Genomic DNA, 57671 nt, shown 5'->3' with positions numbered 1-57671 from the left:
AGCTTTCACCCGCTATTCACGCCACCCGCTTGCCTATCCGGAAACAGACACCGGATATCAGCGCGCGTTCGACTTGCCTGTTACCGGAATAACGATGCCGGGCAACACATCATTTTCTATCCAATCATTCAAAAAAAAATATCGTGATGTTTTTTAAAACGCCGCACAAATAAAATAAACGATGTATTCGTTTACGCAAACGACACTGCCTCTATTTATGATGAAACACGGGTGAACGCCCCCCCTTCACCCGCTAATGCCGATGGATAAAGGATAGTGAAAGGTGAAGGGAAAAACCTGTATATCCCGGACTCCTTTGTTGTACACCACCCGGACAACTCAAGTACTTCCTCCAGCCAAGTCTTGTACTCATTACATGGAAGTCCGGTACAAGTCCGGCTCTTTTCCCGTACAAGAAAGCAGGCATTAACACCGCAAGGAAATTCCGACGCTCCCGCTTTTACTTTGGGAAACGGAGAATCCGCACTTATATTTACCGCCGACCGCTTCCGGCATTCTTTTATTTTCCGTATCCTCCGCACCGCTTTCTTCCCAGACTTTAAAACAAACATAACATTTAGCTGCATTCTTCGCTCTTTTTACCTGCCCAATCTTGTTTTTTTATAACTTTGCCGCATGAACAAAAACCTGGAAATATATACGATTATGAAACACCCTCTTGCCCAGTTCCTATATTGCCCCGAATGCGGTTCATCCCATTTCGAAGTCAATAACGAAAAATCTAAAAAGTGTGCCGATTGCGGGTTTGTCTATTATTTCAACCCCTCTTCCGCCACTGTGGCACTCATCTTGAATGAAAAGGACGAACTGCTCGTTTGCCGGCGCGCCAAAGAACCCGCCAAAGGGACTCTCGACCTTCCCGGCGGATTCATAGATATGAACGAGACAGGCGAAGAAGGCGTTGCCAGGGAAGTGCTGGAAGAAACGGGACTGAAAGTAAAAAAAGCCGTCTACCAGTTCACACTCCCCAATATCTACATCTATTCCGGTTTTCCGGTCCATACGCTCGACATGTTCTTTCTTTGCACGGTAGAAGACACGAGCCGTTTCTCCGCCATGGATGATGTCTCGGATTCTTTCTTCTTGCCTCTCTCCGACATCAATCCGGAAGATTTCGGGCTAGGCTCTATCCGACAAGGACTTAAAAAGTTCTTATCCGACAGATAATTCGTTAAAATATAACAAATTAGAGAAACATATCCCCATTCATCCTGTCTAATATTTTAATGAGCTTTAAATTAACAGCCATTAAAATACGTCATTGAAAGATATGTAGTACTTTTGCATAAACACCCCGATTATGAAAAAAGAAATTACTAGACTCATTTGTGCGGCTATCTGCTGCACACCGATTATAGGATTTGCCCAGACAAGTGAAAAATTCACTTCGTCCGCCAACCTTTACAAGGAAGGGAAAGAACTTTTCCAGGAAAAAAACTATGCGGCCGCCATACCTGCATTAAAAGCATTTGTCAAGCAAAAACCGGCAGCCGCCCTAATGCAGGATGCAGAATACATGCTGGTCAGTTCAGCATACGAACTGAATGACAAAAACCGTGTCGAACTGCTCCGCAAATACCTTGACCGCTATCCCGACACTCCTTATGCCAACCGCATCTATTCACTCTTGGCTTCCTGTTATTTTTATGAAGAAAAATACAACGAAGCGTTGGCGCTCTTCAATGCCGTCGACCTCGACTTGCTGAACAATGAAGAGCGGGATGACTGTACTTACCGGTTGGCTACCTGTTATCTGAAAACAGGGAATTTACGGGAAGCGGCAATCTGGTTCGAGACTTTACGCGCCAACAGTCCCGAATATGCCCAAGACTGCAGCTACTACCTTTCTTATATCCGCTATACGCAAAAACGCTATAACGAAGCGCTGAAAGGTTTTCTTCCATTGCAGGACCATCCGAAGTACAAAGCCCTTGTCCCCTACTACATTGCTGAAATCTATGCGCAGCTCAAGAATTACGACAAGGCGCAGATTGTCGCCCAAAATTACCTTTCAGCCTATCCGGACAATGAACACGCAGCCGAAATGTACCGCATCCTGGGAGATGCCTACTACCATTTCGGCCAATACCACCGGGCAACGGAAGCATTCAATGATTATCTGGACAAAACCCGTACCGCCCCCCGAAGAGACGCCCTCTATATGCTTGGACTTTCCTATTACCAGACAAAAGTTTATTCCAAAGCGGCGGAAACCCTGGGAAAAGTAACCATAACCAACGATGCACTGACACAAAACGCCTATTTGCACATGGGGCTCTCCTACCTGCAACTGGCTGAGAAAAATAAAGCCCGCATGGCTTTCGAACAGGCTGCCGCGTCCAATGCGAACCTCCAAATCAAAGAACAGGCAGCCTACAACTACGCCCTTTGCCTGCATGAGACTTCTTTCTCCGCTTTCGGGGAATCTGTCACGGCTTTCGAGAGATTCCTGAATGAATTTCCAACCTCCCCCTATGCGGAAAAAGTAAGCAGTTACCTGATAGAGGTCTATATGAATACCCGAAGTTATGAAGCCGCCCTGAAATCCATCGAACGGATAGCCCGGCCAAGCGCACAAATACTGGAAGCGAAACAGAAAATACTGTTCCAGCTAGGTACTCAGGCATTTGCCAATGCAGACTTCGAAAAAGCCCTCAAATTCTTGAACCAATCCATTGCCATCGGGCAGTACAACCGGCAAACCAAAGCGGATGCCTACTACTGGTGCGGTGAATCTTACTACCGTCTGAACCGGATGGTGGAAGCCGCCCGCGATTTCAACGCCTATCTGCAACTAACGACCCGGCCGGACAATGAGATGTATGCCCTTGCCAACTACAACCTGGGATATATCGCTTTCCACCGGAAAGATTATACACAGGCAAACAATTACTTCCAAAAATATGTCCAACTGGAAAAAGGGGAAAATACAACCGCACTTGCCGATGCTTACAACCGTATCGGTGACTGTCATCTGCATGTGCGTAATTTCGAGGAAGCCAAGCATTACTATTCACAGGCCGAACAAATGGGCACTTCTTCCGGAGACTATTCCTTCTACCAACTGGCTCTCGTGTCCGGACTGCAGAAAGACTATTCGGGTAAAATCACCTTATTGAACCGGCTGGTCGGCAAATATCCCTCTTCTCCCTATGCGGTAAATGCCATTTATGAGAAAGGGCGTTCCTACGTACTGATGGACAATAACAACCAAGCCATCACTTCCTTCAAGGAACTGCTCGACAAATATCCGGAAAGTCCTGTCAGCAGGAAAGCCGCAACAGAAATCGGATTATTATATTACCAGAAAGGAGACTATAACCAAGCTATCGAAGCATACAAACAGGTTATCGAAAAATACCCCGGCAGCGAAGAGGCCCGCCTGGCAATGCGTGATTTAAAATCAATTTATGTGGATATGAACCGTATAGACGAGTTCGCGGCATTGGCAAACACCATGCCGGGACATATCCGCTTCGATGCCAACGAGCAGGACTCACTCACGTATATCGCCGCCGAAAAGATTTACATGCGGGGCAAGATGGAAGAAGCCAAAGCAAGTTTCAACAAATACTTGCAGAGCTATCCGGAAGGTGCTTTCAGCCTGAATGCCCATTATTATCTCTGCCTGATTGGAAACGAACAGAAAAATTATGATATGATTCTTCTCCATTCCGGAAAACTGTTGGAATACCCCAACAATCCGTTTGCGGAAGAAGCCCTCATCCTGCGTGCGGAAGTACAGTTCAACCAACAGAATATGGTGGAAGCGTTAGCCAGCTACAAGATGCTGAAAGAAAAAGCGACGAATATGGAAAGACGCCAACTTGCCGAAACCGGTATCCTGCGTTGCGCCTTCTTGTTAAGAGACGACATAGAGACAATCCATGCCGCCACCGATTTGCTTGCCGAAGCCAAACTCAGCCCGGAACTGAAAAACGAGGCGCTTTATTACCGTGCCAAAGCATATACACGTCAAAAAGCGGATAAGAAAGCGATGGACGACTACCGGGAACTGGCTAAAGACACACGCAACCTTTACGGCGCCGAAGCCAAATACCAGGTTGCACAGTCGCTCTACGATGCGAAAGAATACTCCGCAGCAGAGAAAGAGCTCCTAAACTATATAGAACAAAGCACTCCTCATGCTTATTGGCTGGCACGCAGCTTTGTCCTTCTGTCCGATGTATATGCCGCTATGGGCAAAGATTTGGATGCACGCCAGTATTTGCTAAGCTTACAGCAGAATTACCAAGGCAATGACGATATCGAAAGCATGATTGAAAGCAGATTAAAGAAACTAACAAGCAAAGATTGAAAGATATGAAACGATTTCTTTACATAATAGGAGGACTCTCATGGGCGGTTTCCATGCCTGCCCATCTCCAAGCCCAGACCAGCCAGCCGAAAGATACGACCATGAACCGTACCGTTGTCGTCGAACAAGAATACAATCCGGACATCATGGACGCTTCAAAAGTGAATGTCTTGCCCAAAGTCGAAGAACCGACAGTCAGCAAGAAAGACGTAGAATACGCTACGACCTTCTTCCCCGCTACTTCCGTCCCTGCAAGCCCGATGCGTCCTTACGCGGGAAAAGAAATGCAGCCGGACGTGGTTCCCGGATATGTACGTGCCGGATACGGCAACTACGGCAATCTGGATGTTCTCGCCAACTATCTGTTCCGCCTGTCAAAGAAGGACAAGCTGAATGTACGTTTCCAAATGGACGGAATGGACGGAAAACTGACTGTTCCTTCCGTCAATGACGAGAAATGGAATGCATTTTATTATCGTACGCGCGCCAATATAGACTATACGCATCAGTTTGACAGGTTAGATTTGAATATTGCCGGGAATTTCGGGTTGAGCAATTTCAATTTCAAACCGGGAAGCGTAAACGGCAAGCAGAAATTCACATCCGGCGACATTCACGCCGGCGTCCGTTTCCTTGATGAAACAGCCCCCTTGCGTTTCAACGCAGAAACCAATCTATTAATGTATGAGCGCCAGCATAACATGATGAACGAGAATGCGGCCAACACTTCAATCAAGGAAACCGTCATACGTACCCAGGGAGATGTCACAGGAACAATCAATGACTTCCAGTCCGTCACAATCGCCCTGGCTATGAATAATTTCCTGTATAGCGGATATACCCAGAATATTTCCGATGGGAGCAAATATTTCAAGAATTATACGGCTCTTCTCTTGAACCCTTATTACGAATTAGATAACGACAACTGGAAACTGCATATAGGGGCGAATGTCGATTTATCTTTCGGATTTGACGAGACTGTCCGCGTATCACCGGATGTAACCGCACAATACATCCTTTCCAACAGCTATGTATTTTATGCCAAAGCCACAGGAGGGAAACTGCTAAACGATTTCCGCAGGCTGGAAAGCGTATGTCCTTACAGCGAATTGCCGGATGTAAAGACTTCCCCCGATTGGGGATATGTAGAACGTCCCTATGACACTTACGAACAAATCAACGGGACAATCGGGTTTAAAGCCAGCCCTTACCCCGGCGTATGGCTCAATATCTACGGAGGATACCAGAACTTGAAAAACGACTTGTCATATTCAGTTCTCGGAAGCCCCAGTATCACCCATTTCGAATCTTACCTGAATTTCTCACAAGACAATACGGACAATTTTTATGCTGGAGGAGAAATCAGCTATGATTACAAAGAAATCATTTCTTTATCGGCGAAATACACTTACCGTAACTGGGACAGTAAAACCAAAGAGTATCTATTAGCTGTAAAACCCGTCAACGAGATGTCTTTCAACGTCCGCATCCATCCGTTCACAGCTCTCAATGTGAATCTGGGCTATGATTATATAGACCGGAAAGAAGTAAAGGGATATGCAAAGATGAACGCAATCAACGATGTGCATATCGGGGCGGATTATAATGTATTCAAAGGAGTATCTGTCTATGCACAGGTACGTAACTTATTGAATAAGAAATACCAATATTACTTGGGTTATCCCGCCGAAGGGTTCAACTTTTTAGGAGGATTGAGTTTCCGTTTCTAAGGCAAACGAATAAAACGTAAAAATAAAAGCTCATTCCGGATATAATACGGGATGGGCTTTTTATTTCTCCCGTTCGGCATACCTTGAAGGAAGCACGCCGAACTGTTCCATGAAGTGCTTACGGAATGTATTCGGGTCATTGAACCCGACCATCTCCGATACTTCCATGACAGAATATTTATGCTCCATAATCAATGAAGCCGCTTTACTCATGCGCACGCTACGAATCACTTTGATGACAGAAAGTTCACTTCGTTCTTTTATCTTCCGATACAGAGTAGGTTGAGACATATTCAACCGGTCGGCAAGCATCTGTACACTGAAATTCTCGTTAGCTAAGTTCGCTTCTATCACATTGATTACTTTCTGCATAAATTCATCTTCTTCAGTCTCCGGTTCTGCCTGCTTCAACATCAACGACTTCGTATAAATCCGTTTTAGATGTTCTCTACGCAGAATCAGGTTCTCAGCTTTGGCTTTCAATATCTCCGGGTTGAACGGTTTCATCATGTAATCGTCCACGCCGACCTGCGCACTCCTGATAACATCCGTATCCTCTGCTTTCGCTGTCAACATCAGGATAGGGATATGCGCTGTTTCTACCTGTTCCCGGATTTCTTTGCAACAAGTGAAACCATCTTTTACCGGCATCATAATATCGGAAATAATTAAATCCGGCACATGCCGGACAGCCAGAATTACTCCTTCTTCACCGTCGGCAGCCTCCAGAACACGGTAATTGCCCTGGAAAAGACTTACAATATACCGGCGAATATCGGGATTATCTTCAATAATCAACAAAGCCGGTTTATGTTTCGGAACAGCAGTTGTAACACCCCCAACCGTTTCTTCCGGTTCCCTCCCCTCATTTTCTTCCACAATTTCGCCAGTAACCTGCCTATAGGTTGTTTCCTCGCAATTATCATCCGCAAAATGTTCTTTTCCTTTCGGAAAATTCAGAATAAACACACAGCCTTCCCCCGGTACGCTTTGCAAGTCTACTGTACCATGATGCAAATCCATCGTATTCTTCACAATCCGCAAACCGATTCCTACTTTAGTGGAAAAAGAAGGAGAAACATCGCCCGTGACGAACGATTCAAAAACGCGGTCCTGCAAATCAGGTGAGATTCCTTTTCCCGTGTCGGCTACCGCAATCCGGCAGTATTCCTTTTCGTCAATCGTATTTTCTTTCACAGAAAGGGTGATATTCCCACCTGCCCCGGTATATTTAAATGCATTCGACAATAAATTACGAACCGCAGACGATACTTTTTCCACATCTACCCACAAAAGAATGCCTTTATCCGGCAAATCAACGGTGTACTCTATTTTCCCCGACACTGCCATCGGCCGGAAAGTATCCGCTATTTCCTGCAATAACGCCATGATATTAATCTCCGAAAGACAAAGTTTCATCATGCCTGCCTCAATTTTTTGCACATTCAGAAAGTCATTCACCAAACGTTGAAGGGAGTTTCCATTGTCATACATTAATGAAAGGGTTTTGTAATCAGAATCTACATTTGTCTTTCTATGTAATAGTTCCTGCAACGGAGAAAGTACCAATGTCAACGGTGTCCGCAACTCGTGAGCTACATAAGTGAAGAATCTTTCCCGTTCCTCACGGATTTGTTTTTCTTTTTCGCGTTCCATATTAGAGACGAACAGTTCATGCTTCAGAAGCAGTTCACGTTTTATCCTCCGTTGCTCGCGGCGAATCCTATACACACCATAGCAAGTCATCAAAACAGCAACCAGCAACAGGCACAAACGGAACCATACGGTCTGGCTCCAATGCGGCAGGATACGTACCGACAAAACCTTGACCGCGCTGTCTGTCCCGTCCGGATAGACACTTTTCACTTCAAACATATAATTCCCGGCAGGCAGGTTAGTATAAGTGGCTTTATCACCCCCGTCACACGCTATCCATTCATTCTGGTAAGGAAGCAAACGGTAGTTGTATTTCTGATGTTCTTCGGAATAAAGCAGATTGCTAAATGAAAGGGAAAAGTCACGATTGGCATAATCCAATACGATTCTATCGGTGTACGAAAGCCCCTTCTGTAATATTACCTGCCCGTTTATCTTCTCGCCAATCATTACACGTTTATTATTCACTTCCAGGTCGAGCAACACATTTTTCTTTATCGGGGAAACGACTGTCAGCGCGTCCGAATTAAAATAAGTCAGGGCATAGTTGTTGCCAAAGAACAAAGTACCGCCCATCCGCATCACTGAACGGTTACTGCCCGAAATATAGTAATTATAAAATAAGTTCTGATGACGGCTGTAACGGGATATTCCCGAATTTGTACCCAACCAGATATGTCCTTTTTCATCTTCTGTGATACAAGTGACAAAGTTGCTGCATATCCCGTCACGAGTTGTATAGAAGTGTTGTATCGAATCTTTTGCTGGGGCTAGAATTCCCAATCCGTCGGTATAGCCGATATAAAGTTGCCCGTCTCCGGAAGCAAGCAAAGCGCGGACATACCGGGCACTGAGTCCCGCACCTGCCTCATAGTTCCCTTTAACAGTCACTTTTCCATCGGCTGCCACCACCAGCTTACGTAATCCGTCCGGACCACCCAACCAAAGCTCTCCATTCCGTCCTTCGGCCATGGCGCGTATGGAGAGCCCTTTCAATAAATCGCCGTCTGCCGTAGAAACAGGAGAAAAGCTCTTTGTCACCCGGTCAAAGAGCAGCAAACCATTCCTCGTGCCTACCCACAAACGGTGCTTACTGTCTATAAATAGCTTCCATACATAAACAGCAGGATGTTCCGCACCGTTATTCTGCCTATATTCAGCAGGCAGAACATACTCTGTAAACTTGCCGGAAACGGTTTGCCAACAACTGATTGAAGCATCCGAATGCCCAAACCAAAGATTTCCTTCTTCATCTTTCACCGCACAAAGCGTCGCCTTTCCATCAATAAAAGGAATATTCTTCGGAATAAAGTTCAAGGTTGCGGAAGAGTCAAAAGGAGTGTCACTGCACATGATTTCCCCATGAAAGGTTGCCAGCCAGATATATCCTTTGTCGTCGGACACCATATCGCAAATTTCATTTGCCTCGCTTTGGCTGAATCTCTCATAAAACTGTTCCCTAAGGTCGAGGATAATCACTCCGCCGCCGTGCGTTCCGAAATAAACCAATCCCTCCGGGTCATAGTAAGCAGAAAGCATCCGGGATTCAATATGATGAGAAAGGCGGGCAATGCAATTGTTTACTTCAGTCGTCACATTACCGGACTTTTTATCAAAAGAGAATACGGTATATCCGTTCCAGGTCGCCGCCATATATTTATCACCGACAGCAATAAAGGCATACACGTCATCGTGAGATAAAGTCCGCCCCTCTTTTGAATGCCTTGAAAAGGAATCCAAAGAATGACTCTGCAAATCATAACGCAGTACTCCACCGCCAATCATGGCTATCCACAAATATCCCTTATCACAGAACGTGGAAGAAACAATGTATGAATCGGGCATTTCGGCAAATAGAGGTATGGTATTCTCCAGTTGTTCCGTTTGCAGATTGAAGACCAACAGTTTACAGCTTTTCGTTGTCAGGAATAACTCCTCCTTGTCCGGCGATTCGCAAATAGTATTGACAATCTCTTTATCATCCGCCAACACAAACTCTTTCAGGACCCGGAAAGAACAAACCGTTTCTTTCGTACCCGGCCTTTCACGAAGTTCCCGTTTCAATAAATGCAGTTTATTTCCCGTTATCGACCAATAAGTAGAATCATTCAGAAGCACTAATCCATTTGTCTTGTAACAGGGCTGACCGTTCAAACCGGAAATCCCGACAAAACATTCACGGTAACGGTCGAAACAATGCAAACGATTGCCTGCTAGAAAAAGAAGCGTACCATCCGACGTATCATACATCTGCCTGATGTTCAGATTATACTTATCCGAAGTAAAATTACGAATATTCTTCCCGTCATACCGGCTTAATCCATCTCCCGTACCGAACCAGACAAAACCGTCCCTGTCCTTAAAAATGGAATAGACGGAATTATCGGCCAATCCGTCCTGCATATTCAGTTTCTTGAAATTCTGTTCCAAAAGCGCATGAGCCGGAAAGGTAGAAAACAATAGAAATGCCCATAAAAAGAAAGAGAATATTGTTTTGTTCATAAAATATCAGATTAGGATAGTCACAAAGGAACAAATTATTAATGAGATATCCTGCAAAAAAACCTAATTAATCGCAACTTGAATAAAACACTAAGTATGAATGAATGAAACGCTCAACTCCTCTGACGGGGGTGTAGCCTACCTTTGCATTAACCTTAATAAAGAGCTGGAATGTTGACCGATAATTAAAAATGTAATATATGAAACGACGTATCAATCAAGCCTTGTTTTTACTGCCAGTAGGATTTGTTTTCCCTGCTCAGGCACAAGAGAAGCCGAAACCGAACCTTTTATTCATCATGGCAGACCAATGGAGAGGGGACGCTCTGGGTTGCATCGGTAAAGAACCCGTACAAACGCCTCATTTGGACAAGTTAGCTTCCGAAGGAGTACTTTTCACAAATTCAATCAGTTGCTATCCCGTTTCATCTCCCGCACGCGGCATCTTGATGAGCGGAATGTATCCGATGAACAATAAGGTAATAGGAAACTGCAACTCGGAAACAGCCCCTTACGGCGTGGAACTACCGGAAACAGCCCGTTGTTGGAGCGACGTCCTGAAAGATAAAAACTATCGCACGGGATATATCGGGAAATGGCATCTCGACTCACCGTATAAACCTTATGTAGATACATATAACAACCGGGGTAAAGTAGCATGGAACGAATGGTGTCCGCCCGAACGCCGCCACGGTTTCGATTACTGGGTGGCTTACGGCACTTATGACAACCATCTCCACCCGATGTATTGGGAAAATACTGCTCCGCGCGACAGTTTTTTCTACGTCAACAAATGGGGACCGGAATACGAAGTAGACCGTGCTATCGAATTCCTTTCCAAACAGGAAAAAGGTACTTCTCCCTTCGCCTTAGTCGTTTCCATGAATCCGCCTCACACAGGTTATGATTTAGTACCCGACAAATACAAGGCTATTTATAAAGACCTCGATGTAGAATCCTTATGCAAAAACCGTCCGGACATTCCTGCCGGAGGCACTGAAATGGGCGACTATTTCCGTAACAACCTACGTGACTACTATGCCTGTATCACCGGTGTAGACGAAAACATAGGACGATTAATCAAAGAATTGAAACGATTGAATTTATTTGATAACACTATCGTCGTATTTACTTCCGACCACGGTATCTGCATGGGAGCACATAATTCCGCAGGAAAGGATATATATTATGAAGAATCCATGCGAGTCCCCGTTATCATTTCCTGGCCTCAACAGTTGAAACCCCGTATAGACAACCGGACTATGATTGCTTTCGGAGATATGTACCCCACTTTGCTATCCATGATGGGATTCTCCGAAGACATACCACAGGAGGTACAAACATTCGACTTATCCGCTTCTATCCTATCCGGTAAGGATAATAAAAAGATTGTTCAGCCTTATTATTATGTTCAACCCGATAATCCGGCCACAGGCTATCGTGGCCTGCGTACCTCCAGATACACGTTTGCCGTACATGCCACTAACGGAAAGCTGGACAAGACGGTACTCTTCGACCGGAAAAAGGATATTTATCAAATGAATAACATAGCGGCGGAAAAACCGGAACTGGTACATTCGTTGAAAAAGCAACTGAAAGAATGGTTACTTCAAACAGATGATCCGTTCGCTGCTTATCTTATAGAAAAATAAAGACGTTTCGGAACGGTCCGCGAACCGGCAGTTTTCAATTTTCACATAATCCCCCGTTCTTCTGCTTAACACACCCGGGCAAGCGGTATGTCATCGCTTGTCCGGATATTAAAGAAAAAGAATCCTTTTAACTAAAACTATATTAATCACACAAAAATCAATTACATGAAAAGAAAAAGCAAAAATCGAGTAGGATGGCTTCATTTCTTTGTATTGTCTTTTATTGCTGTTTTTTACTGTTCTATGCCGGTATTTGCACAGAACGAGATAAAAATTACAGGTAAAATCATGGATAATACGCAAGCGGAAGTCATCGGTGCAAACGTATTGGTTAAAGGTACCGCAATCGGTGCCATAACTAACATCGACGGTGAATACACGATTGTCGTGCCTAATGAGAAATCCATACTGGTATTTTCTTTTATCGGGTACCAATCGCAAGAAATTGCCGTAGGTAAAAACAGAATTATCAATGTCACCTTGAAAGATGATTCGCAATCGCTGGATGAAGTGGTAGTAGTAGCTTACGGAACGCAATCAAAAGCGACATTGACCGGCGCCTTGTCAACCATCGACACCAAAGAACTGATTAAAGCTCCTGTGGCAAGCATCAGTAATGTGCTGGCAGGCGCCATGCCAGGTGTATCTACCGTACAGAGTAGCGGACAGCCGGGTGAAGACGCAGCAGATATCTACGTGCGCGGTGCGGGTTCGTTAACAGGCGAAGCATCCAAACCGTTGATACTGGTAGACGGCGTAGAACGTGAATTCTCACAAATAGACCCGAATGAGATAGAAAGCCTGTCTATACTGAAAGACGCTTCCGCCACAGCCGTATTCGGCGTACGAGGAGCCAACGGAGTGGTGTTAGTCACCACCCGCCGCGGTAAATCCGGCAAACCCTCTATCAATGTAAGTACCATCACAGGCGTACAACAACCCATGTCTTTTGCCAGACAGACCGGCAGTTATGAATTCGCGCGCTATTGGAATATGAAAATGCGGAATGACCGTATCACCGATAAAAAGAATTATTTCACTCGCGAAGCAATCGAAGCTTACCGTACAGGTTCAGACCCTATCATGTACCCAAGTGTCAACTGGGGCGACTACGTATATAACGATTTCTTCCTGCAATCCAAGAATAACATCAATATTTCGGGAGGAAACGATGCCGTAAAGTATTTCGTGTCTTTAAGTTACCTTTATCAGAATGGCATACTAAAACAATTCGACGAACTGCCCTATGATAATAACTTCAGATATAACCGCTATAACTACCGCGCCAACCTCGATTTCAAACTAAGCAAGACAACAACCATGAAACTTAGTATCGGCGGTAATCTCGCCCAGAAACAAGAGCCGAATGCCGTGGAAGGAGACAATGCCTGGGTATATACACAAATCTGGTCACTCCCTTTCGCCGGTCCGGGTATTGTAAACGGAGTACGTACCAGAATCAAAGGTTCTTTTACGCCATTGGCGGTAGGAGCCGTCCGCGATGGACTGGACACTTACTGGGGACGCGGTTATACCCAACAATATAAAACGACTTTGAACACTGATGTGGATATCACCCAAAAGCTCGATATGTTGACTAAAGGATTGTCTGTTTCCATAAAAGCATCTTATGACAATATGTTCAAATTGAATAAAAAGCGGACAGGCGGTTCGGTAGAAGGCCAATGGGTGGAATACAAATCTTTCCATACCGATCCGAACAAACCGCAAACGGACCCGGATTATGACAAGACACTGATTTATTATCCGGACGACAGTACTACGTCGCCGCTGATATATACAGAGAATTATGACAGAGACCGCAACTGGTACATCGAAGGTCGCATCAATTACGATCGTACCTTTTGCAAGGACCATAAAGTGACGGCATTGTTCCTTTACAATCAGTCTCGCGATTATTACCCTAAGAAAACGGACGGCACTAACGCCCCCTATCAATATATGCCGCGCGGATATGTAGGTTTTGTCAGTCGCGTCACCTACGGTTACCGGTCAAAATACCTGATTGACGTCAACGCCGGTTATAACGGCTCGGAGAACTTCGCTCCCGGCAAAAACCGCTATGGCCTATTTCCGTCTGCCTCCGTAGGGTGGGTCATGTCCGAAGAAGGATTCATGAAAAAACAAAGTATAATCGATTACCTGAAATGGAGGGTATCCTGGGGACGGGTAGGAAGCGATGTAGGAACAACCGACCGTTTCATGTATATGCCGGGTGTATGGACGTCCGGAGACAGTTACAGCTTTGGAGTAAACAACCCGGCAGGACGTCCGGGATATATCCTGGGAACACCGGGTAATCCGGATGTCAGTTGGGAAACAGCAGACAAACAAAATTACGGGATGGATTTGAAAATGTTAGGTAACAAACTTTCTTTGAGTTTCGATTATTTCATAGAGAAACGTACCGGAATCCTCATTTCCCCCAATTCATTCCCAGCCGTTATCGGTTCCGGACTTCCAAACATGAATCTTGGAAAAGTGAACAATCACGGCTACGAAATTGCCCTGGGATGGAATCAGGCCTTAAAACGCGGATTCAACTACTATGTAAATGCCAACTTGTCTTTCGCACGTAATAAAATCATCTATATGGATGAGGTTCCGAACGAATATGATTATATGAATGAAACAGGCGGTTCCACCAAACGAAGAAAAGTATATCAATATCTCCGGCTCTACCAATACAGCGACTTTATTCAAGGAACCGACGGAGAACTTACGCTCGACCCTTCTTTACCGCAACCCAATACGACAGTACATCCCGGTGACGCCATGTATGCCGACCTAAATGGTGATAATGTGGTAGACGATAAGGACATGGCACGAAGCGGATACTCGGAACGCCCGGAATATGTATTCGGGATGAATGCCGGGTTTACCTATAAAGGCTTTAACTTCAGCATGCAATGGAGCGGTGCTGCCCACGTAAATAAAATGCTCGAAATAGAATACCGCGTCCCGTTTACCAATGGTGGCAAACGAGGCCTGCTCGATTATTTTTACAAAAAAGGATGGACCGAGGAGAACCAATTAGAAGCGGAATTCCCGCGTGCGACCAAAGATTACCAATGGAATGCCAGCGAATCGACCCTTTGGCTTAGAGATGCTTCCTACATCCGGCTGAAAACATTGACAGTGGGATACACATTCACCAACAAACATTTTCTGAAAGCTATCGGCGCCAATAGTTTGGGAATATCGCTAAATGGATATAACCTACTCACTTTCAGTCCTCTTGACATTATTGATCCGGAAAGTCTGGGTAACAACACAGGTTCTTATCCGTTAGTAAAGGTCTACAGCATAGGTGTTAATCTTAATTTCTAAATACCGCAAAACAATGAAACATATCATCAATTTACTATTCATTTGCATTGTCGGCTGTATCTGCTCTTGTTCTGATTTGACATTCGGAGACAAATTTCTGGGAAGCCAACCGGAAAGTTCCGGAGCAATACTAGACACCATGTTCAGTTCCAAAGCTCATGCCGAGGAAGTGTTGAACACCGCATACACATTTTTACCGTACGGATTGCCGACCGGCGATGCTCCCCGGAACAAACTGGGCGGAAACATATTGGAGGCACTCACCGACTTATACCAGAGTTTCAGAGACCAGAGCCAGGATGGACCGCGCATGCTTTATTATAACGGCATGTTAAGCGCCAGCGTTACCGGTCCTGACAGGCAAGCTTATTATTTCGGTTCGGAAACGCAATATAAAGCGATTCGGTATGCTTTGACTTATATCGAAAACGTAGACAGAGTGCCCGACATGAGTGAAAAAGAAAAAAACGAACGTATCGCCGAGGCCAAAATGATTATCGCTATCAGTTATGCTGAAATGTTGCGTTATGTAGGAGGAGTAGCCTGGGTAGACCATGCGATTGAAATCACCGAGCCTATGAATTTCCCGCGCATCACATTCGCCGAAACCGTTCAGAAAATAGTCGCGCTGCTGGACGAAGCGATTCCCGACCTGAAATGGAAACAAAGTAATACCGAAGACGGCAGAATGACCAAAGCGGGGGCTATGGGTTTAAAGCTCAGAGTACTTCTGTTCGCAGCAAGCCCTACTTTTAACTCTGATAAGAAATGGCACGAACAAGCCGATGAATACACCTGTTACGGCAATTATGACAGCAAACGGTGGGAAGCAGCCATGAAAGCAGGCGAAGACTTCATGAACGAACTCAAAAGACGGGGAATTTATCAAATAACACAACCGAAAGAGGAGACGGCGGAAGCGAGACGCCTCGCCTACCGGTCCGGATACTATAACAGAGGGGGTACGGAAGTCTTGATTTCAACCCGGCAAGGATACAATGAAACTGTCAACCAGCCCTTATACGACCAGCGTTTCTATTCCGGTCCGACCTTGAACTACGTAAACATGTTTTCCTGGGCGGACGGTACGGAGTTTCCCGAAAATTTCAATTGGGAAAACCCGGAGAAACAGCCCTTCTTTGAAAGAAACGGCACGCTGACTCGTGACCCCAGATTATACGAAAACGTGGCAGTACCCGGCTCACTGTATTTCAACGACAGACCTGCGCCGGTGTACTATGGAAATTCTGATTATCGTCCGGGGCAATCGGGTTTCCTGATGATGAAATTTATCTTACCGTCAAGCAGCGACCGGACAAATGTTCCGACTCAATGGCCTTATCTGCGCCTGCCGGAAGTCTTGCTAAGTTACGCCGAAGCCATCAATGAATTTAAAGGAGCTCCCGACAATACGGCATTTGATTGCCTCAACCAAGTACGTACCCGTGTCGGATTACCCGGATTAACGGGTCCCATGAATCAAAAAACTTTCCGTGAAGCTATCCTGCACGAACGGGCACTCGAGTTCGGTTTTGAAGAAGTACGATGGTTCGATTTGGTTCGATGGGGACGTGAAAAAGATTTTCAGAAGAAACTGTACGGTCTGGAGTCAATCGTTCCCGAAGGAGAAGACAAGAGTAACCCTGCTTATCTGATATTCAAAGGTACTTATGAGATTTCGTCACGTTACTGGGCAACCAAATGGGACACTAAATGGTATTTGTCTCCCATTCCCCAGAAAGAAATAAATATGGCCTATGGAATGACCCAAAATCCCGGATGGTAATCACCCTATAACCAATCAAGTTAAATATATCGTATGAAAAAATATATAATCATAGCATTAATCGGCAGCCTCGCCACCTCTGTGTACGCACAAGAAAAGCCGGTAAACGACAGTTTGCCCATGACCGTGCAACTAGGCTATCAGGTAACAGCTTCCGGAAACAACCTCGCCGGGTCAGCCAGAGGCATTAACGCCGAAGTCCTGGAGCAATCTCCGGAAATAGATATCGCCAAAGCCCTTTACGGCAAAATTGCCGGATTAAATGTATATCAGGGAAGCGGAAGCAATGCAAATAACATTCCGTCATTAAGTATTCATGGAAACGCCCCGCTTGTCATTATTGACGGATTTCCACGTAGCTTGTCGGATATCACTGCTCCGGAAATCGAATCGGTTCAGATATTGAAAGATGCGGTAGCCACTGCTCTCTACGGAGTAAGGGGAGGCAACGGCGTAGTAATCGTTACCACCAAACACGGGCATGTTGACAAACTGAAAGTTTCCGCACAATATCAATACGGCCTCAGTACTCAGTTCCGGAAACCGGAATTCGCAGACGCATACACGTATGCCGAAAGCATGAATACCGCATTAACCTTAGACGGATTAAACCCGCGTTACAATAACCGGGAACTGGCAGCTTTCAAAAACAATACTTTCCCGTACGAATACCCGAACGTAAACTGGTGGAACGAGGTCTATAATAAGATATCAAGCAATCATCGGTTAAGTCTTACTTTTGACGGCGGAAGCGAACGGTTCCGTTATTATTCTGTAATAGACTATATGCATGACAAAGCTTTTTATAAGGAAGAACAATCCGACGAACGTTATAATACCAAGCCATCGGACGTACGCCTGAACATCCGTACAAACATCGATGTGGACCTGACTCCGAAAACCTCCTTTAAAATCGGATTGTTAGGAAAGTTACAAGAGACAAACAGTTCCTACAATATCGGTAATACAGAAAACGGCGAATCTATTTTCTCAGAAATTATCTACAGAACTCCTTCCGCCGCATTCCCCGTACAGTATGCAGATGGCATCTACGGAGGTAACAGCATTTATAGTTACAACAATCCGGTCGCTTTACTGGAAAGCACCGGGGATTATCGTACCACTTACGGAACGCTGCTCGCCAACGCTTCACTGAGACAGGAACTGGATGTTTTGTTAAAAGGATTTTCCGCGGAAGTATCCGTAGCATTCGACAATACGGGAGCGATGTATGACTCATCCAGCAGAAACTACCAGTACACAGACAGCCAGGCATCCATTCTCGATGACGGCACACTAGTGACAACTCCTGTCACGTATGGTAAAAATTCCGGAGTGATTGAACATGGCAATTCCAAATTCAAATCGCTCTTTCTGCGTTCAAATATACAAGCTAAAATCAATTACCGGCTCAGCCGGGAAATACACGATATTCGTATGTCACTCGTCTATGACCAGCAATCATACATGGTTAACAATAGGAATAAGAGTTCTAAAAGACAATCGATGTTGATGCATGCAAGTTATACATACGATAATCGCTACTTACTGAACGGAGTGCTCAATTACTCCGGAACAGCCTATCTGCCCGAAGGCGAACGTTTCCATCTCTATCCTGCAATATCTGCCGGTTGGATCGCTTCGAACGAAAAGTTTTTCGCTGGCGTAAAGCCTGTCAATCTGCTGAAAATTTATGCATCTTTCGGAATCTCAGGCTATGACGGGAATATGCAGCATGAACTTTACCGCCAATCATACAGCAGCAGCGGAGGGTACTATTTCACTCAAAATTCCACTGCGCAATACGGGTTGGCAGAAGGCCGCTTGCCGGTGGAGAACCTGGTCCCTGAAAAATCGAAAAAAGCAACTTACGGAATAGAACTGAACGCTTTCGGCAATCGTCTTTCCGTCTATATGGAAGGTTTTTATGAAAGGAGAAGCAATATCCTCATACAAGGTTCTTCTTCCATTTCCGGAATCATCGGTGTAGATGTAGGTAAACAATGTGAAGGAATCCAAGAATATAAAGGCTTTGATACTTCCATCGGCTGGAACGGCCATATCGGTAAAGATTTCAACTACGGCATCAGCGCCAATGCTTCATACATCGACAGCAAAGTCATACGCGATGATCAGGAATATCAAGCGTACGACTACCTCTATACCCAGGGTAACCGGGTAGGACAGAAATACGGGCTGGAGGTCATCGGTTTCTTCAGAGATCAGACAGATATCAACAATAGCCCGGCACAGACATTCTCAACCGTCCGTCCGGGTGACCTTAAATATAAGGACCAGAACGGAGACAACCGGATAGACGAACAGGACAAAGTGAAAATGTTCGGTTCCAGTATCCCAAGATTCTATTTCGGGTTCAATCTGAACGCTTCATACAAAAATTTCGAACTCAGTGCGGATTTCCAGGGAATGACCGGTATAACCACCAGCCTGCTCAATTCTCCACTGTACAAACCATTGGTGAACAACGGTAATATCTCCCATACGTTCCTTGACAACGAAACTCCTTGGACACCGGAAAATGCGGCAAATGCTACCATGCCGCGTCTGACTACGCAAACGAACGCCAACAACTATCAGCCCAATTCGCTATGGTATCGCGACGGTTCTTTTCTGAAATTGAGAAACCTGTACATAGCCTATACACTTCCCCGCAAACTACTACGTTTCGCTGACATGAAAATATACCTGCAAGGTACTAATCTGTTTTCGCTGGACAATATCAGTTTTGCTGATCCGGAGATGCTAGGTGCAGATTATCCGTCCATACGTTCGTATTGGATGGGAGTGAAATTCAATTTTTAACCTGATAAATAAAAAATTATATGAAACTTAAACATATCCTGACTGTCTGTGTGCCGGCCATCATATTCTGTTCTTGCAACTATCTCGATTTTGACGAGACTAGCGGATTGAACACAAAAGAGGATATTTACCGGTACTTCAATAAAACAAAACAAATGTTGACTAATGTGTACACATACATACCGCAAGACTTCGGAACGATTGACGGAGCAATGAGAGACTGCGCTTGCGACGATGCAGAATTCGGGGCAACGGGAGGAAGCATACAAGATATGACTAACGGCAACTGGTCGGCATTGAAAACCCGTGATGACCAATGGACACTCTATGAAGGAATCCGGGCAAGTAACGAATTTCTTGAATCAATGGAGAAAGTCGACTTCTCACGTTATGAATACACCGATAAATATCAAACATGGATGGAACAACTTGCTTACTTTCCGTATGAAGCACGTGTACTCAGAGCCTATTATTTTTTCGAACTGGCACGCCGTTACGGCGATATCGCCATGCCTCTTAAAGTGCTGACACCCGAAGAAGCAAACTCAATCAGAAAAACCTCCTTTGACGACGTTATCGCTTTCATCGTATCCGAATGTGACGATGCAGCCGCCAAACTGCCGAAAACCTATCAGGACGTAACTGAAAAAGAGACCGGGCGTATCACGAAGGGATTCGCCATGGCATTGAAATCCAAGGCATTACTTTATGCAGCCAGTCCATTACATTCGCCTGATAATCAGGAAAAATGGAAAACTTCCGCACGGGCTGCTTACGATATTATTAAACTTAACCTGTACCAACTCGATCCCGGTGAGAAAGCGAACAACCTCGAATCACCCGAAGTAGTCCTGTTCCGCCGGAACGATGCGAGTGCCGCTTTCGAACGCAACAATTTCCCGATTCGGTTTACGGAAGGAACACGCAGCACACCTGCCACCGCAACTTTTCCATCACAAAATCTAGTAGATGCTTTCCAGACACTTGACGGTTATCCGGTGACCTTGGGAGAAAACGGCTGGATTTGCAATGACCGCAGGTTTGACCCTCAAAACCCGTATGACCGCCGTGATCCCCGCCTCGCCCTCACTGTCCTGGCTAACGGTATGCCTTTCAAAGGTTCGAAAATAGCATTGTATAAAGGAGGGGACGATGACGCTCCGGTATCCGAGGGTGGCTCGCCGACCGGATATTTCCTCAGAAAATACATTCAAGAAAGTACCAATTTCGTACCCGACCAGGAAGTAGCCAACAAACACCATTGGATTATCTACCGTTATGCAGAAACGTTGCTGACGTATGCAGAATCAATGGTCATGGCGTTCGGCCCTACACAAACCGGCGGAGAGGATATGCCGAAATCCGCTACATGGGCCCTTAATGAAGTACGTGCAAATGCCGGTATGCCAGCCTTATCGATTACGGATAAAGATGAATTCATCAAAGCGTTACAAAACGAATGGCGCGTAGAATTCGCTTTTGAAGACCATCGTTTCTGGGATGTACGCAGATGGATGATTGGAAATAATACACAAAAGGAACTTTACGGAGTCAGTATTGAGAAAGGTGCGGATGGTCTGACTTTCAAACGCAAAATCTATAAAAACAGATATTGGAACTCACGCATGAATCTCTATCCGATTCCACTAAGCGAGCTAAACAAGAACGAGAATCTTAACCCACAAAATACGGGATGGTAAGGAGTATCTCCCTTGCCATATCCGTTCATAACAAAAAAATAATACGCTATATGAAAAAATTATCAATCGGTACAATGCTGTTATCTCTATGGATGGCATGTACACTCAATCTAAGTTCATGTCAAGAATTAAATATCGACTCTCAAGACGGACATCCCGCCAGAATGGAGACTGATGCCCTCAGTGAATATTCCGTATCGGCAGCATCTCCGCATACTCTTATGTTCAACATCAGTTCTACCACTCCCTGGAAGATAGAAAGCGATAAAGAATGGTGCCGTCCCACTCCTTCAATGAGTTCGGCCAGCTCACTCATTGCCGAGATTACCGTGAATATCACTCCCAATCCCAGTCCGGGCAAACAAGAACTCGTAGCGACACTGACCATCACGGCAGAGAATATTTCCACACCGACGGTAATCAGAATCATCCGAGGGACATTAGGCATACAACCGGCAGATACCCAGATAGAAACGACTGGCGGACGTGTTCCTTTTACCGTTACATCCAACAAAGACTGGGAGGTGACTTCTTCCCGTCAATGGCTGACTTTTGACAAGAATGCAGGTACAGGAAGCGAAGAAAAAACAACTGTTTACGCCATAGCGGCAGATGCCAACCCGGGTATGAAAAGAACAGCCACAGTCACTGTTTCCAACGGATTGGAAGAGAAAACCTTCGAGGTGACACAAAAAGGCATTACCTTGGAATTTACGGAATTGACCGAAACAGACCGCACTTTCACGGAAACAACCACGGGAAGCAGCAGGACTTTTACCGTAAACACGACCCTAGCTGCCGATAAATGGAAAGTAACCACTGACGAAACATGGCTCAATGTCGTTAAAAACAATGATGAAAATAGCATTACGGTTACTACGCTTTCCGAAATTTTCTTCAAAGACCGTACCGGTATTGTCAAACTGGAAGCTACAGAACAATCTATCGGTATCGAACCGGTAGAACTGGTGGTGAAACAGAACCGAATGCCGGCATCTTCAGTCGAATGGGATACGGAAGCTGCATATACCCTAGAAAATGAAGGGGTAACCATCACCAAAGGACGCTTCTCCATAGGAAGATATAAACGCGCCATATTCGAAGCAAAACTCAAATCCGTTAATTTGACAAGTGGAGCGGTATTTTTCCAATATTACATGGATGAATCGAAGGGTAGCACCGGACCTACCGTCAATTGCTGGATGGGAGACAACGAACCCAACGGCAGCTATGCAGATGTCAATGACTTTAATCTAAGAATAAGAGATAATTGGGGAGACACCAATGGAAACAACGGAGGAATCAATACGAATGTCAAACTCAACGGAGAAAACGGATTGACCCTTGCAAAATTAAATACCATGAAATCCGCAAAATTAGCTCTCATTCCGAATCCCGAAAATAATGACAATGTGATTGTTCAGATTGCAGTTGACGGAACTGTATACGGAGAAATCAGAACATATCCGGCAACTGGAACAGCTTTGAAAAATCCGTTTACCGGTTCAGGAAGCACCAATACTGGTAATATCATATTTTTCGGTTTCCTGAAAAACCATGCGGGCGGTACTATAGAAATCGAATCTTTCGAGATAACTCCCATTGATATTATAACTCCTTCCACCACTGAATAATCATTGAAAAACAGAGTTATGAAACAGCTTATCAAACAGAATTTAAACCGGCGCACTTTATTGGGGGCGCTGGTTATCATCAGTTCTCTGTGCGTCCAATCGTGCAAAGACAATGAACAAGAAAAATGGGTGGACTTACGCTACAAAGCGGAAGATAGCTACACCATTGCCGCAGACGGAAGCGACCCTGTCAATATTCAAGTAAAATCAACAGAACCGTGGACTGTATTCAGTGAACATAACGACTGGTGTACAATCACTCCCGCTACAGGAGAAGCCGGGAAACTTTACGAAGTGGAAATACGTTATCTGCCGAATACCGAACTGGATGACCGTACCGACATGATTACGATTAAAAGTGATTATTGGACAGGTAAAGAAGTAACCGTCATCCAAAAAGGTATTGCTTACTTACGAATCAAGAACCATGAAAATACAGAAGAAGCAATCGAATTCGATAAGGAAAGAATAACGCTGACACTCAACATAGAAGCTAATCAAAAATGGTCGGCGGCCATCACTAAAGGCGAAGAGTGGCTTTCTTTCTCTGGTGGGAACACCGGTAATCTGGATGGAAACATTCGGTTAGAAGCATCGGAAAACAAGGGTGAACAACGTACCGGAGAAATTGTCTTCTATGACCGCCACAACGAGGTAGCGGTTACGCTAACCTGTGTTCAGGAAGGTATCATACTCAATCCGGAAACCTCCGTCCTGAAAATCCCGTATGGTACGGAAACGGTAACACTTCCCGTTTTCTCCAACGGCGAATGGGTGGTAGAAAAGGAAAACACGGATGACAATTGGTATTCATTCAATGAAACCGAATACAACGGTGACGGAACAATCAGTATTCATATTTCAGAACAGAATGAAGGTTCATCCGTACGTTCGTCCAAATTTAAGATTCGCAATAAGGCTGAATCAGAGGACGTACCCGTTGAGAAAATCATTACGTTAAAACTGGGGTACAAAGTAGAGAGCACGCGAAACGCATTTATAGAAAAAGATTGGACAGTGACCGCCGGTACGCCAACTTTCAATAACGGGGAAGTAACCTTTACACCGGCAGGAAGCAATTGCCGCATCTCACGGGAAGGAATGAAACCCGGATACTATACGTTCCATATCAAATCCAGTGCTGCGGATGCCAAATGCCAGCTTTATTTCCTTTACGAAACAGTTGAAGTCAGATGGATGTTGTTCAAAGGAGGTGGAGACAATGCCCGCTGCGGAATATATGATCCGAATGACAACAACCTAAAAGTCGTGCAAATACCATTTGATGATTCTAACCAGTCTTATTCTATGGGGCTGAATATTTTAGCCGGTTCTACAACCGGAAGTATAGACTTCCAATGGACACTGAACGGCAATGAACTAAGAGCCGAATCCGGCTATACAGGGGTAGCATACGGTACAAATGCCCAAATCATTTTAGGTGTTACGCCGGCTGGCGGAGCTGCGACCTATGATTATTGGGAGTACACCGCTCCGGTAAACTGGGGAGAAGACTAATAGAAATAAATTTATAAAACATCAATATGAAAGAATTAATACACATCATATCCATGTTGGCGATTACCGTATGCATGGGTTGCGGGGATTCCAAAGAACCGATAGAAGAAACGACAGGAGCTAGAATCGAACAATTCATTATTCAATGCGGCGGCACGTCCTATAGAGGAACGATAGACGAAATGAATAAAACCGTCCACATCGGAGGAATAACCAGCCGGTCGGCAATAACAGAGGTCAAGTACCAACTGTCAAAAGGAGCGACGATCTCCCCTAAACCTGAAAATACGGAACGTTGGGAAGAAAACCAGACCTTCACCGTAACAGGCCGTGACAATGAAACCGCAGTATATACCGTTGAACTCCCCGACTTGCGGGAAGACCCGGCTCCCGTACAAAAAAGAGTAGTCATCGGCTATCTGCCGCTTAATGACTATTTATTCGACACGGAATTCGAAAGTCTGCATTGGGAATATCTGACACATGTCAATATTAGTTTCTTACTTGTCAAGGCAGACGGTTCACTGGATGACACCAGAGTATCAAAGAGAATCAAAAATGTGGTGGAAACACTTCATAGAAAAGAAATAAAAGTACTCATTTCCCTGGCAAAACAGAAGGATGGCACATTTGCAACTGCCATCAGCAATGAAGAAACCAGAAACAATCTGGTTAACAACATCATCAGTTTCACCATCACCAATGGCTTGGACGGTTTCGATATCGACTTTGAAGAATATAACCACTGGAATTTGGCGCATCTCCTGGAATTTACCCGACAATTGGATGAAGCCAGAAAAATGTGGTATGAAGATACCGAAGAAAAGCTGTTAATGACATGCGCGGTAAACGGCGTGAACAGATACACTAAAGAATGGGCAGAATATTATGATTATATCAATATCATGAGTTATGACAAACGCATGCCTAGTTTTTCCAGTGCCGGACAACATGCTTCATACGACGATTTTGTCAACGATCTCACCACTTGGTCGGAACAAATCGCTCCCAAATCCAAAATTGTAGGAGGACTTCCGTTTTACGGATATTCATGGGATAAAAAAACGGGAATAGACGATGTAGGAGCCATCCGTTTCAAAGGCGTATTAAAATACTATGGAGCAACTCCGGAAGTGGCAGACGCCAATAGTCAGGGAGGTACAACTTTTTACAACGGCCGGCCGCTCATTCGCCAGAAATGCCAATATGTCCTAGACGAGAATTATGCCGGCGTCATGATTTGGCAATTATTCCAAGATGCCGAACAAGAAGAGCTGAAACTAATCAATGAGGTAGGAAATGTGATGGTCCTTCACTGACATCGGCAAATACTTCACCAATCGACAAAAGAAGGATGAGCGTGTCATCCTTCTTTTGTCGGCTAATCTCGAATCCAGACAAAACGAAAGATTACATGTTAAGGCATGCTTTCATTTATTAATTTAACATTCAATTCCTTGAGCCCACTTGAAAAGTTTATTCCGTCAGATGCAATACTTGGCAAGTAGCATCAAACATAGAAGAACTTCCAGACTGGGCTCAATTAACGTTTTATTTTTACTATCGGACAAACCCACATTACTACGGACTATTCATCCATTCTTATCCACAAACACAAAAAGCGTTTTTCCAGGCAACCTTTCAAAACTGAAAATTGTTTTGTCATTCATAATATCCAAATGACAACAATATGAATCGAAATGACAATCAAAGGAAAGCGGTGAACGCACTTGCCGTATTTATAGTGATGCTGGTACTTTATTTTATAGTAGGGCTTTTCACTGTAATCAACCAACAGTTCCAGATACCGCTCCAAACCGCAATGCTGCCCCATGACGGAAACATAACGAATGCGTTAGTCACAATGCTGAATTTTTCATGGTTTCTTGCTTATCCCCTCTCACAGGGATTCGGAACCCAGTGGCTGGAAAAATACGGGTATCGGAAAACATCCTTTTTAGCATTGCTGATACTTATCGCCGGGTTGGCTATTTATGAACTCGCCGTTCTTTTCCATATATATCTGCCGGCACAAGTCTCCATTTTGGGAAATGAGATTTCCGTAGGATTCTTTATTTTCTTGGCCGGCTCTTACATCATCGGCACGGCTGCCACCGTTCTGCAGGTGGTGCTCAATCTATATCTTGCCGTCTGCCCGATTGGACATACGACAGCCTTACAGCGACAGATGATTGGCGGAACCAGCAATTCAATCGGTATGGCTGTAGCGCCGCTTGTCATCAGTTATCTGATTTTCTACGGGACACCGCTGCACGACATCTCTACCAGGCAATTCATCGTCCCGCTCGTTATTTTAATACTATTAATGCTGGTTACCGCCATTTACATAAACAAGATACAAATGCCCGGCACAGGCAATATCCGGCAATCACCCGGAGAAAAACTCGAAAAAAGCGTATGGTCTTTCAGGCATTTGAAACTAGGCGTATGGGGTATTTTCTGCTATGTCGGAATCGAAGTGGCTGTCGGAGCAAACGTCAACATGTACGCATCCGAACTGGGAGGGAGATTCGCCGCCAATGCCACTCACATGGCTGCTTTGTATTGGGGGCTTCTGCTATTGGGACGTTTGGGAGGCTCTTTTATCAAAAGCATATCTTCCGAAAAACAACTGGTAGCCGCTTCTATCGGAGCAATAGCATTGCTGGTGATTGCTATGTTAACGGCAAACCCCTGGATATTAACCGGTATTGGTTTCTTCCATTCCATCATGTGGCCGGCCATCTTCACCCTGGCAACCGACCGGCTCGGGCAATATACTGCCAAAGCATCGGGAGTGCTGACAATGGGCGTAGTAGGAGGAGGCATCATCCCCCTTTTACAAGGAATCCTTGCCGATGTGATGGGCGGCAACTGGCATTGGACTTGGATATTGATTATAGCCGGAGAGGTCTATATACTGTATTACGGCTTAAACGGCTACAAACAAAAAATACCGACCGGTCTGGAAACATCTCCCGACTCGGAAAGCCGGTCCCGGAGATGACAACGCTGAATTTCCGAATTGCTGACGTAAAAGGTGGAACCGGTATCGGCAAAACCTAAGATTTTATTAAATTCTCCTTATAATATAAGGTAACGAGAATCTTTTTTTTTACTTTTGTCCCCGAATATTATGGTACAAGCCATTATAAAAGAAAGAATTATGCAGAAAAACCTTGTCATTGTCGAGTCTCCGGCAAAAGCAAAAACGATTGAAAAATTTCTAGGGAAAGATTTCAAGGTCCTTTCAAGTTACGGACACATACGTGATCTGAAGAAGAAAGAATTCAGTATTGACGTAAAAAAGAATTTTAAACCCGATTACGAAATTCCGGCAGACAAAAAGGCTTTGGTTGGTACACTGAAAGCAGAAGCCCAAAAGGCGGAAACCGTATGGCTCGCATCCGATGAAGACCGCGAAGGGGAAGCCATTGCCTGGCATCTGTATGAAGTCTTAAAACTAAAACCGGAAAACACCAAACGCATTGTCTTCCATGAAATCACGAAGAACGCTATTTTAAAAGCTATTGAACAACCGCGCGATATCGACCTCAATCTGGTAAACGCGCAACAGGCACGACGGATTCTGGACCGTATCGTAGGTTTCGAACTATCTCCCGTACTCTGGAAGAAAGTCAAACCGGCGCTTTCGGCAGGACGTGTGCAATCTGTCGCCGTACGCCTGATTGTGGAACGGGAACGCGAGATACAGACTTTCAAAACCGAAGCTTCTTATCGTGTCATTGCCATATTTCTGGTTCCGGACACCAACGGCAAACCAGTGGAAATGAAAGCCGAGCTGGCTCGTCGCATCAAAACCAAGAAAGAGGCGGAAACCTTTCTTAATGCATGCAAAGGGGCGGTTTTCGCTATTGAGGATATTACGACACGCCCCCTTAAAAAAACGCCGCCTGCTCCGTTCACGACTTCCACACTGCAACAGGAAGCGGCACGCAAATTAGGTTATACGGTAGCGCAAACCATGATGATTGCCCAACGTTTGTACGAATCGGGATTCATCACTTACATGCGTACGGACTCCGTCAATCTGTCTGAATATGCAATTGCAGGAAGCAAGGATGCCATCATAAAAATGATGGGTGAACAGTATGTGCATCCCCGTCATTTCGAAACTAAAACCAAAGGGGCGCAAGAAGCGCACGAGGCTATACGTCCCACATACATGGAAAATCAGTCTATTGAAGGTACATCGCAAGAGAAGAGGCTGTATGACCTGATATGGAAACGTACGATTGCTTCGCAAATGGCGGATGCGGAACTGGAAAAAACAACTGCCACCATATCCGTGAGCGGAAGTAACGATGTATTTACAGCCGTGGGCGAGGTGATTAAATTCGACGGTTTCTTGCGTGTCTACCGCGAATCTTATGACGATGAAAACGAACCGGAAGATGAAAGCCGCTTGTTGCCTCCGCTGAAAAAAGGCCAGAAACTGGAACACGGCCCCATTGTAGCGACCGAACGTTTTACACAACGTCCGCCGCGTTATACCGAGGCAAGCCTTGTTCGTAAACTGGAAGAATTGGGTATCGGCCGACCGTCTACATACGCTCCTACCATCTCGACTATCCAACAACGAGAATACGTGGAAAAAGGTAACAAAGACGGGGAAAAACGTGTATTTAACGTCCTGACATTAAAAGACGGGCAGGTCAACGATGAAAGCCATACTGAAATTACCGGCACGGAAAAAGCCAAACTGTTCCCTACGGATACCGGGACGGTAGTGAATGACTTCCTTACCGAATATTTCCCGGACATCCTGGATTATAATTTCACAGCCAGTGTGGAGAAAGAATTCGATGAAATTGCCGAAGGAGAAATCAAATGGACGTCTATTTTAAAAAATTTCTACGGGCAATTTCATCCGTCGGTAGAAAATACGCTGGCTATAAAAACGGAACATAAGGTAGGCGAACGTATTCTCGGCCAAGAGCCGGGAACGGGCAAAACTGTCTCGGTAAAAATCGGGCGTTTCGGTCCCGTCGTGCAGATAGGTACAGTGGAAGATGAAGAAAAACCTCGTTTCGCCCCCATGAAAAAGGGACAATCGATAGAGACCATCACGCTGGAAGAAGCGTTGGAATTATTTAAATTGCCCCGTACGTTAGGCGACTATGAAGGAAAGACGGTCAGTGTGGGTATCGGCCGTTTCGGTCCGTATATCCTGCATAACAAGGTGTATGTGTCACTCCCGAAAACACTGGACCCGATGGAGGTCACTTTGGAAGAGGCCGAACAGCTAATTTTGGAGAAACGTACCAAAGAAGCCGAACGTCATGTGAAGAAGTTTGAAGAAGAGCCGGAACTGGAGATTCTGAACGGCCGTTACGGACCGTACATCAGCTATAAAGGAAGCAATTATAAAATTCCCAAAGATATAATTCCTAAAGATTTGGATTTACAGAGCTGTATGGCACTGATAAAATTACAGGATGAAAAGGATGTGAACGCTCCTAAAAAGGGGAAATTTGCTTCGAAGAAAAGCAAAAAGTGATAATGTTGTAACCCGTTATCCTCCAGCCAGGGGAATAAAATAAAAGGTATCCGGAACCTTTAAAGAGAAACATGTCAAAGTTTCAATCGGAGGGAAAATAACTCTTTATTGGAATTTGATGCTGCACGATAATGAAAGAACCGTATCCGTATCGTTGCCCCTAAATGCACTGAACCCCAAAAGTTTTGTCAGACTTTCGGGGTTCAGCATAAAACAGAGTTTGAAACGGCCCTTTCTTATCGCTTACGAAAGGATTTACATCCGTGAAGGAACTTCAATGCCTAACAAATTCATACCTAGACGAACCACTTTCGCTACATTGGCGGACAAAGCGATACGGAATATTTTCACATCTTCATTCTCCTCACGCAAAATGCTGTAGTCATGATAGAACTGATTGTATTCTTTCACCAAATCATAAGCATAATTGGCGATAACGGACGGGCTGTAATCCTCTCCCGCCTGTTTTACAACCGCTGCAAAATCAGCAATCATCTGAATCAGTCCTTCTTCTTTTTCATTCAACTCTATACCCGCCGGTATCTGTTCCGGTATCACAATACCTGATTCGGCCGCTTTCCGAAGTACCGACTGGATACGGGCGTAGGTATATTGTATGAACGGTCCCGTATTGCCGTTGAAATCAATAGATTCTTTCGGGTTAAACGTCATATTCTTACGGGCATCTACCTTGAGAATAAAATATTTCAATGCGCCCAGGCCTACAATACGGGCGATATCATCCGCTTCTTCCTGTGTCAGTCCGTCCAGTTTTCCGAGTTCCTGCGAAGTCTCTTTGGCAGTGGCAATCATTTCCTCCATCAGGTCATCAGCATCAACGACCGTACCCTCACGGGATTTCATTTTGCCTTCTGGAAGTTCCACCATTCCGTAAGAGAAATGAACCAAGCTCTTGCCCCATTCAAAACCGAGCTTATCCAGCAAGATAGAAAGTACCTGGAAGTGGTAGTTCTGCTCGTTACCGACTACGTAAATCATTTTATCAATCGGATAATCGGCAAAACGCAGCTTAGCCGTACCAATATCTTGAGTCATATAAACCGATGTACCGTCAGCTCGGAGCAATAACTTATGGTCCAGCCCTTCCGCAGTCAGGTCAGCCCAGACAGAACCGTCTTCCTTTTTGAAAAAGAAACCTTTTTCAAGCCCCTCCATGACTTTTTCTTTTCCTTCGAGATAAGTATCTGATTCATAGTATATTTTATCAAATCCGACCCCCATCTTTTTATAGGTTTCATCAAATCCGGCATATACCCAATTATTCATCATCGCCCACAATGAGCGTACCTCCGGATCGCCGGCTTCCCATTTCACAAGCATCCCGCGTGCTTCCTGCATCAACGGAGAAGCCGCTTCCGCCTCTTCTTTCGTCATGCCTTTTTCCATCAGCCCGGCAATTTCCGCCTTATAATGCTTGTCGAAAGACACATAATAATCACCTACCAAATGGTCTCCTTTCTTACCGGAGTTTTCGGGCGTTTCACCATTTCCGTATTTCTTCCACGCCAGCATGGATTTGCAAATATGGATACCGCGGTCATTTACAATATTTGTCTTTACCACCTTATTGCCATTCGCCGCAATAATATTGGCTAATGCATTACCCAGCAGATTATTGCGCACATGTCCCAGATGAAGCGGTTTATTTGTATTCGGAGAAGAATACTCAATCATAACCAACGGGGAATTTTCAGTAGCTTCCACCAGTCCGTAATGTTCGTCAGCCTGGATTTCATTCAACAGCTCAATCCAGGTAGCCGATGCAACCGTCAGGTTCAGAAAACCTTTTATCACATTAAATGCAGCTATCGCCGGTTCGTTCGCTTTCAGATATTCACCGATTTCCTGTGCCGTCTGTTCCGGCCCTTTTTTTGACATCTTCAGAAAAGGAAATACCACCAAAGTCAAATGCCCTTCAAATTCTTTTTTGGTTTTTTGCAACTGCACCGCCTTTTCAGGGACTTCCTGACCGTAAAGTGCTTTCAGTCCGCTGATAACGGACGCTACAAGTTTATCTTCTATCTTCATAATCAAGTTGTTTCTTGTGCGCAAAGATACAAAAAAAGGAGACGTGCTGCGTCTCCTCTTTCCAAATTCTTTCAACTATATATTTTATTCAACAGCCGCAGACAATTCAGCACCCGCTTTAAACTTAGCGACTTTCTTAGCGGGAATAGTAATAGTTGCCTTCGTAGAAGGGTTAATACCAGTTCTTTCTGCCCTTTCGCTTACAGAGAAAGTTCCGAAACCGACAAGAGACACTTTCTCACCGGCTTTCATAGCATTAGTAACTGAAGTAATGAAAGCATCAAGTGCCTTCTTTGCATCGGCTTTGCTCATTTGAGCTTCTGCAGCCATTGCGCCAATAAGTTCAGACTTATTCATAATACGTAAAATGATTAATTAATATATATGTTATACAAAAGATTGTTCTACAGGGAATTGATTTCACAAATATAGCCGAACAAAACAACATATCAAATAAAAACATGAAAAAAACGCAGCAAATTATTGAAAAAGAGCTAATAGGAAGTCTTTTTCATGCTTTAAAACAGAATTTATTCGTACTTTTGCAAAGTTTATATAATTATTTAGAAATAAAAAATGATGCCAACTGTAACTAAGAACCTGATAATTATCAATGTAATCGTATTTTTCGGAACATTTGTAGCCCAACGTTACGGCATAGACTTGACTAATTATCTGGGATTGCATTTTTTCCTTGCCAGCGACTTCAATCCGGCACAGCTTATCACCTATATGTTCATGCATGGCGGATTCAGCCATATATTTTTCAACATGTTTGCGGTTTTCATGTTCGGACCTATCCTTGAACAGACTTGGGGTCCCAAACGTTTTCTTTTCTATTATGTCCTTTGCGGCATCGGTGCGGGAATCATCCAGGAAGGGGTACAATACATCCAATACGCAACTGAGCTGAGCCACTATGCGCAAGTAAACATAGGTACTGGAATCATTCCGATGGAAGAATACCTGAACATGATGACTACTGTAGGCGCTTCAGGAGCTGTCTATGCCATTTTGCTGGCGTTCGGCATGCTCTATCCCAACAACCAGTTATTCATTTTCCCGCTGCCTTTCCCTATCAAGGCGAAATTCTTCGTTATCGGATATGCCGCAATCGAATTATGGTCGGGACTGGCTAACAGTGCAGGAGATAATGTAGCTCATTTCGCCCACTTGGGAGGAATGCTGTTCGGACTTATTCTGATTTTATACTGGAGAAAAAAAAGCAGAAACAATGGGACATATTTTAACTGATTTAAAAGAGACATTCAGACGAGGGAACATATTCATCCAACTGATTTACATTAATGTAGGGATTTTCATCGCCGGTACGTTAATAGGTATCATACTACAGCTTTTCAACCTGAATGCCGGTGGAATATTCGACCTTTTCGCCCTGCCGGCTTCCTTACCCCGGTTTATCTTCCAGCCGTGGTCCTTATTTACCTATATGTTCATGCATGCCGGTCTTTTACACATTCTGTTCAATATGCTGTGGCTTTACTGGTTCGGTAATTTATTCCTGTATTTCTTTTCCGAAAAGCATTTGCGCGGACTATACATCCTGGGGGGCGTATGTGGAGGATTGCTGTACATGGCGGCATACAACTTATTTCCCTATTTCAGCCAGGTACTTCCGTTTGCCACCGCCGTAGGGGCTTCCGCATCCGTGCTGGCTATTGTGGCGGCTACCGCTTACCGGGAACCCAACTACCGCATCCAACTTTTCCTGTTCGGCTCTGTCCGCTTGAAATATCTGGCATTAGTTGTAATCGGGATAGATGTATTATCCATAACTTCCAGCAATGCAGGAGGACACATCGCCCACTTGGGCGGCGCGCTCGCCGGACTATGGTTTGCAGCCAGCCTGGACAAAGGGAAAGACCTGACTGCCTGGCTCAACCGCTTTCTGGACGGTTTCATTTCACTCTTTCAGAAAAAGACCTGGAAACGCAAACCGAAAATGAAGGTACATTACGGAGAAGCTAAAAACGGCCGGGAAAAAGAGTATGACTACAATGCACGTAAAAAAGCGCAATCCGACGAGATAGACCGCATTCTGGACAAACTCAAAAAATCCGGTTACGAAAGTCTCACCACAGAGGAAAAAAAGAGCTTGTTCGACGCGAGCAAAAGGTAACAGGATGGAACATATCGGTAAAATCATCACATATTTGATACTGGCCGTCAACGCCCTGTTTGTAGGAACAATGATAGTAAGCGCTTACAGTCCTTACCTCAACCCGAAAATAAATCCCCTCTCCTCCAGCCTGGGACTTGCATTTCCGATATTCCTAACGGTCAACCTGCTTTTTATCGTCCTCTGGCTATTCGTCAATTATCGTTATGTCTTATTACCCTTCATAGGTTTTCTGATCTGTTTTCCACAAATACGGACTTACATACCTTTCAATTCCGCCACTGAAACAATACCCGAAGGAAGTATCAAAATATTATCTTATAACACAATGAGTTTCAGCAACCTGCAAAAGAAGGACGGGAAAAATCCCATCCTGGCTTACTTGGCAGGAAGTAATGCGGACATCATCTGCCTGCAGGAATACAATTTCTCAGGAGATAAACAATTCGTAACAAAAGAAGATATAGAGAAAGCATTGAAAGCGTATCCTTACCATTCTGTCCACCGGCAAAACAAAAGCGACGTATATCTCGCCTGTTTTTCCAAATTCCCCATACTCTCCGCTTCCCCCATTGAATATGAAAGTACCTACAATGGTTCAATGAAATATGTCCTTGCCGTAAATAACGATACAATCATGCTTATCAACAATCACCTGGAGTCTAACAAACTTACTAAAGAGGACAGGGGAATGTATGAGGACATGATTAAAGACCCGAATGCCAGGAAAGTAAAAACCGGGCTTCGCCAACTGATGAAGAAATTGGCGGAAGCATCGGCTATTCGCGCCTCACAAGCGGATTCGGTAGCCAAAACCATCGCAGAAAGCAAATACCCGACCATCCTGGCATGCGGAGATTTCAATGACGGTTCCATCTCATATACGCACCGTATCCTTACCCGGCAACTGGACGACGCTTTCACCCAATCCGGCAAAGGATTAGGAATATCCTACAACCAGAATAAGTTTTATTTCCGAATCGACAATATTCTGCTCAGCCCTGACCTGAAAGCGTATAACTGTACGGTAGACCGCTCTATCAAAGCCTCCGACCACTATCCAATCTGGTGCTACGTCAGCAAACGGCAAGGATAATAAGCCCTAATATAAAAAATACTCATGATGATAAAAAGAACACTAACTATTTTAGCGATAAGTTGTATGATGTACTCCTGTGCCACGAAAACCGAAAGTAATCCTTTCTTTACAGAGTTCAAAACCCGGTACGGCGTCCCTCCTTTCGACAAAATCAGGCTGGAACATTACGAACCGGCTTTCTTGAAAGGTATCGATGAACAAAACCGGAATATCGAAGCTATCATCGAAAGCCCGGAAATCCCGACATTTGAAAACACAATTGCGGCCCTGGATAACAGTTCTCCCATCCTGGACCGTGTAAGCGCCGTCTTCTTCAATATGACGGATGCGGAAACAACCGATTCGCTGACCGGACTATCCATCAAACTGGCTCCGGTCCTCTCGGAACACGAAGATAATATTTCTTTAAACCAAGCCCTTTTCAAACGGGTAAACGAGGTGTACCTGCAGAAGGACTCTCTGCATCTGACTTCCGAACAGGAACGTCTGTTGGATAAGACTTACCGTCGCTTTGTACGTTCGGGAGCGAACCTCGGCGCGGAACAACAGACCCGCCTCCGCGAAATCAACAAAGAACTTTCCACACTCGGCATTGCTTTCAGCAACAATATATTAAACGAAAACAACACTTTCCAACTCTTTATCGACAAAGAAGAAGAATTGGCCGGACTTCCGGAATGGTTTCGCCAAAGTGCCGCCGAAGAAGCAAAAGCGGCGGGACAACCGGGCGAATGGTTATTTACGTTGCACAACGCAAGCCGCCTACCCTTTCTGCAATACTCTGAAAACCGTCCGCTTCGCGAACGAATATACAAAGCGTACATCAACCGGGGAAACAACAATGACAAGAATGACAACAAAGAAATTATCGGCAAAATCATTTCCCTCCGTCTGGAAAAGGCGAAATTATCCGGATTCGACTGTTATGCCAACTTTATGCTGGACGAAACAATGGCGGGAAATGCCGGCAAGGTTATGGAACTCCTGAACGAATTGTGGAGTTACGCCCTGCCCAAGGCAAAGGCAGAGGCATCCGCACTTCAAAAGCTGATGGACAAAGAAGGGAAAGGCGAAAAGCTGGAAGCATGGGACTGGTGGTATTATACCGAGAAACTGCGGAAAGAGAAATTCAACTTGTCTGAAGAAGAGGTAAAGCCTTACTTCAAACTAGAAAACGTACGCGAAGGCGCTTTTGCCGTAGCGAACAAACTGTATGGCATTACACTGGAAAAAGTGGAGGAAATCCCGACCTATCATCCCGACGTGGAGGTATTTGAAGTAAAGGACGCCGACGGCTCTCTACTCGGAATTTTCTATGCGGACTACTTTCCGCGTCCCGGAAAAAGCGGGGGTGCATGGATGAGCAATTATCGCGAACAGCAAGACACAATCCGCCCGCTGGTGTGTAATGTATGCAATTTTACCAAACCCGTAGGAGCCACTCCCTCCCTGCTGACAATAGATGAAGTGGAAACGCTGTTCCACGAATTCGGGCATGCTTTGCACGGTCTGTTGACAAAATGCAAGTATAAAGGAACTTCCGGAACGAATGTCGCACGCGATTTTGTAGAGCTCCCCTCACAAATCAACGAACATTGGGCCACTGAGCCGGAGGTATTGAAAATGTATGCCAGACATTACCGGACCAACGAAACAATCCCCGACGAAATCATCGAAAAAATACTTCGGCAAAAGACCTTCAACCAAGGTTTCATGACAACGGAATTATTGGCCGCCGCCATTCTCGACATGAATCTCCACATGCTGGAAGATGTTAAAAATTCAGATATGATTTTCTATGAAAAAGAAGCGATGGGCAAACTCGGCCTTATTCCGGAAATAGCCCCCCGTTACCGTATCACTTACTTCAACCATATCATCGGCGGATACGCAGCCGGATATTACAGTTACTTATGGGCGAACGTACTGGACAACGATGCTTTTGAGGCTTTTAAAGAACACGGAATCTTTGATAAATCCACTGCCGGCCTGTTCCGCCGGAACATATTGGAAAAAGGAGATAGCGAAGCCCCTATGACGCTCTACAAGAATTTCCGCGGAGCAGAACCGGGCATGGAAGCGTTGCTGAAAAACAGGGGAATGAAATAAATCGGCAAAAAAGCCCTTAAACATCAAATATTTGAAGGCTTGTTACATATAAATGTGAAAAAAAAACTATATTTGCAGCCTTGTATGCGGCAAAAAAGACTTGTGTACGACAAAATTTAACCGGAAATTAAATTAAAAAAGTAATCATCATAAATTAAAAGTAAAATGCAAAACAAAGGATTTGTAAAGGTTTTTGCGGTATTACTCACGCTGGTATGCGTGTTCTACCTCTCCTTCTCCTTCGTAACCCGCCACTATACCAACAAGGCGAAAGAAATTGCGAACGGCGACCTGAAAGTAGAACAAGATTACCTCGACTCTCTCTCCAACGAGAAAGTCTGGCTGGGTAACTGGACGCTGAAACAATGTCGTGAGATGGAGATTAGTTTAGGTCTGGACTTAAAAGGTGGTATGAACGTTATCCTTGAAGTTTCCGTGCCTGATGTCATTAAAGCACTGGCCGACAACAAGCCGGACGAAGCTTTCAACAATGCATTGGGAGAAGCGGCGAAGCAGGCAGTCAACAGTCAGGAAGACATCATCACGCTGTTCGTCAGGGAATACCATAAAGCAGCTCCGGACGCAAAACTTTCCGAACTATTCGCAACACAACAGTTGAAAGACAAAGTCAATCAGAAATCAACGGACGCAGAAGTTGAAAAGGTATTGAGAGAAGAAGTGAAAGCTGCTGTTGAAAATTCATACAACGTGCTCCGTACCCGTATCGACCGTTTCGGTGTTGTTCAACCGAACATCCAAAGTCTGGAAGACAAAATGGGGCGTATCATGGTGGAACTGCCGGGTATCAAAGAGCCCGAACGTGTGAGAAAATTGCTCCAGGGTTCGGCAAACCTGGAATTCTGGGAAACATATACAGCCAGAGAAATCCTTCCTGCCATGCAATCGGCTGATGCTAAATTACGTTCCATATTGGCTCAAACGGCAGAGACTGATTCTGTCGCCGCCGACACAGTGAAAACTGCCGACACGACAGAAGCCGTTCCCGCTAAGAAAGCTGTCAGCGCCGCTGACAGCCTTGCCGCCGCGTTAAAGGCAGACATCAAGCAGGATGATGCGACAACCGCCAGCTTGGCTGAAATGAAAAAACAATATCCTTTACTGTCCATGCTGCAACTGAATTCCAGCGGACAGGGACCGATTATCGGATATGCCAACTACAAAGACACTGCAGATATCAACAAATATCTGGCTATGCCGGAAATCAAAGCGGAACTTCCCAAAGATCTCCGTCTGAAATGGGGTGTCTCTCCTTCCGAATTCGATAAGAAAGGACAGACTTTCGAGCTATACGCCATCAAGTCTACCGAGCGCAACGGTAAAGCTCCGCTGGAAGGTGACGTAGTTACATACGCGAAAGACGAGTTCGACCAATACAGCAAACCGGCCGTAAGCATGTCCATGAACTCTGATGGCGCACGTCGCTGGGCACAGTTGACTAAACAGAACATCGGCCGCGCCATCGCTATCGTACTTGACAATTACGTATATTCCGCACCGAACGTAAACTCTGAAATCACAGGTGGACGTTCGCAAATTACAGGCCATTTCACTCCGGAACAGGCGAAAGACTTGGCAAACGTGTTGAGATCCGGTAAAATGCCGGCTCCGGCACATATCGTACAAGAAGATATCGTAGGTCCGTCATTAGGCCAGGCCTCCATCAATGCGGGTATATTCTCATTCGTCGTAGCTTTAATCCTGTTGATGATTTACATGTGTTCCATGTACGGTTTCATTCCGGGCATGGTTGCCAACGGGGCATTAGTGCTCAACTTCTTCTTCACGCTGGGTATCCTTTCATCCTTCCAAGCCGCGCTGACAATGTCCGGTATCGCCGGTATGGTATTATCGCTGGGTATGGCAGTGGACGCGAACGTGCTTATCTATGAACGTACAAAAGAAGAACTCCGCGCAGGCAAGGGAGTGAAAAAAGCACTTGCAGACGGTTATTCCAATGCATTCTCCGCTATTTTCGACTCGAACCTGACATCTATCATCACAGGTATCATCCTGTTCAACTTCGGTACCGGTCCGATTCGTGGTTTCGCCACGACTTTGATTATCGGTATTCTAGTATCGTTCTTTACTGCCGTATTCATGACCCGTCTGGTTTACGAGCATTTTATGAGCAAGGACAAATGGCTGAATCTGTCATTTACGACAAGTATCTCAAAGAACCTGATGACTAATACGCATTTCGATTTTATGGGTACCAACAAAAAATCCCTTATCATCGTCAGCGCTGCCATCGTCATCTGCATCGGTTCATTTGCTATCCGCGGCCTGAGCCAGAGCATCGACTTCACCGGAGGACGTAACTTCAAGGTTCAATTCGAAAATCCCGTTGAACCGGAACAAATACGCGAACTAATCTCTAGCAAGTTCGGCGACGCTAACGTAAGCGTCATTGCCATCGGTACAGACAAAAAGACCGTCCGTATCAGTACGAACTACCGCATCGAAGATGCCGGCAACAACGTAGACTCTGAAATCGAATCATACTTGTATGAAACGCTGAAACCGGTATTGACACAGAACATCTCGCTGGCTACCTTTATTGACCGCGACAACCATACCGGAGGCAGTATCATCAGTTCTCAAAAGGTAGGTCCGAGCATTGCAGACGATATCAAGACAGGAGCTATCTACTCCGTAGTTCTGGCATTGCTTGCAATTGGCCTGTATATTTTGATTCGTTTCCGGAACATTGCTTACAGTATCGGTTCCATCGTTGCTTTGAGTTGCGATACAATCATGATTATCGGTGCATATTCACTATTGTGGGGTATTGTACCGTTCTCACTGGAAATTGACCAGACATTCATCGGAGCTATCCTGACAGCCATCGGTTACTCCATTAACGATAAAGTGGTAATCTTTGACCGCGTACGCGAGTTCTTCGGCTTATATCCGAAACGCGACAAACGCCAGCTATTCAACGATTCTCTGAATACGACATTGGCGCGTACCATCAACACGTCATTGAGTACATTAATCGTGCTGCTGTGTATCTTCATCCTCGGCGGTGATTCAATCCGCAGTTTCGCATTCGCTATGATACTCGGTGTTGTTATCGGTACGTTGTCTTCACTGTTTATCGCTTCTCCGATTGCTTACAATATGATAAAGAACAAAAAAGCCGTAGCGACAACTACAGAAGAATAATAAATTCCATCCATAAAACGCCTCTTTCGGAGTATCTGAAAGAGGCGTTTTTTATAGATATCCTCTCATATCAGATTTCCCGGTTACTTCAAGAAATAGGTTGACCCGACGGACAGTTATGCACATACGCTATTTTATATAATACTCACTCTTCCATGTTTTCCCGTCCGTGTCTGTAAAAATAGGGCCTGCAGATATTTCATCTCCCACTTTATAGAGAAAGAAAAACGATTCATCATCCACTGTGGAATGTACTTTTTTATATTTTTGTATGAAAATATATATAATAATGAACTACATAGAAACAGAGCGGTTAATATTACGGCACTTCACAGAAGAAGATGTAAATGCCTTATTCGCTATTCTAAATGATAAAGAAGTTAATACATTCCTGCCTATGTTTCCATTGAGAGATATGGAGGAAGCCAAACAGTATCTTCAATACATAAAAAGTTATATTCAACGGAAAGGATTCTATTATGCAATTTGCCTAAAAGAAGACAATGTACCTATCGGCTGCGTCCATGTAAGCGAGGATGACAGCCATGATTTAGGTTATAGTATCAGAAAGGAGTTTTGGCATAAAGGAATTTGTACCGAAGCTTGCCGGGCGATAATCGACATGCTGAAACAGACGGATATTCCTTATATCACAGCCACGCATGATGTGAAAAATCCCAGAAGCGGAAAAGTAATGCAGGCCATCGGCATGAAATACCAATACTCTTATGAGGAACTATGGCAACCCAAAAACTTTTTGGTTACATTCAGAATGTACCAGTTAAACCTTAACGGACAGCAAGACCTGGTATATAAAAAATACTGGAATAAATATCCTGTCCACTTTATAGAGGAGATTTAAGGATAAACCCAATATTCCATAATAAACAGAATATGAGAAACAGGGTGCTATAAAAAGAACGGTGAAAGCCCCCCCATCCTTTCACCGTATCTCATCATCCGGCACATACCGGAAAATAAAAACATTTATCCTTTTACAAAACGACTTTTATAGAAGCGCCGTTCTCAACCGTAATGCGTTTGACAATCTTATTCTCCGACTTCACGCAAACAAGGATTTTACTTTTCTTACGTGAAACCTCTATGTCGAAATTTTTCCCGAAAGCCCGGATTCTCCTCAATGCCATCTCACCCCATTCATTAGGTAGTTGCGGGGTCAGTATAAAAGAATCCAGCCCAACGGGACGAATACCAAACAGCCCTTCCGTTATGACACGGGCATACAAACCGCTTTCCGCCGACAAATGCCGTTGGTTTCCCTCCGGCCATGCCTCAATGGCATAAGGTACATGGTTTCCCAGCAAACGCTTACGAGAATAAAACTTCAGGTATTTCGTCGCCCTCTCCCTTTCTCCACAAGCATAGACTCCTCTCAAGGCATACAGTGTAGAACGGTCCCAGAAAGTCGAACTACCGGCTTGTGTCAGTAGTCCGTTCTCCGTCCATAACCTTTCAGAGAAAAGCGCATCGACTGTTCCCTGCTTTCTCTCATAAATTCCCATCGTCAGAGGAACACAAATCCAGGAACGTAAAACGTCATTCCCTTCATAATACTGGTAAGTATCGTATCCCTCTACCTCACGTGCAAAATAAGTATCGATATTTTTGCTCAGTTCATCCGCAGCTTTTTCATACGCTTTGCCATTTTCACCCAACTCCTTCGCCAAATAAGAGGCAGACACCAATGCATCGTAATATAACGAAGAAGTACAAAGGTTTGCTTTACCTGCTGGAAAACGTCCTTCGAGTTCATCAGAATCGGACGTCACGACTCCGTCTTCATTCAGCTTTCTACGGCAATACTCCAAACACCAGATAATCAGATTCCACAGTTCTTTCGCCTCTTTCCGGTTTCCGGACGCCAGAGCGTAACGCGAAGCTCCGTAAGCAATCATAGCCACATCGCCTCTATCGCCCGCACCATGCCAGAAATCCAATCCCTCGGCAATAATAGAAGACGGTATCGGTTTGTACTCCGAATTCATGTAACCCATGAACAAGCGGAACGAGTCCATTACCGATTTGTTCCCTATCTCGTATCCGAGAAAAGGAAAGAAGGGATTAATATATTCCGCCTGGTCGTTCGCCCAGACAGCCGCATAATACGATTCCCCGCCCGGACCGTGCAGATAACCTCCTTTTGTCAGGAAAATACTCTCACTGCCACGTATTTTGGCAAATGAAAACATCGTATTGATAATACTATCCGGGGTTTCCAGTACCAGATTTTCCGTCACCTGCTTTATAAAAGCTTTTCTTGCCTCCATCTCCCTCCGGACATCCAGAGAGGGCAACTGTTCTCCTTGCTTCCGCCCTGTATAGACGATTTGTAAAGAGACACTTTCTTCCGGAGCAACTTCACGTACTGCTTTCCCGCCGGCAGGAGAGATTTCCGCCGTCAATATATAACTTCCGTCCACTCCCTTGCCGGAATCCGTATGGTAGACCAGTGAAGCAACGGGAAACTCAACGATCACTTTCTTCCCTGAACGATTCACCAACCGGTATTCTTCACAGAATGCCGGATACTGTGTGGACGGGAAAAGTGTACGTACCAGTTCAATTCCATTTGAGAACCGGCTCTCTACAGTCATAATCCCGTCTAAAACAATACGTTTGACCTTCTCATCGACCAAGACACGGCCATTGACATTAATCCGGTCTGCCCAGTCACCAACGAAATGCCGTTGTAACGACCCATGCGTATTGTTAGGTATGGTACGCAGGGAAGGCCAGATAAAATTACGGTCTATCGTCCAACGTCCCATCTTGTCCATTCCATAACGTAGGACGGCGGAAATCTTCAAACCGCTCATTTCGATATGGTCCCGATGGACATCCTTGTTGCCTATCTCCCAACCGATACGGTTCGTATCTACTATTTTCCATCGGTCCGCCCCCTTCATTTCCTGCGAAGAAGCACAAGCGAACAACAACCCCACGGCGAAAACCGATTTTAACATTTGTTTCATAACTGCTTTCTTTAACGATTATTCCGCCATCAATTCGAAAACACGGCTTGAATACTCTTTCTTCAAAGAAACTTCAAATCCCGTATTCATCAACAAGGCGCCGGAAAATACTTTTCCATCCAGATGACAAGGTTTCTCTCCGTCGGGTAAGGATAATTCACGTATCCTGTAATTCCGGTTCGGATCCAGACCGGCCGCACGGAAACGAGGTATGCCCATACCGACGAAATGCTCCATTTTATAAGCAAAAAATACAGCTTTGTCCTTTTGGTCGTTAACATACATCAGCGAAGCCACTCCCATCTTGTCATACGGAGAAATCAATCGGTACAGATTTCCCAACTGTACGGTCTCACGGATTGTTTTGTAATCGGCAATTGCCTTTTTCGCATACGCCTTGTCTTTCTCGCTCATGTCCTTAGGTTGAATCTCCATGCCCAAACGTCCGGACATCGCGACATCAAAACGGAATTTCAGTGGAACGATACGCCCGGTCTGATGATTACGGTTGGCGCTTACATGTTGTGCCATTGCATTCGACGGGAAGAAATAGGAAGTTCCCCATTGCATATAGATACGTTGTAAAGCATCCGTATTATCGCTTACCCAGAATTCCTCAAATCCCGGCATATATCCGTAATTGATACGACCGCCTCCGGCAGCACAAGCCTGAATCACGACATCGGGATACTTGGCGCGGATACGTTGCACCACCTTTTCCAATCCACGGTGATACTCGATATTGAGATGCGACTGTCTGTCTTTCGGCAGATAAGATGAACCATAATTTTTCAATTCCACATTGGCGTCCCATTTGATATAAGCGATTTCCGGATATTCAGTCAGCAGGCCATCTACGATACCGAAAACGAAATCCTGTACCTCCGGGTTCGTCATGTCAAGAAGCAACTGTGTACCTCCACGTCCATAAAGCAGCGCACGTCCCTTCACATTCAGTGCCCAGTCCGGATGTTTCTCATACAATTCGCTCTTCGAGTTGGTACTTTCCGGCTCTATCCAGATGCCGAACTTGACGCCTTCTTTCTTTGCCCGGTCAATCAATCCCCGGATGCCGTTGGGCAGTTTCCGCGTATCAGTCACCCAGTCCCCCAATGAACTGTTATCTACGTTACGGGGATATTTTCCGCCGAACCATCCGTCGTCCATAACAAACAGCTCTCCACCCATTGAGGCAATGTCATGCATCATCTGTCCCATGACCTCCTCATTCACTTTCAAATAAACGCCTTCCCAGCTATTCAACAGAATATCACGTGTTTTCCATCCGTTGTGAATCATGCCATTGCGCGCCCAGCGGTGGAAATTCCGGCTGGCTCCGCTCAACCCTTCATCACTATAAGTAAAAGCCAGTTTCGGGGTGGTAAACACTTCACCCCGCTCCAGTGTATATTCGGAAGACTCATTGTTGATACCGGCAGAAAACGTATGAAGATAATTATTCTCCGTCGCAATCCGTAATTTATAGTTTCCGGTCCAGCAAAGGGCTGCTCCGATCACTCTACCGGTATTCTCCTGCGGCTTGCCGTCTAACGAGAACATGACTTCCGCATGTGACGTGTGTGTATTACGCGAACCATCCATATTGGAAATAACTTTCATTCCCCGCAAAAGCGGTTCAGTTGTCAGGCTTGCCTCCGAAGCCCATGCGCCGTTCAGATGAGACACCCAGACATCTCCCTGCCGCAAATATATGCATCCGGAATCAAAACGTTTCAGCAACACAGGCTTTTTCTCCTGGTGGGAAATCTCCGTCCAGGTTTCAATCACATCGGAATTCGTATAAGCGCGATAATAAACTGCCACGCGAAATGGATAAAGTTTATCCTTCAATTGCACCTTAACGACATCCGCCTGTTCTTCCTTCCATTTTTCCACAGTATCTACCACCAAATCCACTGTCAGATTCCCATCTGCATGAGTTACGCTTAACGCGGTCAACAACTGATTGTTTACCCCGAAAGCCGGATAAGCGGAACGGTTAATTCCGTCCCATGCATCGTGCACTTGATGAATCTGCTCCGGGGTAATCTTATCTCCATAATAAGAAAAACGTAATTCTTCCCCTTTCGGGGCCATAACCATAAAAGACGTCCGCGGAGTCGAAATAAGGACATTGCGGTCATCCGCGCGGAGCATACCGCCTGCCATAACCAGTCCCATAGCCAATAAAAATACCTTCTTCATAATAGTTGAATGTTATTGCTGTTTGTTACTTTATTTCAATAGAGGCCTCATAAGTCAGATTTTCACCATTGCTTTCTAATGCCGGCATCTGCATTTCATAATAAGGTATCCACAGGTAACCTTTCTTGCCGTCAGTTTCCGCCTCAATCAAGACCGAACGCCAGAATTCAATGCCTGGAGCCAGATTCTTATAGTACAAGTCGGTTGCAGGAATGATTACTGTACCGTCGGAACCGGTCTTTTTATCCTCCAATACATATTCTTTCTTAATGGAACCGCAATATTGCCATCCGCCTTGGTCCTGACCGTATCCATTGTTATTTTGGGTTCCCCCGTAAATCTTAATCTTTACGTCCGTAGCCGGTCCTCCCCCATAAACAGCGGTTATCTTCAGCTCTTTCGCATTATCGACAGTCGTTTCCCAGTTCTCTTGCCCTCTAATTCTTCCAAAGTTAATCATCGCTACATGATAATCGCACCAGACACTCATCTTATTCTGTTTATTCATGATATCCACCGGTTCATACCCTTCTCCGTTAACCTCATTATTTTCAGCTTGGATAACGGTCATGTACAAGTCAGCAAACCCGAATAAAGCATGCCCGGATTCATGTGCCAGGACCTTATAATCTTCACCGCTAAAATAGTCATGCGCCGCCCCATTATCACCTTTATAACACATGCGGATGTTTCCGTTGGCACTCTGGCAATTCCTGTAATCTTCATTATAGTTATCGACTCCGTCCATTGTCAGAATCATGTCATAACCGGCATCCGCTTTCTCTTTCTCAAACCTTTGCCAAAAAGTTTTTGAGTTTTCATCATAAATCACGAGTTCGTCGGGAGCTTCGAGCTTAAATTCATACCTCAATTGTCCCTGTCCCGCATCATTGATAAACTTTGCCGCATTTGCCAGAAATTCATCCACCTTCTGTTTATGTACGGTAGCATTCCCTCCGGAAAGGGCATCCACGCTCTGTTTGTCACAGGCAACCAATATATTGTAAGTTATCAGTTCTTTACCTGAAACAATATTACCGTTTTCATAAATAACGTCCGGATCAACAACATATTCTTCCGTACAGCCACACATTACGAGTAAAGCCGCACCGAAAATCATTGAATTCAATCTATTTTTCTTCATATTACAGTATCAAAATTAATATAAATGTCAATTACCCCAGAATCTCAGGTCACCCAATGCAAAGAATGATTGCTTTTCCTCGCCAGCCTGATTGACAAAATACTCAGGAATATTTCTATCACCTGCCTTAGTGACACTGAAACGGATATAAGAATAAGACGTTTCTGACCCTAACGCATCCGACGTATAAGTTCCTCCCTTATCTTGAGGCAGGTTATCTGCTTCCTCCTCAAATTTCCTCAACGCTGTCCAGTTTGTACCGTCCGCACTCGTGTAAATAGTCAGTTTCTGGATGCACACATCACTATTATGCCTTGTGGAATAAGAAAAACTCATTACCTGTATCGGCTCTTTCAAGGCAATATCAATATACTGTCCGTACGTTTCATTGCGTTTTGCCCAATATTCCTCTTCTCCACTATACTCCGAATGCCAATAAGTCGACAAATCGTCATCAATCAACCCCGGTATTCCCGCACCGTCCTTGCCGTGGTAAGTAAACGGTGAAGTTACTTGTTCTTCTTCCAGAACAATCCGCGGCAACCCGCTTGAGATTACCAGATAATAATAATCTTTACTGAGTTCAAAAGTACCTGTTCCATCATCCGCAACTAAATGCAGCGGTAATAAATAATCCTTTTCTTCATCCAGGCCATCGGCACGAAGCAATAGGTCAATGGTGCTATCCAATGTCCCGGAAACGAAAACCAATTGATTTCCATCGGGATACGTCAGATTGGTTGTGGCAGGGAAGGGTTCATAATGTGTGCCGTTCTCCTGGTTATAAATATAAGTAAGCAAATCTATATCGTCTCCTACTTGAACCAAACAAGACACTGTCGCCTCATTTTTTTCCAAATTCTGCAAAGTAGCACTTATGGGTAACGTATAAGTAGTATATACATTCTGCTCATAAAAGTTTGTAGAGAAAGCTATTTGGGGAGTTTGTACCACGAAATTCAATAAAAGTTCCGACTTGTCCTGATTGATACGGTCTGTCCCGCTTACCAACTTCAACGGCAGGACAAATTCGGCTTCCGGTTTTTGGTCCATCGCCTCCTTAATGAGAGCGGCATTCAGCAACACCGTAACAGTTTGATATCCTTCATCGGCTCCTATACTGATATGAAGTGATTCCGGCAACGTATAACTCCCGGCAGGAATAATCCGATAATCCGACCCATCCAAGTCTCCGTATTTCTCGTCCACCTCACTCTGTGACATCAATCGGATATCCGCCTCGGCAGCCAGGGAAGGATCACTCCCTCCCTTTATTACCGTAAACGTATAGCTCTGTTCCTCCCCTGTATTGAGTAAAGATACTTCCTGTTCTCCATCATCTCTTATATAAAGGATTTTATAAGATTCTTGAGGCACAATCTTGTCCAAGTCATAATCCGATTCATCACAAGAAATAACCCCTAAGCAGCTACTTATAGCTACTAATCCATATATCAGATGTTTCATAATTTTCCTTGTTCTTTTAAATTAAAACGATCTTTATTTACCCCAGAAACATATTTCCGCCAAAGAGAAAAAACCTTGTTCCGTATGATTCATCGCCTTGACCTGTTTTCCGTCACTACCTTTGGTCACACTGAAACGTAACCACTTGAAAGGCTGTCCTGCAGTCAGAATTTCAGAACGGAATGTACCTCCCTGCTCATTAGGCAGGCGGTCTTCTTCAACAGTGAATTTTTTAAGTTCTTTCCAGTCGCTTTCATCTCCTGTCCAATCATACTCCCCGCTATCCAACCGCTCATCACATGTATAAATGGTAAATTCCAAAGGATGCCCATTGTCATAGTCGCCACGGAGCACATACTCAAACATCACTGTAGTCAATGCTCCATCCTTACCCACGTGAAAATCAATAGAGTGCCCATACTTTTCATGGCAAATATACTCATAACGACCTGTCTTATACCTGGAATGCCAAATCGTACTTAAATCACCATCTATTAAGCTCCATTGGTTCCATTCGGAGGAACTACTTTTCGAGCCATATTCCGTCCGTATATCATTATTGTCATCCTTCACCAGATTGATTTTTTGCAAGGAGGAATAATTGCTCACCTTTATATAACAGATTGACTCATCTACATCGATTCCTTCCCCACGGAGAAGTTTAACCGGTAACAGATAGTCCGTAAGAGGTGCTATGTTCTCTTCAATAAATACTATTTTCAACGACAAATAAAGTGTTCCCGGTCCAAAGGTCAAAACAGCCTCATCTCCTCCATTCAGTTGATAAGCATTTGTAGGAAGAGCCATGTAATCTGTACCATTTTCCACATTATAAGCACTTACCAGCTCATCTATATTTTTATCCACTTTACAAGAAACCGTCCTGGTATTCTCGTCCACCCCCGCAATTTGTGTAAAAAGGGAAACTTCCGCCGTCTCACTGACATCAACCGCTATCTCGCTTTCCGTTATTATCAGCTCAACTTTCGGCGATGAAATATCCATTATCAATAACAGTTTGTCTTTCTCTACACTGACACTGTCTGTCTCGCTCGTCAATTTCAAAGGGAGTACATATCTCTTCACTTTTTCCGTTTCACTCCCACTTCCTTCACCGTTTCCTTCTTCCTCCACTTCATCCATCATCATTAGAACGGCCTCTTGCATCTGTTTTGCATTGAGTGATACGGTTACGTCTTTTACATCTTCGGACTCCGAAAAAATTATTTCCGTCTGATTCGGTAATTTGTAACTGCCATCCGGAATGATGACATAATCAAAACCGTCCGACCCGTAATTTTCGTCTACTTCTTCCTGTGTCATGACTGCTAGCTTCGCACTCGCCGGCAAGTCCTGTTTTCCTCCTCTTACGACAGTGAAAGTATAGTCTGTAAACTCTCCGTCAGCATATACGGTCACTTCTTGTTCTCCATTCTCTTTCAGGTAGAGATATGCTTCTGTTGCTTCCTGTTCCGGATTTGCGAAATTGGGCAATACATCTGTCTCGTCACCGCAAGATACCAATGCCGACAAACAACATCCCGCTAATAATATATTAAAAAATAAATGTTTCATATCCTTCGTTCGTTTAATTTGTTAATATCCCGGCGCCTGTACCAATTGCGGATCACTGTAAACCTCATCAATATGGATAGGCAGTAAATACATTTTATCTGTCCAGGTAAAATCCTGCGATATGGGTGTCCGCTGATTAAATTCCTCAATAGTCGGGTTCACCTTTTTTTCTACACTCAAGCCTTCACGTACTCCCGCTTTCAACATGTCCGGGGCAAGTAACCAACGCCGCAGGTCATAATAACGGTGACCTTCACCCCACAACTCGATGAAACGTTCGCTTCTCACCCAATCCTCAATCGACATGCCGGATTGTACATCTGATATTTTCAGTTCCGGAACTCCCGCCCGTTCACGTATGACATTCAAATATTCTATCGCTTTTTCCGCATTGTCCAACGCCGCATAACATTCTGCCACATTCAAGTAAAGTTCTCCCAAACGAAACAATGTCACCGGATAGCTTCGTCTGTTATGACTGTCGGTATATGTCAAATCCGGCTGAACAAATTTCCTGGTCAGAAAACCGGTAGGCGAATAGTCTCTCGGATAATCGGGACCATATCCGTTACACGGTGTCCCACTTGTTTCTTTTCCCGTATTGGCATCGTTACCCCGCATATCCAAACGTAACGGTTTCCCTTCCCGCAAGAGCGGGCCGTAGTCGTCCCCGTCGAACGAAAGCCATGCATAAAAACGCGGTTCACGCCCTATATTCAAATTGATAATCTCCTCACGGTCGACATTGCCGGCTTCCAGCCATCGGGTCTTGTTCGTAAAAGCAGGATCTTTTTCCGGAAGTTTTCCATTTTTCGTATAGAAATGTTCCATTGTATAAAGTGTAGGAGCAAAGCCTCCCCATTCTCCTGTCCAAGCATTGTTTTTATAAACAACCCGATGAGGAACCGATGCGGACGTATTCCAATTTGAACTGGGAAAGGTTGCGAAAATAATTTCCTTATTCCCTTCGTCATCATACGAATTATGCAAATAACGCATCAACAGGACTTTCTTCTTAAACTCATCATTGACATCACCCGGTATATAAATCTCGCTATATTTGACTCCCTGATTCTCCGCTATGGAAGAAATATGATCCCACTGTAACAACTTGCGCGAACCGGTTTCTTCTGCAAACGTCAACGCATCCAAGCTGGCTTCCAACGCTTTCTTCCACTTTTCTTCATTATACGTCCTGCTCACCAACTCGTTTCCATATCCCGGCGTTTCATAATTCTCATTCTGCCATGAGCCTAATGGGAATTTCCCGTTCCACATATCAGACGCGGCATAAAGCAACACACGGGATTTCAACGCCTTGCAAACTGTAGAGGTGGCACGTCCCCATTCATTCCCACTACAAGAGGCAGGTAGTGCATTGCTTCCCACCGCTTCGTCCAACAGGCCGACAATGTAATCGACTGTATAATCGAAATGTGAACGCCCCGGTAAAGCACTTGTAGGTGTATTTTGGTCGGGATATTCATCTACAATAGGAATCGGACCGTATGCGGACAGTAACCGGAAATGATAATATGCTTTCAGGAATTTGACTTCCGCTATCCAACGTTCTTTCTGCAAATTGGTCACTCCTTCCGGATTACTTTTGGCAATTTGCCTTAAGAATAGGTTGCATTGCCCGATATAATTATAAAAATTATCCCAAATCATCGGTGTATCCTTGTCACCGGAGGTGTAAGAAGAATTCACACGTCCCCATGCCACGTTCGGGCCCGGATACGTATCCCAGAAAGGAGACAGGACAAACTCATCGGTAGATGCTTCAAAGGAACGGTAATGAGAGGGAGTTGTACGGCCGCAGGCAATATAACAGGAATATAAGAATCCCAATGTAGTGCTTTCATCTTTCATCGTATCGTCGGCATCGGCCTGTTCCGTCGGAACGACATCCAGATAATTACATGAGCTCACCATGCAACAAATAGCGCCCACCAATAAATATAATAGTTTTTTAATCAATTTCATAGCTACAATTTTTTATTTAAAAATTAATTTGTGCACCGATACAGAATGTACGCTGTAAAGGATATTTATTCCACCAGACTTCTGGGTCCCAGTTTTTAAACGGACTCCAGACAGCTAGATTCTCTCCGCTGACATACACACGGCAATACGGAAAAGAATAGCCGACCTGGAAATTTTTGAAGCGGATGAAATTACCGTTACGCATCCAGTAAGAACTTGCAACCATGTTATTGTTTACATCCGAATAAGTCAATCCTAAACGCGGATAAGCAGCATTCGGATTCGGATTGTCTTCGCTCCAGTAATCCTCAGCAATGAATGTCATGATGTTGTGGTCTACATGATGTTCGTCGGTACAAAACGGCGTAATATTATTCATCATCAGCGTACGTTTTGCCGAACCATTGAAGAACACGCCTACATCCAGTTTCTTATAGGTCACGTTCAACCCTAAACCATACTGGATACGAGGAGTCGAACCGTTATAAGGCGAAAGCAGGACCTGGTCGTTTTCATTAATGATACCGTCCCCGTCAATATCACGGTATTTGATGTCTCCTACCATGACTGTACTTCCCAAATCCTGTTTAGGACTGTTGTTTATCTCGTCCTGGCTGGTAAACAACCCTTCCGCGATATATCCATAAGTAGCTGAAATAGGTTTTCCGGTTTCACTCTTCCAAGTATAAGGATATTCAGGTTCGTCGATATAATCGTATTTATTAGCGGTGTAAGTAAAGTTACCGCGGAAATCTATATGCAAATCTTTGACGATTTCTTTTCTCCAGTTCAGGCTCAGTTCAAAACCTTTATTTGTCACTTCCCCGATATTACTCCAAGGAATGGCATTCGTATATCCCATAAATATCGGCCACGAAGCACGCTGCATTAAAATCCTGTCACGTTTTTCGTGGAAGAAGTCTGCCGTAATACTTACTTGGTTGAACAACTCAAAATCAATGCCAACGTCCAATTTCTTGGCACGTTCCCAACAAGCATCTTGAATAGCATAACGGTTAAAACCAGGACCTGATTTTTTATCGGTTCCACGTACGCCCATCGAGTAAGAACCACTTCCGCCTATCGTCACATCGTCAAAATAAAGGAAGTGAGGAGCTCCGGCATCGGAACCCGTCTCATCGTTTCCTACCAGACCGTAAGAACCTCTAATTTTCAGGTGGTTGACATAAGGTCTAATTGGTTCCCAGAATTTCTCCCCACTGGCTACCCAACCTAAAGACATGGCAGGGAAAAATTCGAAACGCTTACCTTTAGCCAAACGTTCTGTCCCATTATAACCGAAATTGAACTCCACTAAATAACGATGATCGAAGTCATAGGTAAGACGTCCGGACAATCCCTGATTCCTATGCGGATTGACGTCACTGCGGAATTCGCGTTGCATATACATCAATAAACCGCCTACATTATGTCTGCCGAATGAACGGTTATAATCCAAACGGACATCGAAATAAAATGTATTGTCACTGTAACGACTTATTCCCGACTCATCGATATAATCCTTACCGGAAGTCCCAACCCTTGACAAAAGGAATGTATTGGGATTATCGGGATTCCAGGTCGAACGGTCTACCTGATAATAGTAAGGTTCCAACGAACGGTCGTAAGAGTTATAGGCATAAGCCTTTAAATTTACCAACGCCGTCAGTTTCAACCCTTTGGTAACGAAATCAAGCTTTTGTTCCAGGTTGAGCGAAGTATTCAGTGTAGTCGAGTTTTTTTCCTTGAATGAATTCAACATTTCAGCATACGGGTTCTTATACAGCGACTCACCCGACCAGTAAGCATTTCCGAAACGTATATGCTTGTCTCCCTCCGCTGCCGGGAAATAGGGGACGATAGCAATCGGATTACTATCTTCATAAACCATGGAAAAGAAAGAATTGACATCCGTCTTAGGTCCGGTGTAATGCCCAACCTGCGCATTCATCCTCAAACCGATTTTCGTGGAAGAAGTCAGCCTATAATCGATATTATTCTGAAACGTATAATTCCAAGTGTTGATATTATTCTTCAGCGAATAGTTTTGGGGGATATTCAACATACCGGTATCATGGTTCGCCTGCAAACTCAGATAATAAGAAACTTTTGAACCGCCTCCCTGCACATTGATATTGGCACGCTGGTTCATAGTCATATCTTTGAACATCAAATCATACCAGTCGATATCCGGATAAGCATACGGGGCCACATGGCTGCGTGTCATATCTATATCACTCTGCGAATATCTTGGAGTACGGGTAGGATTGCGTGTCAACATAGCTTCATTGTACATCTCCATCCAAGTAGCTCCATCAACAAACTCCATCAGCTTCGTTGGCTGCTGGAAAGAGTATTCAAAGGAAGCGTTCACCCTTGCCTTCGAATTTTCAATACCGCTTTTGGTAGTAATTAACATGACGCCGTTAGCACCCCTCGCACCGTAAATGGCGGTGGCGGACGCATCTTTCAAAATAGAAAAACTTTCGATACTTTCAGCCGGAAGATTATTCAAGTCTCCCGAAGAGATTTCCACTCCATCCAACAAAATCAACGGAGTAGCACGTCCGCCAAACGTGCTGACACCACGAATATAAAAGTCAGAAGTTTCTCCCGGCGCACCGGAATTGGTGACGGCAATTACACCCGAAAGCTTTCCCGCCAAGGCGGTTGTCAAAGATGAAGAAGGAATTTTCAGCTCAGCCCCCTTTACAGCCGCAATAGATCCCGTGACCGAGACTTTCTTCTGAGTTCCGGCTCCTACTACAACCACTTCTCCCAGCATTTCATTATCCGAAACCATCTTGACATTGATAACGCCCTGGTCAGTTACGTAAATGCTCTGTGTCTTACAGCCAATATAGCTGAATTCCAACGTTCCGCTTTCGCCGGAAAAAGGAATTGTATAGTTTCCGTCCAAGTCTGTTATCACTCCCGTTGTCGTTCCTTTTACCACTACATTGACACCGACAAGCGGCAGTCCAGTTTCATCCGAGACGTGTCCCGTAATGTTACGTTGCTTTTTTTTCTGTTGCTGCCGCACGGCATTTTCTTCCTCATTCCTGACTAAAATGATATCTTTTCCCTGAATCTTGTATTCGATTCCGCTGGACTCGAAAACCTTTTTCAGCACTTCTTCAATTGTACCGTTACAATCGAAGTCCTTCTTTACATTTCCAGACAAATCATCTGAATTATAAAAGAAAGAATAATCACTGTTTTTCTCGATTTGCTGAACAACTTGAGTCAACGTCATCGAATGTCCTTTGACCCGGACCAAAACGGAATCGACCGCATTGACTTCCAACAAAGGGCAAAAAGACAGAAACAGGGCAAAACTCCTGCATCCAATCCCACTCAAAATTTTTTTCTTTTTCATTTGTTGTTTTTATTAATATTAGTTTAAAGGTATTAGCGTATAATACTTTCTTAAACGTGTAATACTTTCCCCTACTACTTATACAATACATATTTGTTATTCACAAAACGATAATTCAACTTCAAGCTGAAACATATCTTCTTTATCACTAAATCCAATGTTTCATCGTAATGAATACGCCCGGTTATATTCAATTTCTTCAATCCTTCCAGCTCTATCGAAACCCGGTATTTCTGTCCGATAAAGTCAACTAACTCGGAAAGGGCTATTTCAGAAAACCGGAAATCACCGTTCTCCCAGCAAATATTCGAAGAAATAAGCTTTACAGTTGATTTCAACTTTACGCTATCATATACCAATTGCTGGGATGGATACAGCTCAACAGCCTCCTTTCCTGCTGATATGAAATCAATCCGTCCGTTATACAATGTAATGACGTTTGCTTCCGCTATATCCTGGTTCACAGAAAAGCATGTCCCTTTTACTTCAATACAAGAATTCGCCAGATATACCCTGAAAGGTTTCCCATTCTGTTTCAAAACCTCGAATGTGGAGTTTCCTTCCAGCTTCACGTTCCGATTTTCTGAAAAGTCTCCGGCACACTCAATACGGCTGCCAGCCTCCATCCACACCTTGGAACCGTCAGGCAATATATAATTCCGGCTCTCCGCAGCTTCCACAATCAACATTTTGTCTGACAGCCTATTTCCCCACATGAAATAGGTCCATCCCGCCAAAAACAAAATAGCAACGGACGCAGCGACCGACGAAACAACCTTTAACCGATAAAAGCGACGAGACACATGCAAGCGTTTATCGATCTTATTCCAAATCAAATTTCCAACAGCAACATCACTCTCATTTTCCACTTCTTCTTCAATCCTGTCCCATTGTTGCTTCATAAATTCCGCAACAAATTTCTTATTAACAATATCATTTCTATCTCTCATACATTGGCCTTTTATTATAAACACACTTGAAATTGGCCAAGGGTTACATGAGAAAAAATATTTTTTCAGGTATAAAGTCCTAAATATTCTTTTACTAGTTTATAATTTTAGTATTTTTACGCAAACAAAATTTATATGAAAAATAAAATACAGTTATTAAAACAAGGGGATGAAACTGTTTTCAAACTTATATATAATAAGTATTGGAAAAAAGTATATCGTTTTGCCCAATTATACCTGACAGATACATTCGAAATAGAAGAGACCGTACAAGACGTTTTTATTAAACTGTGGGAACATAAAGACATGCTTGACGAAAACGAAGACCTGGACGGGCTATTATTCATCATTACCCGCAACCGGACATTCAATCAGAACCGCAAATCATTAAACGAAACAGCATTGAAAAACACATTGGAACAAGTAGAAAAAAAATATTGCGATATAGAAAACCAGATAGTTGCCGAAGACTTGAACCGATACGTAAACATACTGATACAGCAATTACCACCACGTCAAAAGGAAACTTTTATTTTAAGCAGAAAGCAAGGGCTAAGCAATAAAGAAATAGCCGAACGACTTTCCATTTCAGAAAGCGGCGTAAAACGAAATATCCACGAGGCTTTGAAATTTCTGAAAAAAAATCTGCCTCTATTCATTACTTTTTTGAACTATAACGGTTAAAACCTGTCCCGACAATCTTTCCGCTGCCGGACAAACAACCGTCTGACACATGTTACGAAGTAGCACGGCTTTTCCATTTGCCGAACACTGAATTTTGCTTTAGAACCAAAACCACCATATATCTTTATTTTTAAAAACCCACAATAATAATATTGACAGAATAATACATAAAACATTCAATACACGTTCTAAATATTCAAAACAGGATTCGATATTTATTTAACACAAAATAAGATGATAGAGAACTAAAATCTTCTGATTCTAGCCGATTAAAGATTGAATTTATAACAACATACCACTATTTGCAATGAAGGGGAAGACGAACGACCAATCAACAAAACCTGAACAGCCTCTCTTGACAAACGGGGAATAAAAAAGGGGGGAATGAAACAATCCCCCGACAAAAATAGCTGAACATCAAATAATTAACTTTTAAAAAGTAGCCCCGAGGGGAATCGAACCCCTATCTAAAGTTTAGGAAACTTCTATTCTA

The 57671-nt window shown here is 44.3% G+C and carries 33 protein-coding genes (1 of these 33 running past the window's edge); 21 read left to right on the top strand and 12 right to left on the bottom strand.

Translation table 11 applies throughout. From position 1 onward, the window contains the following. Positions 1–157, top strand: the 3' portion of a protein-coding gene (locus tag Q5076_RS05785; RefSeq protein ID WP_303011600.1) for a hypothetical protein. The gene continues 59 nt to the left of window position 1, outside the view; only the last 157 of its 216 coding nucleotides appear in the window; its start codon lies beyond the left edge, outside the window; the stop codon is at positions 155–157. Between the two features lie 58 nt (positions 158–215). Here the strand turns inward: Q5076_RS05785 and Q5076_RS05780 are convergent, their stop codons facing one another. Beyond that, positions 216–587: a hypothetical protein gene (locus Q5076_RS05780; protein ID WP_303011597.1), complete on the bottom strand. Its 372-nt coding sequence runs from the start codon at positions 585–587 to the stop codon at positions 216–218. A gap of 79 nt (positions 588–666) precedes the next feature. Here Q5076_RS05780 and Q5076_RS05775 point away from each other — a divergent pair, with 79 nt between their 5' ends. The 3 genes from Q5076_RS05775 (at position 667) to Q5076_RS05765 (ending at position 6069) form a co-directional block, all read left to right on the top strand. Beyond that, the gene (locus Q5076_RS05775) at positions 667–1188 is read left to right on the top strand and encodes an NUDIX domain-containing protein (protein ID WP_303011665.1); all 522 of its coding nucleotides are present in this window, start codon (positions 667–669) and stop codon (positions 1186–1188) included. A gap of 133 nt (positions 1189–1321) precedes the next feature. Continuing rightward, positions 1322–4339, top strand: coding sequence for a tetratricopeptide repeat protein (locus Q5076_RS05770; protein ID WP_303011595.1), 3018 nt, complete (start codon positions 1322–1324; stop codon positions 4337–4339). 5 nt (positions 4340–4344) lie between these two features. Beyond that, positions 4345–6069 carry a TonB-dependent receptor gene (locus Q5076_RS05765; RefSeq protein WP_303011592.1) on the top strand — a complete coding sequence of 575 codons (1725 nt, stop codon included), beginning with the start codon at positions 4345–4347 and terminating at the stop codon, positions 6067–6069. A gap of 60 nt (positions 6070–6129) precedes the next feature. Here the strand turns inward: Q5076_RS05765 and Q5076_RS05760 are convergent, their stop codons facing one another. Further along, positions 6130–10227, bottom strand: a complete 4098-nt coding sequence (locus Q5076_RS05760; RefSeq protein WP_303011590.1) for a two-component regulator propeller domain-containing protein — start codon at positions 10225–10227, stop codon at positions 6130–6132. Between the two features lie 200 nt (positions 10228–10427). On the opposite strand from Q5076_RS05760, the gene Q5076_RS05755 reads away from it, so the two are divergent. The 10 genes from Q5076_RS05755 (at position 10428) to topA (ending at position 30212) form a co-directional block, all read left to right on the top strand. Then, entirely contained in the window at positions 10428–11879 is a 1452-nt protein-coding gene (locus Q5076_RS05755; protein WP_303011587.1) for a sulfatase-like hydrolase/transferase, read from the top strand. Positions 11880–12044: 165 nt separating this feature from the next. After that, positions 12045–15230: a TonB-dependent receptor gene (locus Q5076_RS05750; RefSeq protein WP_303011585.1), complete on the top strand. Its 3186-nt coding sequence runs from the start codon at positions 12045–12047 to the stop codon at positions 15228–15230. A 13-nt stretch (positions 15231–15243) separates the two neighbouring features. Then, positions 15244–17016 (top strand): RagB/SusD family nutrient uptake outer membrane protein, encoded by a 1773-nt coding sequence (locus Q5076_RS05745; protein ID WP_303011582.1) that lies wholly within the window; start codon positions 15244–15246, stop codon positions 17014–17016. Positions 17017–17049: 33 nt separating this feature from the next. After that, positions 17050–19839, top strand: a complete 2790-nt coding sequence (locus Q5076_RS05740; RefSeq protein ID WP_303011580.1) for a SusC/RagA family TonB-linked outer membrane protein — start codon at positions 17050–17052, stop codon at positions 19837–19839. Positions 19840–19859: 20 nt separating this feature from the next. Beyond that, positions 19860–21539 (top strand): RagB/SusD family nutrient uptake outer membrane protein, encoded by a 1680-nt coding sequence (locus Q5076_RS05735; protein WP_303011576.1) that lies wholly within the window; start codon positions 19860–19862, stop codon positions 21537–21539. Positions 21540–21589: 50 nt separating this feature from the next. Continuing rightward, entirely contained in the window at positions 21590–23173 is a 1584-nt protein-coding gene (locus Q5076_RS05730) for a BACON domain-containing carbohydrate-binding protein (protein ID WP_303011568.1), read from the top strand. Positions 23174–23191: 18 nt separating this feature from the next. Beyond that, positions 23192–24691, top strand: coding sequence for a BACON domain-containing protein (locus tag Q5076_RS05725; protein ID WP_303011564.1), 1500 nt, complete (start codon positions 23192–23194; stop codon positions 24689–24691). 26 nt (positions 24692–24717) lie between these two features. Beyond that, entirely contained in the window at positions 24718–26010 is a 1293-nt protein-coding gene (locus tag Q5076_RS05720; protein ID WP_303011560.1) for a glycosyl hydrolase family 18 protein, read from the top strand. Between the two features lie 371 nt (positions 26011–26381). Then, the gene (locus Q5076_RS05715; RefSeq protein WP_303011558.1) at positions 26382–27698 is read left to right on the top strand and encodes an MFS transporter; all 1317 of its coding nucleotides are present in this window, start codon (positions 26382–26384) and stop codon (positions 27696–27698) included. Between the two features lie 159 nt (positions 27699–27857). Beyond that, positions 27858–30212: a type I DNA topoisomerase gene (gene topA / locus Q5076_RS05710; protein ID WP_303011556.1), complete on the top strand. Its 2355-nt coding sequence runs from the start codon at positions 27858–27860 to the stop codon at positions 30210–30212. 255 nt (positions 30213–30467) lie between these two features. On the opposite strand, the gene argS is transcribed toward topA, so the two are convergent. Both argS and Q5076_RS05700 read right to left on the bottom strand, forming a co-directional pair. Continuing rightward, a complete protein-coding gene (gene argS / locus Q5076_RS05705; protein WP_303011554.1) occupies positions 30468–32261 on the bottom strand; it encodes an arginine--tRNA ligase in 1794 nt (597 codons plus the stop codon). Between the two features lie 84 nt (positions 32262–32345). Continuing rightward, on the bottom strand, positions 32346–32618 hold the full coding sequence (locus Q5076_RS05700; protein WP_303011552.1) for an HU family DNA-binding protein: 273 nt from the start codon (positions 32616–32618) through the stop codon (positions 32346–32348). A gap of 222 nt (positions 32619–32840) precedes the next feature. On the opposite strand from Q5076_RS05700, the gene Q5076_RS05695 reads away from it, so the two are divergent. The 6 genes from Q5076_RS05695 to Q5076_RS05670 all read left to right on the top strand — a co-directional run bounded on the left by Q5076_RS05695 (position 32841) and on the right by Q5076_RS05670 (position 41657). Further along, the gene (locus Q5076_RS05695) at positions 32841–33515 is read left to right on the top strand and encodes a rhomboid family intramembrane serine protease (RefSeq protein ID WP_303011663.1); all 675 of its coding nucleotides are present in this window, start codon (positions 32841–32843) and stop codon (positions 33513–33515) included. Then, positions 33496–34401 carry a rhomboid family intramembrane serine protease gene (locus Q5076_RS05690; protein ID WP_303011550.1) on the top strand — a complete coding sequence of 302 codons (906 nt, stop codon included), beginning with the start codon at positions 33496–33498 and terminating at the stop codon, positions 34399–34401. Before Q5076_RS05695 ends, Q5076_RS05690 begins: the two co-directional genes overlap by 20 nt. A gap of 4 nt (positions 34402–34405) precedes the next feature. Then, positions 34406–35497 carry an endonuclease/exonuclease/phosphatase family protein gene (locus tag Q5076_RS05685; protein WP_303011548.1) on the top strand — a complete coding sequence of 364 codons (1092 nt, stop codon included), beginning with the start codon at positions 34406–34408 and terminating at the stop codon, positions 35495–35497. A 27-nt stretch (positions 35498–35524) separates the two neighbouring features. Continuing rightward, positions 35525–37609 (top strand): M3 family metallopeptidase, encoded by a 2085-nt coding sequence (locus tag Q5076_RS05680; protein WP_303011662.1) that lies wholly within the window; start codon positions 35525–35527, stop codon positions 37607–37609. A 165-nt stretch (positions 37610–37774) separates the two neighbouring features. Next, a complete protein-coding gene (gene secDF, locus Q5076_RS05675) occupies positions 37775–40795 on the top strand; it encodes a protein translocase subunit SecDF (protein WP_303011546.1) in 3021 nt (1006 codons plus the stop codon). A 289-nt stretch (positions 40796–41084) separates the two neighbouring features. Further along, complete coding sequence (locus Q5076_RS05670) at positions 41085–41657, top strand: GNAT family N-acetyltransferase (protein ID WP_303011545.1); 573 nt, start codon at positions 41085–41087, stop codon at positions 41655–41657. 133 nt (positions 41658–41790) lie between these two features. Here Q5076_RS05670 and Q5076_RS05665 read toward each other — a convergent pair whose 3' ends face one another. The 8 genes from Q5076_RS05665 to Q5076_RS05630 form a co-directional block, all read right to left on the bottom strand. After that, positions 41791–43722, bottom strand: a complete 1932-nt coding sequence (locus tag Q5076_RS05665; protein ID WP_303011661.1) for a hypothetical protein — start codon at positions 43720–43722, stop codon at positions 41791–41793. Positions 43723–43806: 84 nt separating this feature from the next. Further along, positions 43807–45993 carry an alpha-galactosidase gene (locus Q5076_RS05660; protein WP_303011544.1) on the bottom strand — a complete coding sequence of 729 codons (2187 nt, stop codon included), beginning with the start codon at positions 45991–45993 and terminating at the stop codon, positions 43807–43809. Positions 45994–46018: 25 nt separating this feature from the next. Then, complete coding sequence (locus tag Q5076_RS05655) at positions 46019–47137, bottom strand: hypothetical protein (protein ID WP_303011542.1); 1119 nt, start codon at positions 47135–47137, stop codon at positions 46019–46021. Positions 47138–47164: 27 nt separating this feature from the next. Beyond that, complete coding sequence (locus tag Q5076_RS05650; protein WP_303011540.1) at positions 47165–48604, bottom strand: DUF1735 domain-containing protein; 1440 nt, start codon at positions 48602–48604, stop codon at positions 47165–47167. A 33-nt stretch (positions 48605–48637) separates the two neighbouring features. Continuing rightward, positions 48638–50179 carry a DUF1735 domain-containing protein gene (locus tag Q5076_RS05645; protein ID WP_303011539.1) on the bottom strand — a complete coding sequence of 514 codons (1542 nt, stop codon included), beginning with the start codon at positions 50177–50179 and terminating at the stop codon, positions 48638–48640. 21 nt (positions 50180–50200) lie between these two features. Then, on the bottom strand, positions 50201–52165 hold the full coding sequence (locus Q5076_RS05640) for a RagB/SusD family nutrient uptake outer membrane protein (RefSeq protein ID WP_303011536.1): 1965 nt from the start codon (positions 52163–52165) through the stop codon (positions 50201–50203). 16 nt (positions 52166–52181) lie between these two features. Continuing rightward, on the bottom strand, positions 52182–55544 hold the full coding sequence (locus Q5076_RS05635) for a TonB-dependent receptor (protein WP_303011534.1): 3363 nt from the start codon (positions 55542–55544) through the stop codon (positions 52182–52184). A gap of 74 nt (positions 55545–55618) precedes the next feature. Next, positions 55619–56494 carry a FecR family protein gene (locus tag Q5076_RS05630; RefSeq protein WP_303011533.1) on the bottom strand — a complete coding sequence of 292 codons (876 nt, stop codon included), beginning with the start codon at positions 56492–56494 and terminating at the stop codon, positions 55619–55621. Positions 56495–56629: 135 nt separating this feature from the next. On the opposite strand from Q5076_RS05630, the gene Q5076_RS05625 reads away from it, so the two are divergent. Then, positions 56630–57178, top strand: coding sequence for an RNA polymerase sigma-70 factor (locus Q5076_RS05625; RefSeq protein WP_303011532.1), 549 nt, complete (start codon positions 56630–56632; stop codon positions 57176–57178). Positions 57179–57671 lie beyond the last annotated feature (493 nt).

It is taken from the genome of uncultured Bacteroides sp., from assembly GCF_958445495.1.
Lineage (GTDB): Bacteria > Bacteroidota > Bacteroidia > Bacteroidales > Bacteroidaceae > Bacteroides.
This window is presented reverse-complemented; position numbering and strand designations above follow the sequence as displayed.

Excerpts from the sequence above, each read along its gene's own strand:
- Q5076_RS05780 (WP_303011597.1), bottom strand. The coding sequence starts at position 587 with ATGCAGCTAAATGTTATGTTTGTTTTAAAGTCTGGGAAGAAAGCGGTG.
- Q5076_RS05775 (WP_303011665.1), top strand. The coding sequence starts at position 667 with ATGAAACACCCTCTTGCCCAGTTCCTATATTGCCCCGAATGCGGTTCA.
- Q5076_RS05770 (WP_303011595.1), top strand. The coding sequence starts at position 1,322 with ATGAAAAAAGAAATTACTAGACTCATTTGTGCGGCTATCTGCTGCACA.
- Q5076_RS05765 (WP_303011592.1), top strand. The coding sequence starts at position 4,345 with ATGAAACGATTTCTTTACATAATAGGAGGACTCTCATGGGCGGTTTCC.
- Q5076_RS05760 (WP_303011590.1), bottom strand. The coding sequence starts at position 10,227 with ATGAACAAAACAATATTCTCTTTCTTTTTATGGGCATTTCTATTGTTT.
- Q5076_RS05755 (WP_303011587.1), top strand. The coding sequence starts at position 10,428 with ATGAAACGACGTATCAATCAAGCCTTGTTTTTACTGCCAGTAGGATTT.
- Q5076_RS05750 (WP_303011585.1), top strand. The coding sequence starts at position 12,045 with ATGAAAAGAAAAAGCAAAAATCGAGTAGGATGGCTTCATTTCTTTGTA.
- Q5076_RS05745 (WP_303011582.1), top strand. The coding sequence starts at position 15,244 with ATGAAACATATCATCAATTTACTATTCATTTGCATTGTCGGCTGTATC.
- Q5076_RS05740 (WP_303011580.1), top strand. The coding sequence starts at position 17,050 with ATGAAAAAATATATAATCATAGCATTAATCGGCAGCCTCGCCACCTCT.
- Q5076_RS05735 (WP_303011576.1), top strand. The coding sequence starts at position 19,860 with ATGAAACTTAAACATATCCTGACTGTCTGTGTGCCGGCCATCATATTC.
- Q5076_RS05730 (WP_303011568.1), top strand. The coding sequence starts at position 21,590 with ATGAAAAAATTATCAATCGGTACAATGCTGTTATCTCTATGGATGGCA.
- Q5076_RS05725 (WP_303011564.1), top strand. The coding sequence starts at position 23,192 with ATGAAACAGCTTATCAAACAGAATTTAAACCGGCGCACTTTATTGGGG.
- Q5076_RS05720 (WP_303011560.1), top strand. The coding sequence starts at position 24,718 with ATGAAAGAATTAATACACATCATATCCATGTTGGCGATTACCGTATGC.
- Q5076_RS05715 (WP_303011558.1), top strand. The coding sequence starts at position 26,382 with ATGAATCGAAATGACAATCAAAGGAAAGCGGTGAACGCACTTGCCGTA.
- topA (WP_303011556.1), top strand. The coding sequence starts at position 27,858 with ATGCAGAAAAACCTTGTCATTGTCGAGTCTCCGGCAAAAGCAAAAACG.
- argS (WP_303011554.1), bottom strand. The coding sequence starts at position 32,261 with ATGAAGATAGAAGATAAACTTGTAGCGTCCGTTATCAGCGGACTGAAA.
- Q5076_RS05700 (WP_303011552.1), bottom strand. The coding sequence starts at position 32,618 with ATGAATAAGTCTGAACTTATTGGCGCAATGGCTGCAGAAGCTCAAATG.
- Q5076_RS05695 (WP_303011663.1), top strand. The coding sequence starts at position 32,841 with ATGCCAACTGTAACTAAGAACCTGATAATTATCAATGTAATCGTATTT.
- Q5076_RS05690 (WP_303011550.1), top strand. The coding sequence starts at position 33,496 with ATGGGACATATTTTAACTGATTTAAAAGAGACATTCAGACGAGGGAAC.
- Q5076_RS05685 (WP_303011548.1), top strand. The coding sequence starts at position 34,406 with ATGGAACATATCGGTAAAATCATCACATATTTGATACTGGCCGTCAAC.
- Q5076_RS05680 (WP_303011662.1), top strand. The coding sequence starts at position 35,525 with ATGATAAAAAGAACACTAACTATTTTAGCGATAAGTTGTATGATGTAC.
- secDF (WP_303011546.1), top strand. The coding sequence starts at position 37,775 with ATGCAAAACAAAGGATTTGTAAAGGTTTTTGCGGTATTACTCACGCTG.
- Q5076_RS05670 (WP_303011545.1), top strand. The coding sequence starts at position 41,085 with ATGAACTACATAGAAACAGAGCGGTTAATATTACGGCACTTCACAGAA.
- Q5076_RS05665 (WP_303011661.1), bottom strand. The coding sequence starts at position 43,722 with ATGAAGGGGGCGGACCGATGGAAAATAGTAGATACGAACCGTATCGGT.
- Q5076_RS05660 (WP_303011544.1), bottom strand. The coding sequence starts at position 45,993 with ATGAAGAAGGTATTTTTATTGGCTATGGGACTGGTTATGGCAGGCGGT.
- Q5076_RS05655 (WP_303011542.1), bottom strand. The coding sequence starts at position 47,137 with ATGAAGAAAAATAGATTGAATTCAATGATTTTCGGTGCGGCTTTACTC.
- Q5076_RS05650 (WP_303011540.1), bottom strand. The coding sequence starts at position 48,604 with ATGAAACATCTGATATATGGATTAGTAGCTATAAGTAGCTGCTTAGGG.
- Q5076_RS05645 (WP_303011539.1), bottom strand. The coding sequence starts at position 50,179 with ATGAAACATTTATTTTTTAATATATTATTAGCGGGATGTTGTTTGTCG.
- Q5076_RS05640 (WP_303011536.1), bottom strand. The coding sequence starts at position 52,165 with ATGAAATTGATTAAAAAACTATTATATTTATTGGTGGGCGCTATTTGT.
- Q5076_RS05635 (WP_303011534.1), bottom strand. The coding sequence starts at position 55,544 with ATGAAAAAGAAAAAAATTTTGAGTGGGATTGGATGCAGGAGTTTTGCC.
- Q5076_RS05630 (WP_303011533.1), bottom strand. The coding sequence starts at position 56,494 with ATGAGAGATAGAAATGATATTGTTAATAAGAAATTTGTTGCGGAATTT.
- Q5076_RS05625 (WP_303011532.1), top strand. The coding sequence starts at position 56,630 with ATGAAAAATAAAATACAGTTATTAAAACAAGGGGATGAAACTGTTTTC.